Source organism: Dawidia cretensis, from assembly GCF_018598175.1.
Taxonomy (GTDB): Bacteria; Bacteroidota; Bacteroidia; order Cytophagales; family Cyclobacteriaceae; genus Ohtaekwangia; species Ohtaekwangia cretensis.
The window spans coordinates 72,108-129,778 of the sequence record NZ_JAHESE010000008.1; the positions used below are offsets into that span (position 1 = coordinate 72,108).

Sequence of the window (57,671 nt, forward strand, 5' to 3'; positions counted from 1 at the left end):
GATGTTGCCATATTTTGGCGACGCCAGCCCTTCACCGTTCCACAGCGGCAACAGGTAGTGGTTCATGCCGCCGACGCGTGTCTTTGTATCCCACAGGCATACCGCCACACACGTTCCCAGCAGCGTGGCAATGCACACGGGCCGCGCCGCCACGTGCAACGTAGCGGGGTACAAAAAGACCTTCTCCAAAACCGCTGTGTCCGACACCATGTGTTAGAAAGCCTCGTCAAACAATATCTCCGAACCGTCTCCACCCAGCAGCGCGCTAAAGCCTTCTTCGCCGGCCTTCACCGGCAGTATGACCGTAAACGTTACACCCGGTGTTTGCGTGGTGACGGCAATCGAGCCGTCGAGCAGCTCCACCAGCGATCGAATGACCGATAGACCAAGGCCGTGGCCCTGGTATTTTTTCACCGTACCGGTGTCCAGTTGTGTAAAGCGGTCAAAGATGCGGGCAACGTCTTCCTGCGGTATATCACTCCCGGCATTCGTGATCGAAATCACAAGTTGCCCGTCGGTGGTACGCAGGGTAATCACGACTGCGTCGTTACCGTTGCTGAACTTAATGGCGTTCGAAACCAGGTTGGCGAGAATGATGCGGAAGTAACGACCGTCGGTCACAAACTGTACCTGCGCATCACCCAGCACGCGGACCGGCACGCCCTTCTTCTCACGAATCGTTTCGAACGACTGAATGACTTGCTCCAGCACTTGCGACACGCCCACTTCCACCCATTGTGGTGTTACCTGTCCCGCTTCTATTTCGGCCGCAGTCATGATATTGGTCATCTGGAAGTCGAGGGCGTAAGCTTCGTTATAGATCAGCTTCAGGTTGCGCTGCACGTCGGCAGGCAAACTGCTTTGTTTCTCTACGATCGTTTGTGTCAACGCCAGGATCGACGCCAGCGGGTTGTTGATCTCGTTCTTGATATTGCTGATGAAGTGACTCTTCAGCGCCTCCGACTGCTCCAGCCGTGCATTAAGTCGCTGCATCTCTTGCAACATGTCCTGTTGCTCCAGAATGGTCTTTTCACTCAGCGACATTCTTCTGCGTACTTCGTTCAGCAATGCTTCGTCGGATAGTTCCTTCATCGTCTTCGGGGTCTTTCGCTGCTTATTGAATCGTTTCTCCCTGCGCCTGCTTCAGGTCGATGTACTCCTCGTTGGAGAATACCTTGTCGACGTCGAGAATCATAATGAATTTGTTGTCGAGCTTGATCACGCCCTGGATAAACCGCGTACGTTCTTTGTTGCCCATCGTGGGCAGCGACTGGATCGCTTCGGGGGTAACCTCGATCACTTCCGCAACGCTGTCGACAATGGCGCCGATCTTCAACATCTCCTGGTCGACCTCTACCTGCAGCACGATAATGCACGTGTCGATGGTATCCGCCGCGCCGGGCAGCGAAAACTTCACGCGCGTGTCAATGACGGGCACTACGGCACCGCGCAGGTTGATAACGCCGCGCATGTACTCGGGTGCGCGCGGCACACCGGTTACTGGCAGCATTTCCATCAACTCCGTCACCTTGTTTACATGCACGGCGAAATATTCGCGGTTCATCATAAACGTCAGGTAGGAATCGCCTGCTACTTGTTGCTGATATCCGGTTGACTGTGTCATGTGGTTGCGGTTCGTTCGGTGTACAAAGGGATCACTTTTGTATAGTAGTTCTTATAGGAGGATTCTGTTTTGCACGGGAAATCACCTTTTTTGGATTGGGAAAATTCCTATAGTTCCATCAGGCGATTGGTATCTAATACCAGGGCCACCGCGCCGTTGCCCAGAATGGTGGCACCGGAAGCAAAGTCCTGGTCTTTGTAGATCTTGCCAAGCGGCTTGATCACCGCCTGGTACTCGTCCAGGATACGGTCTACCGCGAACGCCACCTTACGCTCATCCTGTTTGGCCACGATCAGGTTTACATGCTCGGGCTTTTCACCCTGGCAGCGAAAGATGGTGCGCAGGTCGACGTAGGGCACCTGTTCGCCGTCCAGCACGATCAGGTCGTTCATATCCGGGCACACCGCATCGCGGTCCACGGCATAGCACTTATCAATGGTGGTCAGCGGTATGATATATTTTGCTTTGGCAATGTCTACCAGCAAGCCGTCGATGATGCTCAGCGACAGCGGCAGCTTGAGGCGAATGGTCGTGCCGCGGTCGGGCACCGATTCGATCTCGATTTCACCGCGCAGGTTAACGATCGCCCTTTTCACCACGTCCATGCCCACGCCACGACCCGATACGTCCGTAATCTGGCGGGCGGTGGAGAAGCCGGGGTGAAAAATAAAATCGTAGATCTCGTGGTCGCTGAGGCGATCGGTAGCATGCGCCAGTCCCAGTTGCAGCGCTTTTTGCCACACGCGCTGTTTGTCAATGCCCGCGCCGTCATCCTGTACTTCCAGGATCACGTTGGTACCGGCGTAGTATGCCTTGAGGCGAATCGTGCCAACGGGGTCTTTGCCTTTCCGTTCGCGTACCTCCGGCAGCTCGATGCCGTGGTCCATGCTGTTTCGTAAAATATGCAGCATCGGGTCGGCCAGATTTTCGATGATCTTTTTATCGAGCTCGGTGTCGCCACCGATCGTCTCAAAGCGGATCTGTTTTGATAATGCACGCGAAGTATCGCGCACCAACCGTTCGAAACGCACGGATAAATGACTAATGGGAAGCAGCGATATACTAAAAGCCTCGTCGCGCAGCTGGCGTACCAGCTTTTCGACGTTCTCGGTAATTTCTTCCAGTTCCTGGTTGCGCACACTGCCGGTGAACAAGGTCAGACGCGCCTGCGTGGTCACAAGCTCACTGACGATGTTCATGAGCTTGTCGATCTTATCGTACGTTACCTTGATGGTTTGGTACGAGTCGTGGCGCTGATGGGCCGGACGTTGCTCGCGCACCGCGCCGGCTGTCTTCACAGCGTCTTTCTCAACATATACCTGGATCAGCTCACAGGAAAGGCGTTCCGTGTATTGAAACAGCAGCTCGCGGAAGGATGCTTCGTCTAGCAGGTTGCGGTCACTGGCCTCATTGATGCGCAGCTCGCACTGATCCTCCACAAACATAAATTCTGACCGGATGCCCGCCACATCACGCGTCGTATATACGAGAATGTCCCAATAAAGATAAGTCTCGTCGAGGTTCAACACCCCGTCGGGAAGTTTGTCGGTATAGGTGCGAAGATGAATCTCTCCCAATCCTGCCAGGTCGTCGAGCAGGTACAGTGGGTTGCTGCCGTCACGCATAAAGTCGACGTGTGGCGCAAAATGTATAAGGTATAGCTTGCCAACTTCCGCCGTCGGGGCTACCGGCGCTTCCTCCGGGGTGTTATTCGATACGGTGAGCCGTTTGATCTGCGCCAGCATTTCCGCATGAGCCGCAGGCACATGGTCACGCTGACGAATCAGGCCCCGGATGTGGTCGACCGAACGAAGCGCGATGGTGAGGATCTCGTCTGACAGCGCCTGCTTGTTGTGCCGTATGTCATCAAAGACGCTTTCCAGGTGATGGGTAAACTCACCGACGTGGTCATAGCCAAACATCTTGGCGGTTCCCTTGAACGTATGCATGACACGAAAAACCTCCTCGACCTGTTCTTTGTCTTGCGGCGCTTGCTCCAGACGTAAGACGGCCTTTTCGAGATCGTCCATGAGCTCGGCCGCCTCTTGTAAGAATTTTCCGTGTGCTTTGTCCATGCGTGTTATCGATATATACTCCCCCGTTGCTAGCGCAACACTTTCTTTACTACGGCCTTGAGGTTTTCAGGCTCGAATGGCTTGACAATCCAACCGGTGGCGCCTGCCTCTTTCGCTTCCTGCTTCTTTTGCATTTGCGACTCGGTGGTCAGCATCAGGATTGGCACGGCGGCAAACTGCTGCAACGACCGGGCTGCGCGGATCACCTGGATGCCGTCGGCTTTGGGCATGTTCAGATCGGTAATGATCAGGTCCACATGCGTGCCTGCATTCAGCTTCTGGATGGCCTCGGCTCCGTCGGATGCAGTCAATACCTCGTACTCCTCTTCGAGGGTGGTCGCAACCACGGCCAGGATGCTTTCGGAGTCGTCTACGGTCAATATTGTCTTCTTCATATATAGGTTAGATAATGGATTGCAAAACAGTGGCGGCCGGCCCCTTGGGTGGCGCGTCGGTCCAGTGCAGCGACAGGGCTTTCCCCTTCTTACGGAAGTACCCCAGCAGTTGCACAAAGCGAAACTCGGTGGCAAGTGCGGCCGGCAGGTATACCGCCAGGCTTTGCACGCCGTGGGCTTCGGCAAATTGCAGCAGCTTGCCCAATTCATCGGGTGCAGGCTTACCTTCTACCCGGAGGTGCCATTGGCCCGGCACCTGCGCATCTTCTTTCAGGGAGATTGTCGTGGTCGTCATATCAGAAAAAGATTTCGTCGTCCGTTACCAGTTCTTCTTCGATGCCGAAAGTCTTGTTAAACACTTCGCGTTCGGCGTCCATAGTGTACAGCTTCTTGACCTCAAGCAGAATCTTCATGCGTTGCTCTTCCGTAATGATGGCGGTAAAGGCCGCCTGCTCGTCGAGCAGCTTTTCGTGCATGGAAATGAGCAGGTCGAGAATCTGGATGACGTTGCGCAGGTTCTGCGCCGTATTGAACAGAAAAAGCTGCAGCTCACGGGATATGTCGCGGTCCGCCCACAACGCCCGTAACAGGCGCTGGATTTTGTTGGAGGCCAGTAAGTAATCTTCGCGTACAACCACCAGCTGTCGGTAGGAAAGGCGTACCAGGTCGTACATCACGAAGGTATACTGCGGCGTATAGGTGTCGCAACGCTTTTCATAAAGACGGGCAAATTCAGCGGCCAGGGTTTGCTCCACGGTGTACACGTGCTCGAGCTTCTGACGAATGATGTCGTGGTATTGGAGCTCGACAATAATCGAATCAAAGCTGCGGGCTGCCGTGCGAAGTTTTTCGCGCAAGGCGGCGGGCAGTTTATCGGACGCCAGCTTTTCACGGGCCACCGCGGCGTATTTCTTCACCTTGTTGCTCGTCACCAGGAAGTCGTCGTTAAGGTGCTCGTACAGCGCGTCGATCTTCTGGTTGAGACTTTTGAACAGGCTGGAATACCGGTTGGCCAGGTATGCACTAATGGTATATTTCACGTCTCCCATGTTCTTAATCTTCGTTTTCTTCCCATCCCGGAAACAGTGTATGAATGATTTTTTGCTCTTCGGCCGACGGCAGGCGGTTGGACACCATGCGCAGAACAATGCGTTGGTGGAAGCCGGCATTCCCGGACTGGATGACGATCAGCGAAATATCGGCATACAGTACCTCCGCCCGTTGAAAGGCCAGCGTAAACTTCTTGAACTGCATCTGGTTTACCGACAGGATCAGGCGCAGCGCACGCGACAGCTCGCGGTCCATCCACAGCACCCGGATCTCTTCGCGAATGCCGACCAGGATGGCTTCGTAGCGCATGCGTATATATTTGAGCTGCCCCAGGCAGATGTTGGTGATGGCGCCGATGTAGGAGGATATTTTGACGAACGTATTTCCTTCGTAGTCTTGTACCGCCAGGCGCACCATCTTGTTTACTTGTAAAAGGTTGCGCAGCGGCTCCGCCAGCTCCGGTACGCGTTTGATCGCGTCGAGGCCGCGCTGAAAAACTATGCGGGCGCCTTCCAGCTTGCGCACCAGGTCGGGCGCGGCCACAGTAGATTTTTGGCGGATGCGCACGAGGTAGTTCCCGAACGATTTGTTCAGGGCCTGCTCTTCGGTCTGGAGGATGTTCATCATCTGCTCCAGGTTCCGGTCAATCTCGTCGAGAATCGCCTTGATATCCTGTGTATTCAGCGCAGCCATATACTCGCTTCCGCATTCGCTCCCTTGCTTTTAGTACTACAAAAGAGGTGGAATCGGGAGCCGAATACGATAGGAGGTTTCAGAAATGCGTGGGCCGATTCCTTATTGGGATTGGGAAATTTCCCAACCGCCGCTGGGCAATCGGCAAGGTCAGGCGTGTTGCAGGTAAAGCTTGATAAGCTGGACGACGTTCTTCACGTCGCATTTTTGGAGAATGCTGTTACGATAGTTGGCCGCCGTCTTTTCACTGATGAAGAGTTTGCCGGCAATCTCGTCGGTATCAAGGCCTTCGATGATGAGCTCCAACACTTCCAGCTCGCGTTTGGACAACACCTTCCGGAAGAAGTCGTGGCCCTCGCGCGGCTTGTTCATGTTTTCCACGATGTTGCTCATGATGTTCTGACCAAAATACTTCTTGCCGGAGTTCACGGCTGCGATGGCCGCCAGCAGCTCTTCCTTGGCAGCGTCTTTCGTGAGATAGCCCATGGCCCCCGCTTCAATGGCCTTGGTGGCAAACGACGACTTGTCGTGCATCGTCAGGAAAATGATACGGACGGCCTTGTTATATGTCTTCGCATATTCCAGCACCTCATAGCCATCGCCATCGGGAAAGTTGATATCGCACAATAATATGGCTACTTCGGGATGTTTGTCTAATAAGATCCTGGCTTCTGCCACGGTGGCCGCCTCTGCCACCACCTCTACTTTGCCGGACGCCTGCAGAATGGTCGCAATGCCTTCGCGCAGGATGCCGTGGTCGTCGGCCAATGCAATCTTGATCATGATACTTCTGCGTTTAGGGGTATAGTGAGACTGATGGTCGTGCCTGCATGACAGGTTGAGCTTACCAGCAGCTTGCCGTTGAGCAGCCGGGCCCGCTCAATCATCGTCTTGAGGCCAAAGCTGTTTTGCTTGCTTAGGGCATCGTCTACATCGAAGCCTTTACCATTGTCTTCAATCATCAGGTGCAGGCTGTTCTTGAGCTTCATCAGCATAACCGACAGCGACGTGGCGTGCGCGTATTTCATCGCGTTGTTCACGCCCTCCTGCGCAATGCGGTAAATGTGCATCGACCGGCTTTGCTCCGGCTCAAAGCTGTCCAGGTTGATCTTGCATTGAATCGTCACCTGCTTGCCACGAATGGGCTGGTAACGTTCCAGCAACGACGTAATAGCGCTCTCCAGACCCAGGTTACGAATGCTGAGCGGCATCAGGTCGCTCGTCAGACTTTTAATGTCCGTGGTGACATGTTGCAGCAGCTCCTGTACGCTCTTGCATTGCTTCTGCTGTTCCGGTGTTAGCACCGAGCAGAGGCCTTCCAGCTGCAGCTTGGCCAGGCTTAACAATTGGCCCACGCCGTCGTGCAGCTCACGGGCGATACTTTCTTTTTCATTTTCTTGTACGAGGATGATCATTTCCGTCTGCTTGCGCTGCATCTCCAGCTCGATCTCGAGCTTGGTCATGGTCAGCGCCGTGACTTCGTCTTCCAGGCGTTTGCGTTCTGTCAGGTCGAGAATGTTCAACACAAAGCCCATGGGGTCGCCATCCTGGCGGATCAACGATGTGACTACTTGTGTCAGCAACCGTCCACCCGACTGTGTAATAAATTCTTGCTGGCTGCGGTAATGTTCTTGTAAGAGGTGCTCGGCCGATTGCTCCGGCAGCAACCTGGCGATATCCTTTTCAATGATCTCGTGCTGTTTATACCCCAGCAGGTCGACGGCGGTATCGTTCAGGAACTCGATCGTGCCGTCCATCGAGGTAAAAAGTATAGCCGACTGGTTCTGCTTGATCATCTCTTCGTAGATGGTCAGCTCTTTCTGAATCACTTTGTGGTCTGACAGGTCGGTGACCGTGCCCACCATCCGCTGCGGGTTGTTGTCGTCGTCGACCTCCACCACTTTCGCGCGGAACATGATCCAGCGGTAGTCGCGGGCAATGTCGAGCACCTGTACTTCCATGATAAACGGATGATACGGCGGGCGCAGGCTTTGCTCGAAGTTGGCTTTGAACTCACTGCGCAGATCGGGATGGACGTGACCGATAAAGCGGGTAAAGTCCTGCTCGGGACCCAGGTCGATGCCCATGATCTCTTTTGCCCGCGGCGAGAAATAAAACTGCCGCGTGCTGATCTTCCATTCGTAAACACCGTCGCCATTGCCTTCGAGGGCATAGGCCCAGCGGTTTTCGCTTTCGCGAAGATCTTTGTTGAGTTTACTGAGCGCATCCGCCGAACGCTTCTCGCCATCAACGTTTTTGATGACGCCGATGACGCGCGTTACCCGACCGTCGGCGTCCCACTCGATGGGCATGTGCTGGTCCTCGATCCAACGGTAGGTACCGGCGCGATCTTGTAAACGATATACTTGTACCGCCGGCTGGCTTGCCATGGGCGCGTAAGCATGCTTGCGTTCGGAAAAACGTGCTTGCTCGTCCGGGTGTACCAACGACAGCCATTGGTTGAACGTCGGGTTGAACTCACCGGCCTCATAGCCAATCAGCTCATATAGTTTTGTATTGAAGACGGTTCTGTCTTCCTGCGGATACCAATCGTATACCGCCAGGTTTCCCACCTGCAGCGCAAACAAGTACCACTCCTCGCGCTGTTTAAGCTGGTGGTTGAGCGCCAGCTCGCGCTTAAAAGCCTCGCGCAGCCGGTTCTCCCCTTGCACCTGCCCGTCAATGTCTTTAATGATGCCGATGGTATGAACCACCCGGCGTGTTTCATCAAAGACAAAGGAGTAGCGTTCTTCCTCGATCCAGGTATATTTGCCTGGCCGTGTGCGAATGCGATACTTAAAGGGACCGTGATATTCTTTACCCGTCATGCGGGGCTGCTCGTCCTGTGCCGGCAGGTTTTTATAGTCGTCGGGATGTACCAGTGCGAGCCAGTCGGCGTAACGAAGTTGTTGTGGGAGATCGGTGGGTGTATAGCCCGTTATCTCATACAGCCGCGGATTGAATGTCAGCTCGTCGGCCTGTATGTTCCAGTCGAACACACCGAGGTTGCCCGCTTTGAGTGCAAACTCATAACGTCGCTGCTCGTCACGCATGCGTTGCTCGAGCGGCTGGAGGGGGGCCTTTTCTCCATGTGTCATGGTGGTGAATACTAAAAGGATCCTAAAAGGGAACTATCAGATAAGATACGAATGATCATGCAATATTACACATTGGACACCAAACTCCAGGACGCCGCCTTCTTGGCCGGCACCCCCGTCACCTGTCCCATCGCACTGCGGCAGGAAGAGCTTGAGGCCGGCACGTTACGCGAAGGCGCCTCCATCGTTGTCATGCTTTCCAACCGGGCAAAATACAAAGCCCGTGTTGTTAGCCTCACCTATCAGTTGAAAGGCATCCGAGCCGCAGGGGAGATGACCATCATTCGAGAAGTTCCGGCATAACCCAAAATCCAGCTGAAATTTTAACCTTTCGTCAATCGAAATCATTTTTTCAATCCCAGGATGGTCCCCAAATAACCCATCGATTGACATAACTAAAAATAAAATCCAATCTACCGCCCATTTTTGATGGCGGGCGACTATTCTTTTCGCTCGCAGACCCCACGTCATTCAAAAAATTTCAATTTTATCACCTGACGGACGCAAAACGACCCATCACTAAATCGTTTTCGGTCATTTTCATTAAAAATGCCTCAAATACGAAGCTATTTTTCTAAAAAAGACCGATTTTTGAATCACTACAACAACCAGATCTTATTGCTATATGAAAAAATCGTTAATCTTTCTTTTGCTGCTGGTGGGATTCAGCGTGCTGGCAGTCTTTATGCCATCGCCCAGGCAGGTCGTGACGGAGGGACTCAATGGAGGGGACATTGCCTGGATGCTGGCGGCTTCGGCAATGGTGCTGCTGATGACCCCCGGACTGGCGTTCTTTTACGGCGGCATGATCGACATGAAAAACATCGTTTACACCATGTTCCAAAGCTTCATCGCGATGGGCGTTGTCGGTGTATTATGGATCATCGTGGGCTTCAGCCTCGCCTTCGGTGACTCGATCGGCGGCATCATCGGCGATCCCCGCTCATTCTTTATGTTTCAGAATGTAGTGGACGGCAAGCCCTGGGCACTCGCGCCTACCATCCCGCTGGTGCTGTTTGCTTTCTTCCAATTAAAATTCGCCATTATCACCCCTGCGCTGATCACCGGTACGTTCGCCGAACGGGTACGGTTCAAATCGTATATCATTTTCCTGGTGCTCTTCACCCTGTTCATCTACTCGCCCCTGGCGCACTGGACATGGCACCCCGATGGTTTCCTCTTTAAAATGGGTGTACTCGACTTCGCCGGTGGCACCGTGGTACACATGTCAGCAGGTATCGCTGCGCTCGTAGCCTCGATCTTCCTGCGTAGTAACACCGAAAAGAAGCACGTCCAGCCCGCAAACATTCCGTATGTGCTGCTCGGCACCGGTCTGTTGTGGTTCGGCTGGTTCGGCTTCAACGCCGGCAGCGCCATGGGCGCCAACGCGCTGGCGGCCTCTGCCTTCGCGACAACCAACACCGCTTCTGCCGCCGCCGGCCTTGCCTGGATCCTGCTGGATTCTGTAAGAGGTAAAAAGCCTTCGGCCCTCGGATTCTGTATCGGTGCCGTGGTTGGCCTCGTAGCCATCACGCCTGCGGCCGGTTTCGTAACAATTCCTTCGAGCCTTTTCATCGGTACGTTCGCCAGCCTCGTCAGCAACCTGATGGTACACTGGAAAACCACCAAGACTTCGCTCGAAGATACCCTCGACGTATTTCCCTGCCACGGTGTAGGTGGAGCAGTGGGCATGCTAATGACCGGCCTGCTGGCCCACACGGCCGTCAACGGCGCGAACACTACCGGCAACGGCTTGTTCTTCGGCGAGACAACATTGTTCTTCGTGCACCTGAAAGCACTGGCCATCGTGGTCGGCTTCGTCTTCGTAGGCTCGATGGTGATCCTGAAGATCACCGACATGATCTCAACCCTGCAAATCAATCCACACCATGCGGGCAAACGCCCCACAGAAGAAACTGCAGACACAGAGGCCATGCAATCTGCAGAGCTCCTGACAACGAACTAAGAAACCGTTATTTTCCTATACCTAACCTAAACCGACAAGAGGGTGCTTCGAGAGAGGCACCCTTTTTCGTTTTAAAAAAACAACAAGGCCACTCCGGTTTCCCGGAGCGGCCTCGTGCCTTTATACCTGTTTTCTGTGTGTGCGTGTAACGTTCTAGTTAGGAACAGCGGCTGCGTCGGCTACGGGCGTCAGTTTTTCCAGGCCGCTGAATGATTCCAGTGCGCCGGTCGGAGTATACTTCACCTCGATTTTGTTGCCTTTGGCTTTCTTGACGAAACTGTAGTGGATCGGCGTTACGATGGTGCGGCCATTGCTCGACTCTTTTTCGATGAGTGCAGTCCAGTAGCCGCCGTCGGGTGCAGTACCGAAGTCTTTTTCAAAGGCATTGCGTACCGAAACCGGAACTTGTTCCAGCGGAACTTTGATCGTTTCTCTCAAAGGAGCGTTTGCAGCGATTGCCAACCCCATGGCTAATACAAATGCGAAGCCTGCCAAAATTACCTTTTTCATAATTGTCGATATTTAATGTGACTGATTTTTTTAAATGCTTATGGTGATCTTAACGGGTCGGGTTCGAAGAAAGTTAGCGTTTATACCTCCCGCAATCGGTGGTATTTTTGTTTTCACACCATCTATACTCTTGTGACAACAGATACACCGTACAGTATCGAACAACATTATACAGTATAAAAACCCGTGTGGTACGGCACGAAGCGCGATAAAAGATGGCGCGTGACACGCGTGTTCAAAAGCGTACAACAGCACCACAACCGCGGACACCCCCACTTTTTCTATATATACCCTTCATTTTTTCTTAAAATATTTTTTTTCACGGCGTAAAGACCCTTCCCAAACGGCGTATATTGTTCACAAGTGAACAAACCCATCCCATTCACGGACATCTGCCGTTGGTATTTTCTCTGTAAATTCATTGTTGCAACAATCACGTCGACAAAAAAGGATATCCCAGGCGTGAGATTTTATCGGCATGCATACTAAACAACCGCTCTTTATATGAACAGCAACCGTGTAGACCGCAAAGAATCGGAAACTTCCGCCACGACCGCCACCGAAACCGGCGGACTGGGTCCGGTGCGGGTACCGACGGCCCAACAGAACAAGGTGTCGATCCGCCTGGCCGTTACCGTTTTCTTCTTTACGCAGGGCATCTGCTTCGCGTCCTGGGCCAGTCGCATCCCCGACATTAAGCTATTGTTAGGACTGAATGATGCACAGCTGGGTACGATCCTCTTTGCCCTGCCGGCAGGGTTGATGACGAGCCTGCCGCTGTCGGGCTGGGCGGTGACCCGGTTTGGAAGCCGGCGCATGTTGCTGGTGGGAGCAACGTTGTACACGCTGACCATGGTCGTCATCGGTCTTGTAACCGACCGATGGGAGCTGGCGGGCGTGCTGTTTATGTTCGGCTTTTTTGGAAACCTGGTCAACATTGCTGTAAACACCCAAGCCATTGGCGTCGAAGCCCTGTATGGCAAATCGATCATGGCCTCTTTCCATGGCGCGTGGAGCCTGGCCGGTTTTAGCGGCGCGTCGATTGCCTGGTTTCTGGTTTCGCTAAACACAGCGCCCTTCCATCACTTCTGTATGATCGCCGGATTGGTATTTGTGCTGGTAGCCCTGGCGTATAAACGTACGCTGCCCGCCATGCGCGGTTCAAGTGATACGCCGCTGTTTGCCAGGCCCGATGGTCTGTTGCTGCGGCTGGGCATCATCGGCTTCTTCGGGATGGCCTGTGAGGGGACGATGTTCGACTGGAGCGGCGTGTATTTTCAGAAGATTGTGGAAGCTCCCGAGAAGCTGGTCACGCTGGGCTACGTGGCTTTTATGGCTACCATGACCGGCGGACGCTTTATTGGCGATGCCCTGGCGAACCGATTGGGGCGTAAAAAGATGTTGCAGCTAAGCGGCGCACTCATTGCCACCGGCCTGTTGGTGTCGGTATTCTTCCCCATGCTGGTGACCGCGACGATCGGCTTTTTGCTGGTAGGTTTCGGTGTGTCGTCGGTAGTGCCGTTGGTGTATGGGGCCGCGGGCAAGTCGGGAACGCTGTCGCCGGGAGTGGCGCTGGCGGCGGTGTCGACCATCAGCTTCTTTGGCTTTTTGTTAGGCCCGCCGGTGATCGGATGGATTGCCGAGGTGGCGAGCCTGCGCTTTTCGTTCGCGCTGATCGCCTGCCTTGGTTCGGGTATCGCCATACTGGCAACACGCTCGCGGTTATTGCAGTAAGCCGTTAGTTCCAGAAACCCTCTTTGCTGTTGAAGGTCGGACACGGTATTAGCTTGTACTTCTTCTTGTTCTTCTTTTCGTTGCCTTTTGACGAGAACTCGTATATGATCGACAACTCGTGTGCCCCGCCCGAAGCCGTTTGCATTTGAGAGATCGTAAAGTCGTAGCTATAGCCTATCGACAGCTGTTTGAAGTATAGCCCCAGCGTGAGAATGAGCGCGTCCTGCGACAGGCCGTTGGACACCGACTTCTCAAACGGCTTGCCACGGTACCACACCCCTACCGACACCGGGTCGATGTGATAGTTCACTCCCAGATCAAGCTGCGAGAACGTCGGTCCCTGCATGCGATAAATAAACGATGGTGTAAGATACGAGGCGCGTCCACCGTTACGGAAACCACGGTTCAGGTCGAGCTTCGCCCCGGCGTGAATGTTTACACGCATGGGCAATTGACTTTCGCTATTGAGTACCGAAATGTTCGGCGTGTTCATGTGCATGAACGAGGCCCCGATCCACAGCGAGCGGCTATAAATCAAAAAGCCCGATCCAAAATCGAAGTACTCATGCCTGCCCAACTTGCTTACTTCCGGGTCAAGTGACGAGCCAGGCGTTTCATATTCTACTGACAGGTCTCCGCCCAGCCGTATTTTGCTGCGGTCAATGCCATTGGAACCATAGCCGAAGGACAAGCCCGGCGAGAACACAATTTTATCCGTGAGCTTTACTTTGTACGAATACAGCAGGTTGACGTTCGTCGTACGCCAGCCGGCCGTACCCATCTTATCAGTCGTAAACAAAATGCCAAAACCACTGCGCAGCTCGTTGACAAAGATGTCGTACGAAGCCGCGTACGTGGTAAACGCTTTTGGCAGGCTGGGCCATTGAATGCGATGGTTAAACACCAGGCGTTGCTGTGGCGTGATGCCCGTAAAGCCGGGGTTGAGATATAGCGGCGCCTGGTAGTACTGCGAGAACTGCGGATCCTGCGCGTGGGCCAGTTGCGTCAAGGCACAACACGCGAGAACGATAATGGCTATTTTGCTGGTAAAGTTTTTCATACGCGTTTGCCTCTTAGCGAATCAGGGTTACGTCTCCTACTTGGGTGGTGCGCTGACTGTCCGACAACCGCAGCGTGATCTTATACACATATACACCGGCCGGCAACAGGCGCCCGTTCTTGTCGTAGCCATCCCAGCCCTGATTCACATCACGGCTTTCAAAGATGAGGTTACCCCACCGATCGTATATCTGCATGTGAAACTCTTCGACGCCTTCCATGATCGGGCGGAACACATCGTTGAAGAGGCCATTGCCAATACCACCGTTCGGACCGCTCTGGTCAGGTGTAAAGGCGTTGGGAATCTTGATCCGGCCGCCCGTGCGGGCGATGATGGTTTGTGTCGCCGTGTCGTAGCAAACCAGCGGACCGTCGATCGTACCGTCGCCATCCATGTCCTTCTGACCATGATTGAAAGTTGCGATCAGCTTAACCAGGTAGTTGCCCTCTTCGGTGTACTTATGCAGCGGCTGTATCTCGATGGAGGTCGCGCCGTCGTCAAAATCCCACGCATAGTCGCTGGCGCGCAACGAATAGTTGCGCATTTCAATACCGACATTGTCGGGTACAAACACAATGGAGTCCGGCACCACCTCAAAGGCCGCGAACGGATTTTCAAAGATCTGTACAGGCTTGTCGTCGTTGCTGTGCTCTGCAGACTGCCCTATAGGCTGACCTCCGATAAGCTCGGTCGTTTTGAGGTGAATGACGTACTCACCGGAGTTGCCAATGGCAAAGATCGGCTTGATCTCGTTCGACGTATTGACCACACGTCCCTGCTTGTCGGTCACCGTCCATTCAAAGATATCACCGTTCGACTTGTTTTCCAGAATCTCGATCGTGGCCGGGAAACATACCGCCTGTGGCGTGTACGTAAAGTCGGCGACAATAATACCCCGGCTGATCAGCAGGTTGTCCGTGTATTTCACGGTACAAACCGGAGCTGCCCGGTTCACCATCACCAGCTCGATTGTTTTCGTACCACGGGAGGTATACAGCACGCGGCCAGGGATCATGTTCACCTCCGTGCCCGGGCTGGAACCGTCGCCGAAGTTCCATTCATACCGGAACTTGGTGTCGTCGAGCTTCGTCGAGGTGTTTGTAAAATCCGCAAACGAGTTGCCACCCAAAAACGGTGTAGCCGTAGCGGTGAACGATGGCGTCATGCTCTCGTAGACTGCAATGGGGAATACCGCAGACTCCTGACAGTTCGCATTCTTGACAGTGTATACCACCTCGTAATGCTCCGGATTTGCCGGGCCTGCGTTAACAATGGTAAAAGACTGTGACGACCCAGACGGTCTGGCGGGCGCCAGCGGACTGGTCGTGCCAACAAGCCGGTAGATCCATTCGTGGCTTGTGCCCCCGATCGTGGCGTTGGTGATCGTGATCGCATCACCGCTACACATCTCGGTTTTGTCAGCCGTTGCATTCAGGTAGATTCGCGGATACACCGTTACGGTCTTCGACGTGAATTTTGTACACAAACCTTCGGGCGTGCTCACCGTGCTGGTGGCCGTGAGCATCACCGGCAGTTGTGTATTGCCGCTTACGTTAGCGGAAGTAAAGGGGTGCATAATGGCCGGTGTAATCTCCACGCCGGCGGGATACGTGTTGGCGGCGATCACCGTGTTGGGCGTACCGTCGTTCCAGTTAAACGTATAAGTTACATTCTCCTGCGGTATAAACGTAAAGGCGTACTCGCTGCCGCTGCACTTCGATGCGGGCTCTGTCATCGTGAAGTTAGCGTCTACATTGATCATGTCTACCTTCACCGGCGCCGGGAAGGCCACCGCCTCACAACCGTAGAAGTCGACCAACTTAGTCAAGGTATAGGTATGCGTCGCCGTATAATTCACGATCGGTACTAAACGATCAACGCCGCCCACCAGGTTGGCAGTCGTGGTACCATCATTGTATTCAAACCGGAACGGCTCCTGCCCTGTCGGGAACTTGAAGTCGAGTGTGAAGTTGCCACCCTGGCAGACCGCGTTGGTGCTGGATGTCAAGGTGGACGTAGGCAAAGCGCGGATCGTCACCTTCAGTGTTTCCGACGCCTCCGTCGGACAGGCCGGGTTGGTTCCCGACGTTACCGTACGACGATAATAACGATCAGTGGCCAGTATGGGCGGTTCATATTCCGCCACGGTGTTCGCGCCGGCGGCGGGACCGAACGTAGTGCCGTCAGGCGATTCCTCCCAATAATAGGTGTAGACACCGGTACCGCCATACGGCTGTGACAGCTCTTCAAACGCGGCGGCCTGAAGGCCTGCACACACGTTTTGGTCAAAACCAAGCACACCTGGCAACAACGGCATCGGCTCGATCAACAGGCGCGGGATAGACGTTTTCTTACAGCCGTTGGCATCCTCGGCTGTTATGGTATACAAAATATTCGCAGCCAGGTCGGCAAATATACCAGACGTCGCACCGGTCGTGTTGGTCGGATCCTGATCCAGCACAAAGGTATAGCCCGGCGTGCCGTCGCTTGCCAACACGGTAATGATACCGTCGGTCGCGCCCATACAGCTTACGTCGTTGCCATCGTAGTCGGACGTGATGTTGGCATTGACCTTCAAATCGATGGGTTGCGTCACAGCAATATTCTGCACCATCACCTGGCAACCATTCTGGTCACGGATCACGACGGTGTACGAAGGGTTCGCGCGCAAGCCGCCAAAGCTACCTGTCAGCGGATTGTACACCACAGTAGGATCTTGCAACAGACCAAACTGCAACGGCACACCGCCGCCGGCAGAAGTACCACCGGTCGCCGTAATGACAATCGTACCGTCCGGTGTCGGGCTGTTGAAGCAGCTCACCGGTGTAGTCGTCGGTACAGTGGGTTCGATCGGGTCCGGCGCAAGAATAGCCACCGAAACATCGTCCTCACAACCTTCTGCATTGCGCGTATGGATGACATAGGTGCCCGCCGCGAGACCGGAGAAGAACAAGGCGGGAACGTACGGCGAACCGTCTCTGCTAAAGGTATGGTTCGTACCATACTGTGCCGACAAGTCAATAAAGCCATCGGCAAAACCGTTACATGTAATGTTAAAGCGCGGGTCGGTTGTCTTCCTGGCAACGGCGCTAACCGCAGGCGTAGGGTTGACGATATACTTCACCTCCACATCTTTCGAGCAGCCACTGCTGGGGTCCGGATCGACCACGTGCATGGTAACAGCCTTGTTGTTCTCCAGTGCATAGGCCGTCAGCTGACCGGCCGGAATGGATGTCCCGTCATTGGCAAACCAGGTATACGTCAGCCCGGCAGAAGGCTGCAGCGCCTGCAAGTCCTCTACATACGTATCGCCACCGCGAACATCCGAGCACACCGTCTTGCTGATGTTCGCCACCGTCGGTGCGGGCCGCACATTGACCATAATAAGCCGTGCCGGGCCCACGCAAGTGGAATACGCCGGATCGACCGCCGTCACCGAGTAGCGTACCTGGCCGAGCGTAGTCCCACCATTGATCAGCTTGTCGTCGATCACGCCGGTGTTATCATTTGTTGCCCCCGTAATCAGCGGAGCGACATACTGCACGATGCTCGAAAACTGCGGCGACGTCAGGTTATCGGACTGCAGCGTAATCGCCAATGTCTCACCACTACAGATGTCTTGTACAGGCACCGCAGTAACAAGCGGCTTGGGCCGGATCACGGCGATGACATCGGCCGGCGGGTTGCCATAGCATTGTGTCGTGGAGCTATACGGTCTGATCCTATACGCCACTTGCTGTGAGGCTCCCGTTATGTTCTCCCAGCGGTTTTGGTAAATAGCATTGTCGCTCACCAGGGTATTCAGCGGCGGCAGATCGGGTGTAGCCGGCGGCACGGGCAGCGGCGTCAGCGAGGCTGCATCGTACGTAATCTGCTCGACAGAAAATTTGTCCGCCACATAGGCACCCGTAGCCGACCGCAGCGTAATGCGAATCTCTGCGTCGCTACACACAGCAGCCGACAGGTTCACATCCATGACCGGCTCGGCTTTGATGTTGACCGTCGCGGTACGCTCCTCTCCTAAACAGCCAAACGCGCTCACGGGGCGAACACGGTAAATAACCGGCAGTGTCTGCGCAATCGTTTTGTTTTCATAACGATCCAATTCCAGTGCATTGCCCGGCTGGTTATTGCCAAATGTGCGCACGACAGGATTGATACCCGGATATATAAAGGGTTCCTGAACGTTGAACAGGGAGGCAGGCTCGCTCCCCGTTTTCACATCGAGCGTTACACCAATGTCCAGGCCGCTGCAAATCTCTTTCAGGATGTTATCCATTTCAGGGTTCGCATGCACCGATACGTCGATCACCGGCGGTGTAGCCGCCGGACAGTTCGAGGCGTTTGTCTCCGTTACCTTCACGCGCACGTTCTGGCTTTCAAAGTTGATCAATACCGTGGCCGTACCTTGTCCGTTCGATACCACGCCACCGCCCGCAGCGCCATCACTCTGCCGGAAGATCTCCCAGTTATACGTGGAGCCGTTAGACGGCGTCGAAACTTTAAATTGATAGGTTCCTTCCTCGCATACGACGGCCGGAGGGTCGATGGTATACCCTTTCGGATCGTCCGACACGGTAATGGTCTTCGTCGTCGTCAGGCTTTCACAGCCGTTAACCACCAACTTCAACGTAATGTCTTTTGTTTGCAAGCTCGGGAAGCTCAGGTACAAGAAACTGTTTCCGACCTCTCCCCCCACCAGGTGCGTAAACTCCGGCGGGTACGTCCAGATATATTTCGCGCCCGATACCTGCGCGGTGGTATACAGCTCCGAACTGTTCATACACGGGTCGGCCTTACCGGTAATCACCGGCGGCGCGGGCACAGGTTTAATAATGAGCGATACTTCTGCTACATTATAACAGGTGTTCGAGCTGCCTTCGATGCGCGCATAGACGACGCGGTTGGCCATCAGGTCGATGTCGTTGGCCGCAATGGGGTTGGTACCGTTTTCGGCATCCACCGCGTTACCGTACCACGTAATCGTCCGGCTCGCCACAGGCAAGGTGGTGATCGAGTCACCTACCGCCGCAGTCGTCAGGTCGATGTCGTGCACCTCACCAAGGCCAATACCCCCCGGCGAAATCTCTTCACAGAAAAAGAAGCTATGGTCGCGTGCCACGGGGCGGCCGCTGACCGAGAACCTCACTTGTGCCAACGTGTTACACGCGCGGACGCCGGTGGTCAGGTCGATCACGCGGATGTAGAGTATATCGTTGTTGGAAATGTCGTACGTTGTTATGGCACTCACATCGTTCGCCTGCGCAATGGCCGACGCATACCACTTCACCTGGCGATCGCCTGGAGCAGCCGGCGCAACGATACGGTCGTCATAGTCTGCCAGCGTAACACCCGTCGCCTTCAGAGTACCTTCGTTTGTTTCACACAGGTCGTTGAATTGCAGCGTGGACAATACCGGCAGCGGGTCGATAATAACGTCTACCGTAGCCGTCGTAGCAGCACAGGCCCCCGCGTTGCCGTTCTGCGCACTGGTCACCGTCCATGTAAATGTATAGGGAGAGCCTGCCGCCGTCAGGTTGGTAACCGTCGAGGCAGGATTGCTCGTAGCCGTGATCGTTCCACCGGTGCCGGTCCACGTACCGGTGCCATTGTTCGTGGCCGCCGTGGCGTTCAGCGTCACCGTGTTGCCCGCACAGACCTCTATCTCCGCACCGACCGTAGCCGCGGCCGGCTTGCGATCGAGTGTAATAATCATGTTGTTGCTGTTGACGTTCGCACAAGGCCCGGCCCCATCGGGGTCGATGCCCACCAGCCGTACGGTAACAGCACCGGCCAGAAAATCGGCCGCGGTAGGTTTATACGCGTCGGTCAACGATCCCGCGGCCAACGCAGCACCCGGATTGGCATTGTTGCTGGTAAACACACCGCCGCCTGTTACCACTTCCCAGCGGCCCTGCGTGGCCGCTCCGCCGACGCTGCCGACCGTCAGGTTAATCGCTGCCAGCGTCGTTTCATCCACGCACGTAATAAACCCAGTGGCCGGTAGCGTAGCCGTAGCGGGTCTGCTGAAGACAACATTCACCGTAACAGACTTCGGTGCGCAGTCACCCGAGCCCGAACCGCTGCTATACTCCCATTTCAATTGATAGGCACCATATGCCGTCGCCGTCACTTGCGCATCGGGCTTCTTGTCGTCGTCAAACGACACCGTGCCGGGGCCGCTCACAAAGCTCCATTTCGACTGCTCAAACGTAGGCGTGCTTCCACTCAGCCCGCCCGTCAAACTACAGAAGGCCCGGTCCGCAGCCGTCGGTTGCGCAGGCTCCCGGCCAAAGTCGATCTGTACCGTCGAGGCGCGTGTACACGAGCCCGAGGCCACTTCCCATTCAAATACATATCGTCCCGGCAAGTCTACTGTCACATCGCTATCGACGAGGTTGACATTGGTAAATGTCGGTGTGTTATCCGGACCGCTCACATACGACCACGTACCTGTGCCCGCCGAAGGTGTAGCGGCATCCAACGTAGTGGTCAGCGGCGGTGTCGTGAAGCAAAGATTCTGATTCGGTCCGGCCGATACGTTTAGCAAACCAGGGGTAATAACAACATTGACGTTGTCCGTGCCCGAACAGCCAATGCTGTTGATGATGGTATAGGTAAGCGTATAGGAACCCGCCGAGGCGGTCGTGAGTATATTCGGTTGTTGCACTGTCGGATCATCCAGTAAAGTACCGACGCTCGGGCCTGTCCAGCTGTGCGAAGCAATGGTGCCAAACGGGTTATTAGGATTGCCATTGATCTGTACCGTCTCGCCTTCGCAAAGCGTCACCGGATCGGGCTGAATGCTCGGCGCCGGCCGGGGACGAATGGTTACGGTGATCTCGCGTGTCGCCGACGGACAGCTCGGTGCCGTGGTCCACTGCCGGACTACGCGCAGGGTAAAGGTAGAGTTCACCGTCACGTTGTTCGTCAGGATCGTAATCTGCCGGGTACCTTGTCCACCGGTGATGGCCGCGGCACCGGTGATCGTCCAGGCAAATTCCGTGGCGCCTCCAAAAGTCTCGGTGGCGGGGTCGTTAGGCAAAGAATATGTATAGGTTGTATTGGGGCAGACATCCATCGCAGGCGAGATAAGCGCCGGCGGCTGCGCGCTCATATTTTCACGCCGACTGAGCCTGACAATAGACGTATCGCTCACACACGAAATGCTGCCCTGCGCGGGGTATACCATCGACGACGTCACCCAAAAGCGGGTACTGGCTCCCGCCGGGGCCTGTGCATCAGAAGGGGTGAACGTCGGACCAGTGCCCGCCGCGTTGGTCGCCGTCAGCGCATCGGTGGCGTTGAGGTACCAGGTATAGGTCAGGCCGACGATCGGCGCCACGCTGAGGGTACGTGTGCCGTTATGGCATATCAGTATATCCGACGTTACCGGCGGATCCGGCGAATCTACCACCGTGATGGTATAGTTACGGACGACGGGGTTGTTGTGTGCAAAATACGATCCGGTGGGTGTCGGTTGACAGGCATCGGACGTGCCCGGCTGGTACGTGCCCCCGTATATTTCAAACTGATTGTTCGTGCCTCCCTGGGCGGGGTTGAGGCCGCAGCCGTCCACGGCAAGGTCACGGTCGAATGGGTTACAGGTGTTCCAGGTGCGCAGCGAAACGACGAATTGCTCATTGGGGTTTGCCAGGGCCGGCATCCGTATGTCGTCTGTCTCCAGGGTAGCCGGTCCGATAAACGGTTGCGGCTGATAGAACGGGCGGCCGTATACGGGCAATTGCGCCGCGGTATACGACACGCCGTTGATGACGATGCTGCCACCTACCCCGCCGGGCGCCGTGACGGACGATGTCGAGCCATATACCCACTGCATCCAACGGCCGCGACTGTTGGGGTTGGGATTTTCGATTTGCGCGCCACCGGGTGTACAGTTGAAATCGGTGTTATCGATCAGGCGAATGGGGCTCGTGTCACCTTCGCAGACGTTGACGTTTTCGGCGTTACCCGGCAGCGGCGCGGGCGGGTTAGCCTCGACACCGGCAGTACCCCCCCGGTGATTGACATCGAACGTGCCGAGCTGGGCATTATCTTCGGTATCCCACACAGGCACTTTTACAGCCTCGAATTTGGTGCCAAAGCATTGGGCGGCAGGACGACCGTACGACGTGCGGATGGTATACGTACAGCGCTCGCCGGGGATCGTCGACGCCGTACTGCCGGCGTCGTAGTCGTAGGTGTGATTGACCTGTACCATCCACTGCTGTCTCATTTCGTTGGTTTCGCGGATGTCCACGATAGTAGCCGGATAAGACTGGATCGGACCGTCGCCCCAGTCGACATAAATCGTCGGCGGGTTTGTCGGGACGGTATAATCGATGCCGCGATAGCGCACGGTGAGGGTAATGGTGCGGGGCGAGCAGGCGCGGTCACCTGCATCGAGGGTAATAGAGGGGTCGGGCGAGCCGGTGCCATCAGGCTTTGTACAGCTCGCGCCGCTTTGAATAACCAAATTGGATGTACTCGGGTCGCCGGAGCCACTGCCACACGACCAGGGCTGGAAGGTCTCGACGTTGCCAGTCTCGCCGGACGCATCGCGCGCCGTTACACGAACGCCGATATGCTTGCCAAGGTCGGCATTGGTAAGCCTGTAGATTTTGGCGGTAGCACCAACAATGGCAACAGGGTTGCTGCCGCAATTGTCGTCGTACCGGAACCATTGGTATAAGGACGCATCGGCGCTGCCGTCGGGATCGGAATAGGTGTATTGAACCGTCAGGTCATGGTTTCGCTGCATTACCCCCGTCATATGGACGTCAGAGATCGTGGGCACGCCAGCGTACAGCTGCTGGGGGATTGCGTTGAAAAAAACGAATAATATGAAGACAGCTCTTAGCGGGCGGAAAGGGCTCATTCTGAAAGGACTTAAGTAGGTTAACCTGGCTAAATTATAAAAAAAGCGGCTGGCGCCAGCCAGCCCCGTTTTTGTGCAGGACCGGTCGGTTGTTAAATACAACGAAAAAAACGGAAGGTAACCGCGAAATGCGGCATTTGAGCCTATTCCACACTTTTTTCCACACTTTCATAAACCCAACGCTATCCCCACTGTTTTTGGAGGCATTTCAAAATTTAATAATGACATACACCATGCCGGCAAAATAGTTGCTAACAGCGCTGCGCGGGGGCATTCTTTTGCGGTCGAACTTTCTTTTGCGCGTAAATATTATCTCGAAAAAGCTACCTTTGCACCCGGTTTACTCAGGCTGCTTTCATTAATCTATGTCATCTACTGCCAAATACATCTTTGTAACCGGGGGTGTTACGTCTTCTTTGGGAAAAGGAATTATTGCCGCGTCGCTGGCGCAACTGCTTCAGGCTCGGGGCTTTAAAGTAACGATCCAGAAATTCGACCCGTATATCAACATTGATCCGGGCACGCTCAACCCCTACGAGCACGGCGAGTGCTACGTCACGGATGACGGCGCAGAAACCGACCTCGACCTGGGACACTACGAACGTTTTCTGAACGTCCGTACCTCGCAGGCCAACAACATCACGACCGGCCGTGTCTACAACAACGTTATTACCAAGGAGCGCAAAGGCGAGTACCTGGGTAAGACCGTGCAAGTAGTGCCGCACATCACAGACGAGATTAAACGCAACATCTTCCTGCTGGGAGAAAGTGGCGAATATGACTTTATCATTACGGAGATTGGTGGTTGCGTGGGCGACATCGAGTCGCTGCCCTTCATCGAAGCCGTGCGCCAGGTGAAATACGATCTGCCGCCCAACCATTCCATCGTCATTCACCTGACGCTGATCCCCTACCTGAATGCCGCCAAAGAGCTTAAAACAAAGCCCACCCAGCATTCTGTAAAAGAATTGCTGGAAGCCGGCATTCAACCCGATATCCTGGTGTGCCGCACCGAAATGCCGCTGCCGCAGGAAATCCGCAAAAAGCTGGCGCTCTTCTGTAACGTACACATCAACTCGGTGATCGAAGCCATGGATGCGGACACGATCTACGATGTACCGATCCTGATGCGCAAAGAAAAGCTGGACGAGCGCGTGCTGTCCAAGCTGAAAGTAACCTCGAAAGAAGAGCCGCACCTGGAACAATGGAAATCATTCCTGGGCAAGCTCAAGAATCCTGTAAACGAAGTGACCGTCGGCATCGTGGGCAAATACGTGTCCCTGCCCGACGCCTATAAATCCATTGCCGAAGCTTTTGTACACGCCGGTGCTGAAAACGACTGCAAGGTGAATGTGAAATGGATTTCGTCGGAAGATATCTCCAAAGAAAGTGTAGCCGCTGTGCTGGAAGGACTGGACGGCGTACTGGTAGCGCCGGGCTTTGGCGAACGCGGCCTGGAAGGCAAGATCGAGGCCATCCGCTACGTGCGTGAAAACAAGGTGCCGTTCTTTGGTATCTGCCTGGGCATGCAGTGCTGCGTGGTGGAGTTCTCGCGCCACGTACTGCACCTCGAGGCCAGCTCTACCGAGCTGAACCCCAAGACCAAGAACCCCGTCATCGACATGATGGAGGAGCAGAAGAAGATTACAATAAAAGGTGGTACCATGCGTCTTGGTGCCTATACCTGTAAGCTTAAAAAAGGAAGCAAAGCGTATGCTGCCTATGGTGAGTCGCAAATTGAAGAGCGCCACCGCCACCGGTATGAGTTCAACAACAAGTACCTGGAGCAAATCGAAGAAGCCGGCCTCAAGGCAACGGGCGTAAACCCCGACTCGGGCCTGGTGGAAGTGGTGGAGCTGAAAGACCACCCCTGGTTTGTGGGCGTGCAATATCACCCCGAGCTGCGCAGCACCGTGCTGAATCCGCACCCGCTGTTTGTGAAATTCGTCGAGGCTTCGCTGGATCACAAAAAATCATTGAACAAGTAATCATTTAAGTATACAGACACGATGGATAGGAATTCCGCGATTGGCCTTACCTTAATTGCCGGCCTGCTACTGGCCTATTTTTATTGGTTTGCGCCGAAGCCTCAAGAGGCTCCGAAAGTGCCCGCCGCTACCGAGCAACGCATGGCTGCAACAGACTCTTCTGCAGTCGTTGTCAAAGGTGAACCCGAAGCAAGCGACAGCATCCTGACCGCCACGTATGGTGATCTCTCGGCTGCTATGAAAGGCACCGACGCCACTACCACAGTAGAGACTGGCGACCTGCGCATTGAGTTCGCCAACCGCGGTGGCATAATCCGTGCGCTGGAGCTGAAGAAATTCAAAACCTATGACCAGAAGCCGCTGCTACTGGTACAGCCGCTTTCCACAGCATTCAACTTGTCGACGCAATACCAGGGCCGCGAGGTCGACCTTTACACCTTGTATTATCAGCCCACGCAAAAGAAAGAAGGCGATACCACCGTGCTGACCTTTACGGCTACGCTGAGCAACGGCGCCAGCCTGGCACATGTCTATAAGATTCCCGACGCCGGTCACGAGATTCAATACCAGGTGGTCAGCAAAGGCTTTGACAAACTGCTGGGCACCGACCAGTTGACCTTCCGTTGGGCAGACGCTATTCGTCCCCTCGAGAAAGACCTGGCCGACACGCGCAAAAACACCACAGTGACCTATAATTCCCGCGAAGAAGGCTTTGACGAGCTTTCGGCGGCCAGCACGGGCACGGAGAACGAAAAGCTAGCCACCGCACTCAACTGGGTGGCTATCAAACGCAAATTCTTCCTGTCGTCTATCATCGCCAAAGAAATACCATTCGCCGGCGGTGAAGTACAAACCGCATTCAGCGCCGCTGATTCGTCGCTGGTAAAGCAAGCCAACATCCAGCTGACCATTCCCAAGAAGGCGCTGGCCGATGGTAAAGCAAGCTTTAAATTCTACTTCGGCCCGAACGACTACCAGGTCATTGGAAAAGTAACAGAGAACTTTGCCGAGAACGTATACCTCGGCTGGCGTCCGGTATACTGGATCAACAAGTTTGTCATCTTCCCGGTATTCCACTTCCTGACACTGCACATTGGCAACTACGGTCTGATCATCATCATCCTGGTGATCCTGCTGAAGCTGGTGCTGTTCCCGCTCTCCTACCGTTCGTACCTCAGCATGGCCAAAATGAAAGTGCTGAAGCCCGAGCTGGACGAGATCAAAGAACGCGTTGGCGAGGACATGGCCAAAGTACAGCAAGAGCAAATGAAGCTGTATGGGCAGGTCGGCGTGAACCCCATCAGCGGTTGCGTGCCGGTACTGCTGCAGATGCCAATCCTGTTCGCGATGTTCTACCTGTTCCCCGCCAGCATTGAGCTGCGTCAGCAGCCGTTCCTGTGGGCGGAAGACCTTTCCACCTATGACTCGGTAATCCAGCTGGGGTTCGCCATTCCCTTTGGTGTCGGTAGCCACATCAGCTTGTTCACCGTCATCATGACGCTCTCGACGTTGATCTATACCTGGCAGAACAACCAGATGTCGTCGGTGCAAGGCCCGATGAAGTCGATGTCGTATGTCATGCCGGTAATCTTCTTCTTCTTCCTGAACTCCTTCTCGGCAGGTCTGACATTCTACTACTTTGTATCCAACCTGGTAACATTTGCACAGCAAGCCATTATCAAACGCTTTGTTGACGAAGACAAGATCCGTGCGATCATGGAAGAGAATAAAAAGAAGAACGCTGCGAATGGCGGTACCGGTAAGAAATCAAAGTTCATGAGCAAGCTCGAAGACGCGATGAAGGCGGGTGAAGAAGCACGCCGGAAAGCGGATGAAGAGAAAAAGAAGAAAAAAAGCTAGTCTGTCGGTTACCTTTTGCGCATACCGCAAGGGAGTTTCTAAAAATAGACTGAAATAATTGGTAACGAAGAGCTTAACGCAAATCGTTCAAGTATAGGATTCGAAAAGCGCAAAAGTTGCCGACAATAGTCAACAAAATTGTCGGGTTTTTGTGCACCGATTGTGGATAACACGTTCCACGATGTTCCACGGTCCGATAACTTTTACCATATCTTTGTGCCCGTCCGTTTTAGACCCGGACGGGCTTTTTATTTTTTAAACGTCATTCTTGAATGGGAAAAATCATTGCCATTGCCAATCAAAAAGGTGGTGTCGGAAAAACAACTTCAGCTATTAACCTGGCTGCAAGCTTAGCCGTACTGGAGAAACGCACACTGCTGGTCGACGCCGATCCGCAGGCAAACTCCACTTCCGGCCTCGGTCTAAATCCGAAAGATGTAACGCAGGGTATCTACGAATGTATGGTAGACGGCGTGGATCCAAAGGACGCAGTCGTAAAGAACGATCTGAAGTACCTGGATGTTCTGCCCTCGCACATCGACCTTGTCGGTGCTGAAGTCGAAATGGTCAGCATCGAGCGCCGCGAAGAAAAAATGCGCGATGCGCTCGGCAGAGTGCGCGACGACTACGACTTTATCATCATCGACTGCTCGCCGTCGCTGGGTCTCATCACCATCAACGCGCTGACAGCCGCCGACTCAATCATCATTCCGGTACAATGCGAATACTTCGCCCTGGAAGGCCTCGGCAAACTGTTGAATACGATCAAAATTATTCAAACACGTTTGAACCCGAAACTTGAAATAGAAGGCATCTTGTTGACGTTATACGATTCACGTACCAGCCTGGGCAACCAGGTAGTCGAAGAGGTACGGACACACTTCCAGAAGATGACGTTCAATACGATCATCCCCCGGAATGTTAAGCTGAGCGAGTCGCCCAGCTTTGGCCTACCGGCCATTGTTCACGATGCGGAAAGCAAAGGAGCCATCAGCTACCTGAACCTGGCCCACGAAGTACTTGATAAAAACGGCATGTCTAAATGAGTAAAAAGAAAGCATTAGGTCGTGGACTGAGCGCTCTTCTAAGCGACAATTCCACGGAAGACGATAGACTGGAAACAGATGTTGCTGTCAACCCGGCAGATGCAGCCATTGCTTCGGGTGCCAGCTTCACGGCTGAGCAACCTGTTGCTGCTCCACCAGTACCGACAGTGGGTGGCATCATCGAGATCCCGGTCGAGTACATCGAAGTGAACCCCTTCCAGCCGCGCTCGCATTTCGACCAGGAAGCGTTGCTCGAACTGGCAGAATCCATCACGGTACACGGCATCATTCAGCCGATCACCGTGCGTCGTCTGACCCAGAATCAATATCAGCTGATCTCGGGTGAGCGTCGCTTTCAGGCGTCCAAGCTCGCGGGTTTAAAGGCCATTCCGGCCTACATTCGCTCCGCCGACGACCAGCAAATGCTGGAAATGGCGCTGATTGAAAACATCCAGCGCGAAAACCTCAACGCCATCGAAATTGCCCTCAGCTACCAGCGATTGCTGACTGAGTGTAACCTCAAGCAGGAAGAGCTGGGTGAGCGTGTGGGCAAGAACCGCACTACCGTAACGAACTACCTGCGTCTGCTCAAGTTGCCGCCCGACATTCAGATCGCGGTGCGCGACAACAAGCTTTCCATGGGCCAGGCACGGGCCATCATCAGCATCGAAAATCCGGAAGAACAGCTTTACATCTTCAAAAAAACCCTGGAAGAAGACCTCTCCGTACGCAAAGTTGAAGAACTGGTGCGCGAAATGACGGAGAAGAGCCAGTCGACCAAGGGCGAGAGCAGCAGCTCCGCGGCTCCGGCCGCGTCGCGCGAAATTCAGCAGCTCCAGTCAAAGCTTTCTTCCTACTTTGGCACCCGAGTTGTTATAAAAAGTGACGGCAAACGAGGTGAAATCAAGATCCCCTTCCTGTCGGTCGAAGACCTGAACCGCGTGTTAGACATCCTGAAAGTCGGGCTGTAACACTGGTAGTTTCCGCAGGTTTCGGTAACTTGACACCGTTTTGCGTGCCGTCAACCCCATGAAGAAACTATCGCTGTGCTGTCTGCTTCTGTTGTTCTTACTTCCTGTCGCCATCCAGGCGCAGGGGGTCGCCCCGGCGACAGCCCCCAACACAGCCGACGACAGCGTCTACATTGAGAGCGGCCAGGATACAGTGCTGATTAAATCCTACGCGACACGCTACGACCCGCGCAAGGCACTGCTGTATGCCGCCGTGCTGCCTGGCCTCGGCCAGATCTACAACAAAAAGTATTGGAAGCTTCCGCTGGTGTACGGCGGGTTTGGTGCCCTGGGTTATGCCGTCGGCTTCTACCAGAAGGGCTATAAAAAATACAAGGCCCAGCTCTTCGACAACATCAACGAGGCCCCCAACAACGAAAACTTCCTGCACCCCGTCAGCGAGCTCTCCACGGGCCAGCTGCGCACCATCGTCACCTCCTACCGGCGCCAACGCGACTTCTGGCTCATCATGACCGGGGCGATGTACCTACTACAGATCGTCGATGCGCACGTTGATGCGCATTTGAAGGAATTCGATGTCAATCCCAACTTGCAGGTAAGCCTCGAGCCGCTGATCGAACAAGATGCCGTCCTCGGCCGGCAATCAGGCGTAGCGCTGATTATAAAATTTTAGATAGTTTATTGGCGCAGCGCTATTGATTTGCTGGCGCAAGAGTTAGCACGAAGCGCGTCTCTTGTGACTTAAACTGCGGCCAGTCTTAGACTGGCGTATCCGGCATCTAACAACGTGGTCCACAGCAGTCTGGAGACTGCCCGCAGTTCCAGGCACAAGTTCCGCACCTCCGCTGACGCCTTGGTGCTAAAACTTGCGCCAGCCGCACATGAGTTATTTACCCATGATGCGCCAGCAAAAGCATCATCCACGCTTCCTGCACTTTCCCATGCGTAAGAAGTAAATGCGCATGCTGATGCGCCGCATTCGTACCCTTCTGCAACACCTGATGTATCCCTGCTCTCAACCGATACTGCTGACATTCCGTCGCATCAGGCAGCTTCTCAATATTACCTAAGAGGCCAAGATCGTTGCCCGTTAGAAAATGACTATAACGTATCATAGGCGGTATTGCATCCACGCCAATGCCCAACCGATCCACCGGCTTTGGCACTTTAAAAATCGAATCGCCCTGCACCCGGCAATACCAATCGCCCCCCAAACGAGCCACAGCATCGAGCTTAAACGGATCAATCCGCCCATCCGCGTCCAGTATCTCCTCGCGAATGTGCATATAGATCACCTCGCACAAAATAAGATTCCCCGCACCGCCTTCATTCCCCGTTGGCACGACCTGCAACACCTGGCATTCCATCGCTACCGGTGCTTCCGCTACCCGCGGCGGAGCCACTTTCACCGAAGGCGCTTCGGTAAAGCCCGCCTTGATAAACTCATTCACACCCTTAGCATACTCGGTACTCGCCAGCGAGGCTTGTTGTACCATGGCATAGTTTACAATGTTGATCACGACCTGCTGTACTTCGAGTACATTCTCCAAGGTATGCTTGGTTGAATTATCGCGTACACGCCGCGACGGTGAGAAGACCAGAAGCGGCGGGTTGGTACCAAAGACATTAAAGAAACTGAAAGGACTCAGGTTTATACGCCCTTCTTTGTCGACCGTGCTGGCGAATGCGATCGGCCGCGGTGTCACGGCCGATTGCAGATAATGTTGCATTTGCGTAAGTGAAATCTCTTTCGGGTCGATGGTCAGCATCAAGACGGAGTTTTATCGGAGGGTGTTTGTTGATTCATGATGGGCGATTCGGGAAACGGCTCGTGCGGCACGCGCAGTGTACCCCACGCGTAACCAAAAACAACGGCCAGGATAGCCGGCAGCAGGTATGCTCCCAGGCGAAACCGCAATCCCGTATGGCTGTAGCTCCACGCTGTAAAATCTACAGCCGTCTTTACCAGCATCGCCACGGCCGCGAGCAACAATAGCGCTAACACAACCTGGCCAACAGGCCGTTTCCAGATGCCGCGCTGAACAAAAAATCGCACGGCTTCCGCGAGCGCTACGGCAATTCCGACCACCAGCGATACCGTGACCAGCGTCTTGGGAAACGTGCGCAGATAATGGTACTTATAAATAATCAGCCCGATCTTACCCAACAGGTTGGGACTTCGCAGCAGCACGCTGTCCAGCACCACCAGCGCGGCAATGAACAGGTAGAAATTTACGCGCTTCATGAGCGGGCGTGGGTTGCTGGTTGGATCATGCCACGACATTCACCAAAGCCGATGCGCACGCCGTTCTTCTCCGCATAGCCCCGCATAATGACGGTGTCATGGTCTTCAATGAAAGTACGTTGCGCTCCGTCAGGCAGGTGCAGCGGCTTTTGGCCGTTCCACGTCAGCTCCAGCAACGAGCCGTATGAACCCGGCGAAGGGCCGCTGATCGTACCCGACGCGTACAGGTCCCCCACTTGAATGTTACAGCCATTCACGGTATGGTGTGCCAGCTGCTGGCCCACATTCCAATACATATACTTGAAGTTCGTGCGGCATACGGTAGCGGGCTCCGCGTTGCCGGCTTGCATCAGCACTTCGAGTAAAATATCAAAGTTCTTCTCCCCTTCGTATGCCAGGTACGGCAACACGTGCGGGTTCTGCTCGGGCCCTTTTACGCGGAAGGGCTCCAGCGCATCCATCGTCACGATCCAGGGCGAAATGGTGGTACCAAAGTTCTTGGCGAGGAACGGTCCCAGGGGCACATACTCCCATTGCTGAATGTCGCGTGCGGACCAGTCGTTGAGTAATACCAGACCGGCCATATACTCTTCCGCGTCGGCGGTGTGAATGGCATTTCCCAACGCCGTCTCGCCGCACGTCACAAACGCAACCTCCAATTCAAAGTCCAGCTTTCGTGTAGGGCAAAAGACAGGCAGGTCGCTGTCGGGTGGTTTGATCTGTCCCTTGGGACGTGTAATGTTCGTGCCCGTCACAACAATCGACGACGCGCGACCGTGATAACCGATCGGCAGGTGTTTCCAATTGGGCAGCAGCGCGTTCTTCGGATCGCGAAACATAGAGCCCACATTGGTCGCATGCTCTTCGCTGCTATAAAAGTCGGTATAGTTCGCAACTTTTACCGGCAGCAGCATCTGCACTTCGCGGGCGGATACCAGCGCCGCATCACGGGCATCGGCGTCCAGCTCGTCGTTGGAGTCGCGCAACAGCTCGGAGACACGTTCGCGCACCTCGCGAATTTTCTTGCGGCCCAGCCCCAGGAACTCATTGAGTGTAGGCTGTATAAAAATATCGGCAGGTAGGTGCTGGCCCTGAAAGTAGCCGTTGGTATTGAGATAGGCCAGGTCGAGTATGTCCGCGCCGATCGCAACACCCGCCACCGGCGAGCTGTTCTTTCGCAAGAAGATGCCAAATGGCAAATTCTGAATTGGAAAATCACTTCCGGCGGGAATGGATACCCAACTTTTCAGACGAGGGTCGTTGGCATTGGTTTGCACCATGGATTGATCAGTTTTATAGGGCTTCGTATAGTGTACGAGGCGTCTAAGGTAAGGGGTTTACCCCATCTGCAACAACGCCTGCTGACAGAATTTAATAGTTGTCGCCAGAACATCTTTTTACTTACTTTTACCGGCTGTGAATGGTATGACGCCCGTCTTTCCTCCGGCTTTTGAAGCTCGCATGCGGCAGCAACTTGCGGGTGCGTGGGATGCCTTTGTGGCCGCCCATACAACACCACCGCCCGTCAGCCTCCGTCTCAACCCGCGAAAGCCCGGCCCGGATCAATACACAGCGTCTATACCCTGGTGCGCTACCGGACGGTACCTGCCGGAACGTCCCGTGTTCACCCTCGACCCCGCCTTGCATGCCGGCGCCTATTACGTGCAGGAAGCCAGCTCGATGTTCCTCGAGCAGGTACTTCGCCAGGCAGCAGACACTACGGTACCCTTACGCGTACTGGACCTCTGCGCCGCACCCGGCGGCAAATCCACGCACCTCAGTAGCCTGTTATCACCGGACAGTCTGTTGGTCTCCAACGAAGTGATCCGTAGCCGGGCCGGCATCTTAGCCGAGAACCTCCAGAAGTGGGGCAACCCCAACAGCGTCGTCACGCAAAACGACCCCGAAGACTTCACACCCTTACAAGGATTCTTCGACGTCATGGTCGTAGATGCCCCGTGCTCGGGCGAGGGCCTGTTCCGCAAAGACCCCGACGCCATGGAGGCCTGGTCGGAAGACAACGTACAGCTTTGCAGCGCCCGCCAACGCCGCATCCTCCGTGACGTATGGCCTGCATTAAAGACCAACGGACTGCTGGTATACTCCACCTGTACCTATAACCGGCTCGAAAACGAAGAGAACCTGGCCTGGCTCCGCGCAAACCACGACGTCGAATTTGTATCATTATCTATACCGGCTGAATGGGGTATTGAGACCATCGACGAAGATGGCATCGTTGCCTATCGCTTCGCACCACACCGCACACAAGGCGAAGGATTCTTTCTCTCCGTCATCCGCAAACGCGCCGGTCAGGCAGAAGTAAGTTTGCGACTGTCGAAGCCCGTGTTTGCAGCGCCCACAAAAAAAATACTCGACCAGGTAACAACGTGGGTCCAAACCTCCGAAGACAAAAGCTTCTTGCAACGCGAAGACTTGTTGCAGTTTGTTCCCGCATCGCAAGCACAGGCCATTGCGTTCCTCTCCCGCCATCTGCACCTGGTAATCGCCGGCACGTTCGTCGCCACGCTCAAGCATGACAAGCTCATCCCCGAGCACTCCCTGGCATTGTCGACGGTCTTACAACAAGAGGCCTTCCCTACCCTGCCGGTGTCGTACGAGGAAGCCATACAATACTTACGCAAAGAGACGTTGCCCGGCACGGGCACTGGTAAAGGCTTCGCCCTGATCATACATAACGACCTGCCCTTGGGCTGGGTGAATCAACTGCCAAACCGCCTTAATAATCTATACCCACCTGCGTGGCGCATACGGATGGGGGCGTCATGAACAAAATCAAATACCGACAGACTACCGCAGTTCAACCAGATCCTGAAACATGTTAGTAAACATTGAAATAATCTCGTCATTCATGCGCTCATAATTTGCATGACGTTTATTTACAATCAGGTACGCATTTGACTTTGCCTGGAAAGTATGCTTAAAGGTCTGCGTTCCCAAGAAGTACTCTGTAATCCTTTTGTACGTTCTAAAACGTTGTGTTAATTCAGTATCCTGGTTTTCTTCGCTATTTCGATTCACCTTAATACGCTCCTGCTTAAGTTTATACACTCCTACAAATGCGAAGGAGGCTAACTCGTTTTTTGCGAGTATATCAAGGGTTATATTAATCACCGTGCGTATCACGCGACTTGGGTTCACAGAGGTGAATCGATGGTTCAATACTAAATTATACTTAGTACTAAGATTCTTGTGGGCACGAAGGTGAAATTTAAGAGCATAAACTTTACGCGGATATTCATGAACCCGTACAATGTAATCCACGTCGGATTCAGTTTTGAATCGAAATATAATTTCCTGAATAACTTGAGCGTCCGGATGGTATTTGTTAATTGTGACTTGAGAATAGTCGTATCCTGCTTCAAACATTTGGATAAAATTTCATACATCGGGTAAACTTCAAACACCGGGTAACGGAAAAAAAATCCGTTACGGTACGAGGAGCGCGTATTTCGGGTGTTGTGCGCTTCTAACATCCTCATCCGAGCGAACCACAATGGTCAATGTAATATTTTTGCCATGTAACCTGGCATGCTTAAAATAAAGCATATTTCCACATTCGTCCACCCCGTAGCTTTTCAATGCTATTGAGGTAACATATTTTTTTAACGGCTTAAAGGTAACAGCTTCCATTTTACATCAATTTCAAATCGTCTCTTTCCCGGCGTAATAGGCTACGAATATATGCCGCAATTACAGAAATTGTAACGTATTTTTGTTAAAAAAGTTCACAAACTGGCGGTACCGCAGCACTACCTTATGCTCCCAATAGGTCACTACCACCAAAAAAAAAGCGTTTTTCTCGTCAAAAACCACTAATGTGGCTATTTGAAGCTTGAGCCCCCTTCGTCTTCATCAGGTGCTTTCCAAACGCCTGAAGCATATCCATCACTTTATCGATCGCTTCCCAAAGGCCGTACTTGTACAAGAATGGACTCTTAAAAATGAATTGATCTTTATCTGTACGGCGCTTCACGCCGCAGTGGGTTGATACCGTGCTATTGATTTTAAAATTTTAGATTTAGCTTGTAATGCCTCCTCAATATCAAAATCATCCTGAAGTCCAAGCCAGAATTTAGCAGTATTGCCGAAATATTTAGAAAGACGGAGCGCCGTATCGGCCGTGATTCTACGATTGCCTTTTAAAATTTCAGACATACGCGTTTGCGGTATGCCTATGTCTTTCGATACTTTGTATGCGCTTAACCCCAGCGGCGTTAAAAACTCTTCCTGCAACACTTCTCCCGGGTGAATGTTTCTTAATCTTTTCATACTAATGATAATCCATTATTTCTACCTCTGATGCATTTCCGTTATCCCACCAGAATACTATCCGATATTGATTATTAATCCGGATCGAATAATAATCTTTCAAATCCCCTTTTAATTTCTCAAGCCTATTGGAAGGAGGAATCTGTAGGTCCATAATGTTGTGCGAGTTGTTCAGCATCCTAAGCTTCCGGCGAGCAATCTCTTGCAACTCAACAGGAAGCCCCTTAATTCGTTCCCCTTCCCAAACCTTTTGGGTCTCTTTTGAACCAAATGAAATGATCATACTATCGTCTAACGTTACTAACGTCAAAAGTAACTATTTCGTTCTAAAAAACAAAGTTTTCCTAGCCCCTTATTTCCCAACAAATACCGGATTCGGATGGGCGCCTGGGTCCACGAGAAATTTCATTCTTTACTTTATACCTATTAACTATGTTCACCAAAATCTATTGGATCCAAAACAACCATTATGGCACACCCCTCGGCATTATGGCCAGACCGCGAGGAAATGACGCATTAGAAGATGAAATAAGAAACTTGAAAATGAGAGGCGTCCAGGTATTGGTCTGTCTGTTGGAGGACGCTGAAATCTATGAACTCGGGCTGAGGAACGAACAATCTCTCTGTAATAAATATGGAATCGAATATCTTCATCTGCCTATTCAAGATCGAGGAGTTCCGACAAGTTTACACGCTGTGAAAAAAATAGTGAAGCATGTGCAGGAGAAACTCCGTAACCAAGAGTCTGCCGTCATTCACTGCCGAATGGGAATCGGCCGATCTTCTATCATTGCCGGCGCCGTTTTATTAGATTCATCCAGGACGGATGGAGATGTCCTTGAATTTATTACACGCTCAAGAGGGTTGGCAGTGCCGGACACCGAAGAACAAGTGCATTGGCTAAAGCATTTCGATAGAAGTTGAACAATGTGGTTAGCGTTGACGTTTAACGGCCACTTTTTCGGTCTTCATCAGATGTTTTCCAAACGCCTGAAGCGTATCAATCACTTTTATCGAACGTTTCCCCAAAGCCGTAAGCTTATACTCGACACGCGGCGGTTTTTCAGAATATACCTGCCGTGTAAGCATTCCCTTCTTTTCTAAATCACGCAACTGGCTATACAACATCTTGTCCGTGATGTGTGGAATGATCGACCGCAGTACGCTATAACGAACGGGGCCTTTTCGAAGCGCCAGCAGGATGGGCATTTTCCATGTACCGCCGATAAACGCCATGCTCAGCTCGATGGGACTGTAGTATACACGGCCCTGATAAACAAAATCCGCCATCGGGTAAAGATAGGAAATCGTATAACCCGGGGGCCGTTACATACAAAAAAGTATGTAACGGGCAGCAGATGTCTTCGCTCGCTACCTTGCCGCCCCTAAAATTATCATACATACGCTATGCAAAACACAACAACAGAAACATGGACCACAGTCCCCATCCTGCCCTGCATCAATATTGAAGAGACGCTGGTTTTCTGGATGTCCCTGGGTTTTGTCACCACTTACAAGCAAACGCGCCCCTACCAATATGGTGTTGTTCAACGCGGCGGTGCAGCGCTGCATTTCGGCGGTGTCAAAGGAATGACTCCGGAAACCAATTATTACACCGGCTGCCTGGTCGCTGTTCAGGACGCCGCAGCCGTGTACAGAAACTTTACCCTGTGCCTGAAGGAACAGCGTGGCCGGGTGCCTCATGTAGGCCTGCCCCGTATTTCACGCATGAAGCCCGGTGCCACCCGCTTCACGCTAACGGATGTTGCCGGCAATGCCGTGATCTTTGTCAGTCGCGGCGAAAAGGACCAGGAAGAATGGGAGAAAGCGGAACATGCGTATCCCAGCCGGCTGGCGAAAGCCATCGCGCTGGCAGTACGGTTTCGTGACTACAAGAACGACGATGCCATGGCTGCCAGGGTTTTGGATAATGCGCTGCGGCATGTGGACGGCGAGCCCGCCGAACAGGTGGCCGAAGCCTGGATCATTCGCGCCAAGCTGGCCGATGCCGAAAAAGATACTCTCCTGGCCGCCAATTGCCGTGAACAGGCCAAACGACAGTCCCTTACAGAAGAGCAGTTACGCGCGTTACAGGAAAAGCACGGCTAAAAGCGCGCCGAAATGAACGGTGACGCCCCAGTAAAAGTCAAGTAGTATAGTAAGCGCAATTGGGCCAGCACTTTAAGTAGCCAGGGGCGAAAACCCCTGGCTAAAACAAGTCACTTTCGATCTTACAGCTTGATGACGGTTCCCCGGATAGGCTGACCGGACAGGTCGGCTACTGTTCCCGCTGCATCTATTGTCTTTAATGAGCAAACGGTGGCATTCTCACACGCTTCAATCACGGATAGCGCTGGCGTTAACGCGTAGAATTTCCCGTATTCGTTCGATGTAACGTTCACATCAACTTTTTCCACCGTCAGATCGTTGATATCGATTGTTACCAGGCGCTGGGTCTCGGAATCTGACTGGAAGAGGAAAATGGTCTGATCATGGATAGCGGAACCGTACGTGGTGAATACCGTATTCTCTTCGGTCAGGTCGACAGCCGATTCGTTCTTCACCAGATCAAAGAGATGTGTCGCGCCGGACGCCGCATCCGTGAAGAGCAAAAATTGTTTGTTCTGCCAGGGAAATTCGAACGGAATAGTATTAGACCACGTAGTAACAGGCATTCCGAAGTCCTTTTCGTATTGCAAAAAGCCCCCTGTTGTTGCCGACAGGGTGTAGATCTTACCGTCTCGAGAGACTGTCTTTAGAGTATGGTTTCCGTCGTGCCATAAAGCGACGCTGTTTGCGGTAAACCCCGTGATGTGACCCAGGCCCTTATCAATATAAAAGATTTGATCCTGGCCTTTAATGTACACCTCTTCACGTGCATCGATGTATAGGTCTGTCATGTATGAATCAACAGCCATTTCTGTACGCACGGCATCGGTCGAGAGCATGAAATTATCGACCCGGTACAATTTGTAGCTGACGTTGTCTTTGTAGAACCACTGGTTGTTAACGGTCGCCGATGAAAGCTGTGATGCCGGTGTAAAATGTGTTTTCACCGCCAGCCCGTTGTGCTTGTCGATGATGTACGACTCCTTACGCAGGTAGAACGAGATCAGAAAATACCGGTCGCCGATATCATTCACCAGGTATTCGCTAAAACCGCCATTCGGTTCGCCTTCGATATCAAAGCTTGTCTGCGCCACGGTGCCGTCGGGGTTGATCTTCTTCAGTGTTTCATGGAAGAAAGACCAGGACTGTGAATAGTCATAGGTCCTTTCGAGGTCGAAAACAGCCACCAGGCCGACGGCGCCATCAATATCTATTTTCTTCAGTACAGCGCCGTCGTTACCGTATTCTACGGGCTTTCCGATAGGGCTTCCATTTTCGCCAGAGCAGCAGAAGAGGAGTAATAGAAGTGCTAAAAAGGGTAGTAAAGATGGTTTCATAGCGATAGGTATATGATTTACAATATAGCTATGAAATTCTTGCCAAAAAAGTACGGCATGGCCTATTATATGCCAGGCCAGATTTAGGTGCACCAGTTCAGAATTAAGTACACCACCCTCGGATTTAAGTGGGCGCACACCACTATTAACTTGGATCAGGGGATGAAATGCTCGTTGTTCGTGAACGCGTCGACGCCGTTGTAAAATATAGCATGCAAATCGGATTCCCTTAAACGGTATACGTTGGTTTCATAATTTTTCGTATAAACATTATAGACTGCCAGATGATCCCAGATGTCCTCGTCCAGAAGATCGAGCAGCAGAAACGAATCATGTGTTGAAAGGAAATATTGATTCTGCGGGTTCTGAATCATTGCCGTGGCCAGGAGCACAAGATGATTCGGAAAGACATTTGCATCCAGGTTGTCGAGCACTAACACCTTTCCTTTGTTAGAAGCAATGGCTGCCAGGTAGAACATGAGCTGCTTAACGGTATCACCCTGTGACGAAAACGACATGGCCATAAGTTTGTCGCTACCTGGGCGATCCGTGCGGATTTTTGAGTCACCTACCAATTTAATCCCTGTGCTGCGCAACAAGGTGGTCAAGACCTCTTGCACGTCGGCCCTCCCCCCTATTAAATCGAACAGATTGTATCCGTTTAGAATAGCCAAATCGTCGCGGAAGTCCGGCCGGTAAACCGTTCTCGATATGTTTTATGGATATAAGACACACTTATGATAGTAAATTACCTTACGCGATTAGGGTAGTTCTGCATTCTGAGTGGTATATTGAAGAAGTTGGTCAATGGCCAAACGTCATTAATAAGTTTCCCGATCTTCATCTTACTATTGGACAACCTGCACAGCCGATGCAAGCATTTTATATTCACTCTATGACACAGAATAGCAAAATCAAGGATGTTGAAGTGGTGCCAAATCTCACTTTGCGTATACAGTTTGATAATGGATATACGATTATAGCACCTTCGATGGACGAGTATGTAGAGTATCCCTGGATTATCGATTCTGACGATGATCCGATGTTTCCCAATTTTTACTTCTGCTTAGATGGCGAAGAAATGATTATTTATTCAAAGCTGGATTCCTAGTTGTGGACATCGGAATTGTTCGATAGCGGAGAAAATTGAATGGGAGTGAATCGAATTGGTTTTTCTCTAAGATCTGGTATTCGAGAAGACTGATTTTGGGATTATAACATATCGAAATAACACCGCCAATAACTGTTACTACCTATTATTCGAATAAACCAAAAATGAAAAACGAAACTACTTGGTACATTGCCATTCTTTTAGTGTGTGCAGTGTGTGCAGGACTCTTTTTGTGGAGGGCTGAACTTTTTAATTTTCAGGTTCAAATTGATTCCCAGAAGTTCTCAGACTTCGGATCGTTTGTCGGTGGAATTTTCGGAACATTGAGTTTCATCTGGTTAATATTTACCCTTCGCGAAGCAAAGACGCAATCATTTGACAACTCATTTTATAATCACCTCGCGGTTCACGAATCGGTTGTGCGCGATCTACTTGTGAAGGGCCAACACATTAAAATAATCAACGACGAAATTACGACGCGACTTGATAAAATACCGCCCGAAAGTCTCACCGAGGAAGTTCGGTCAGAGTACCACAATTACAAGAACAAACCGGATGCCAACGATTACTTCGAAGCGCTATATCGGATGCTTCATATTCAGTACAAATACGAAAATAGAACGCCGGATAAATATTTCAAAGACTACACTTGGCAAATCGGGCACTTCCTAAGAAGTTTCACATCAGTTGCAGAACTGGTTTTCGAAGCCACCTTTTCGGAAGAGAAAAAAAGCTTTTATAGCAGAGTTATTAAGTCACGGGCGACAGACGATGAATTGAGATTAATATTTTACTTTGTTATATTCAATAGCAACTTACAAGAAAGAAGTAAATTATTACGAATGAGTAGGGCTCTTCATTTATTTGAAAATATAAAAGATAGCTTAATTAAATCGGATGACTGGAAAAAGTATATCGAAATGAGTTGATCATTACTATTGAGAGTAAAAATATTTGACCTAGCCCATGCAAGATATTCGTCTGTCCCACTTCCGCCGCATGTATCGCACTGAATTAACAACTTATATAGTAAAACAATGTATCATTGAATAATCCAATATTAAAAAGACATTATATGGTTCCTGTCAAATTATCTCTTTACTTTTTGCTTTGTTCAGCTAGCTTATGGATATCTTGTGAAACAAAACCCCAGCTAAAAGAACGAGACAAAGTCTTCCATGCGGGTCCTATTCCTGAGAACAGTGGTGTCGGCACTACTTATTTTGCTTTGTATAAAGGCGGCAAATATCAATTTTGTCAAGGAGACTTTATAAATCCTAATTGCTATACAGGTGACTTTGTTTTGTCTGGCGACACCATTACGCTTATAAGCCTTAAAAAACATGCAACCATTCCTTCCAATAGATTCTTAATTCGCCGATATGTGGACACGGACAGTAGTTATTGGCAATGGAAATATCCCAACCATAATGCAGATTGGCGAAGTGAGTACAAAAGTGATACCCTTATTGGTGCTTCGGGTGATATTTTGCCAATTGAACAAAATGGAGAAGTAGTTTTTGATCAGCGTAATTACTTTATTATCCGCTGGGATGAATTGAAGCAAAGCCAATAGGTCGGCAGGTAGCCCGGTCACGTCTCCGAATCGAACGCCGATCGAGAGCATCACGGTATAAGACTCGTCCGCAGGTGCCAGGTCTGTGCTTTGGTGACCGGCGGACACTTGTACCGGCGCGTACATGACAATCCTACTTACCGGCAAATGGCAGACTGTGACACCATTAAGGCCAGCCCCGATTTGCGGGACCTGAAGGATATCGAAGTAGGTGCGTACTTAAAACTGAACTTCAGGTGCGCCGTAATACCGTGTGTCGAACTATTGAAGCGTTGTCTTGTGCTTGCCCTCGGTTACAGGCTTACTACCACATTTTCCAGCGGACCCCGCCCTGAAAAACTGTCCCCGGATAGATAATAATGGCGCATTTGATGCCTGAATCTGCGTTTTTACGCAACAATTGTGGTGTGGGGAGAGCCATAGCAACGACAATATTTGACATGTTAACCGTATTGAAAACTTGTATAATAAGAACAACGATCGTACTTTTACTGTTATTAATAGCACCATCTCCAGGAATGGCAGCTTGATCACCTCCTATTGTTCCAGCACCTAATGGAACAACACCCCAGGTATCTCCAACTTCCTGAAGAGCAACAAAACGGCGACTATGTCTACTGTAGCACAACTTGTAAGGGATAAAGTGGAGGAAATGCCTTCAGGAAAGGTTTTTGACTACGGAATATTCGTTACAGCACTGCCTGACGCCGGCGTCGAATCAATAGCCTTGTCCCTTAGCCGCCTGTCCCGCCAGGGTGTGATCGAAAGACTCGAAAAGGGCAAGTATTATAAGCCCAAGAAGTCATCTTATGGCAAGATCCGCCCAAAGGAATCCGATATTATCGCACTCCTAACTATAAAAAATACGGAACGCATTGGATACCCGACCGGGCTTCCTGTTTTCAACCAAATGGGTCTCACAACCCAGGTTTCGAACACATTTATTATTGCGACGTCGAAACCCAAGGAGCCGAAAGATCTTCAGGGTATCAAAGTAAAGTATATCAAACGGCTGGGGCAATTTCTGGAAGAAGAGATTCGATTGTGGCAGATTCTCGATGCAATTCAGGACATCAACGCTATACCCGATGCTACGCCAGATGAGTCTGTAAAAGTTCTAAAAAGAAAGATCGGGGAGTTACCGCGTAAAGATCAAGAACGACTCGTCGGTCTGGCAGAAGCATACCAGCCTCGCACACGAGCTCTCCTCGGCGCCATGATGGAGTACTACTTCGATGAAATTGATACTGGAATTTTAAAGAAAAAGATAAATAGACTATCTAAATTTGATATAGGAGTATCGGCTATAACACTGCCGAACAAATCCTCCTGGAATATCAAATGACCTTTCATACAGTGCCTGAGTTTGGAGAAGCTGTTGAAGCCGCAGCCACCCATTTTGGTTTACGGGTAACATTTATCGAAAAAGACTATTGGGTCACGTGGGTGCTTCGCAACTTAGCGAACTCGGAATTTGTCGATACCGTGGTTTTCAAAGGGGGTACATCCCTCTCCAAGGCTCATACCTGTATAAACCGCTTTTCCGAAGACATTGATCTGGCAATACTCGGCGGACACGAGCTGAACGGGAATCAATTAAAAAGCAGAATCCGCGACGTCGAACATATAGTAGTAACCGGACTGGAATATTTTAAACACGAAGCCGAAACCAAAGGCAGCCGTTATCGAAAAACATACCATAACTACCCTCGATCCATCGACAACAACGAATTCGGCGCGGTTAGAAATCAAATTCTATTAGAAATTAATTCATTCACCAATCCTGTTCCCCACGAACGAAAGGCTATACAATCCATGATTGGCCAATTTTTGGCAATCAACTTCCCAGACCAGGTAGATCATTATGGACTCCAGCCTTTTACGATCAACGTCCTGACCAGAGAAAGAACCTTCTTTGAAAAGCTTATGTCATTGATCCGCATGTCTCATGTAGGCCAAGATGCTGTGCGGGGAAAAATCCGTCACTTTTACGACCTTCATTTAATTCTCAACCAGGAAGATCTCATAGAGCGAATACTGATCGATGCAAATTTCAACCTTCTCGATCTCGTTAGAGCAGACGACGCAGCGAATGAGGATTTTGCCGGCGAATGGCTAGCTCAACCACTAGCCGCGTCTCCCCTATTCATAGATCACAACAGATACTGGACAGAACTGGCACAGCAATACGAAAGCGAACTTGGCGACTTGACCTGGGCTCCCATCCCCGCAGCTGCCTCGATAAACGAAAGTCTCGGAGAAATACAATGCTTTCTGAGCCGATATGATCACCAAGCACTTGCCTAATGAAGCTTCTGGGTTCAAGCATCCTCTTTGTAAGTCACTCAATATAAGGGCGTTCAAACATCTGTAACAATTTACTCAATATGATGAGTAAATTTACTCAATAGTCTACATAAACTGGTAGACCCGAACTTAAGAGAGGAAAAGCGCAGCTAAATAATGTGTGCCCGATAAATGCCCGATACGCAAACTAGCTCCGATCACTAAGAAAAAAGTATGGCTCTCCACAACGCGAGCGCGCAGAAAGCCACCCCCTACCCTTTTTCACTACTTCAACGCCAATATCTTCGCACTTCCCATATGATCCAATAACTGCACCTTATTGTCTTCCAATAGCAGCCCGAATCGAACGCCGATCGAGAGCATCACGGTATAGGACTCGTCCGCGGGTACCAGGTCCGTGCTTAAGTCCAGCGTAATCGGTGGTGCACCGTTTTGAGCAGGGTACCAGGGACTGGACACCTGTACCGGCGCATACATGCCGTCAAACCAGTCAGGCGGTGCGTAGGCGGCTTTAGATTCCTGATACAGAATATCCGGTACGATGCCTAGCACGGCGGTAATACAAAAATAGGGATGCTGGTGCGGCGGGGAGAAATTCAAGCCGCGAATTAGCTCGGAAATTTCCACGCGAGCGGAGCGTGTCTCGCGTGAAAGCGACCAGGTGATCGCCGTAAACAGCATGGTATCAAATGTACTCCGTTTGTTTAAGGGAAACCCTTGCAGCAGCGTGGGCATGGACGTTAACCGGAACGCACGCTTGCCCAGTGCCCCTTCGGTGTCTTTTAGTTTTACATGCTTGAGTAAGCTGTTGATTTTGGCGGTGATGTTATAATTCGCAACGGAGCGAAGCGCGCCCAGCATAAACCGTATGTTTTTGCCCAACATGACGCCCGCGCCAAATTCCTGGCGGTGCAGACGGTTGAGCGCATACCCCGGCGAATTGTTAATGGTGTCTTTCGACGGGCCTCCATTCCGGCGCAGAATGATCTTGTCGGTGCCTTTCATTTTGTAGGCAGTAAGGTGGCCCAGCTTGCCGGTAAACGTAATGTCTCTGAGAAATGCCATACATGTTGTTTTTAAGGTTTAAAAAAATTTCTTAAAAAATGCCGCATGATGCCCGTCAGCGTCATGCCTACAACGACCGGGATATTCCCTTGATCCAGGGATGTTCCATGCTATAAAGCAGTAGATCATCCGTAGCTCATGTGTGGAACATCTATGGAAGAAGCCTGTGGCAGACTCGAAGGAAGGTGGTCTTTGAAGGCCTTTGCAAAGACACTGTTTCGATCAGCCACGAACATCCATTCCAAGTGGTCGTCGCTATAAAACAACGCAAAACATTTCTTTTCATCGTATCAGATCTGATGCAACATGTGGTTAACATGTGACTTGTGCGTGGTATAGATGTGATCGGAAGATGATCCGAAAAACAATACTAAAAATGAGCCATAGCACGCACCACTTCGTCTTCCGAGACGCCGGCATAGCGGCAATACTCCTGTACCGTAACGGGCTGGCCAGGGGCTTTGCCAAGCCAGGCGCGGAGTTTCGCCATGCTGGCCCGCGCACGGCGCTCGCTCTTACCGGTCAGGCGCGCAATGTCTTTTGAATAAATAACGATCCGGTCAATTTTCATTCTTCAAATATACACGTATATAGATTACATACTAAAAAATACCGGCGGTCATTCGCGGACGTTTTAGGACGTTTTAGGACGAAACAGGACATAACATGACGAATTAGGAAATAACGGCCATCCGCGGACGCGTGTCTTTTACAGCTCGTATATACTTCGCTCTTTTGTGCTGTTGTTGCAACGACGGCTTAACCGGGGTGTGCCAGACACGACGGATTACAAAACAAAATAATAGTATATATGGCAAGACAAGATGGAGTGATTTTATTGAAGGGTCAATTGGGTGGCCTGTCGTTCTACAAGACCGCGAAGGACGGTCACCTGGCCCGGCAGAAAGGCGGCGTGGATGCGAAGCGGATCCGCACCGAAGCGGCCTTCGCCCGTACGCGGGAGAATGGCTCGGAGTTCGGGCGCGCCGGTCAGGCGGGGCGGTTGTTGCGCACGGCGTTTCGTTCGCTGCTGCTAAACTCGTCCGATAGCCGCACGGTACCCCGCCTGACGCAGAAGTTTACGGAGGTGATCCATGCCGACACCACCAGCCTGCGCGGCGCACGCAACGTGGTGGATGGTGACATGAGCCTGCTGCAGGGCTTTGAGTTCAACATCGATGGTAAGCTGCGGCAGACATTGCTGGCGCAGTACAGCGTGGAAGTGAACCGGGCCACGGGATTGGTAACGATCAACGTGCCGCAGTTTGTGCCGGCCGAGCTGATCGCCGCACCCACCGGCGCTACGAACTTCCGTCTCGTGGCCAGCGTGTCGGAGCTCGACTTTGCCGCCGATCGTTATAACAGCGAAGTGGCCGAGAGTGAAGAGAACATCACGGGATTGGAAGCACCGGTGACGATCAACATGCCGCTGGAAGTGACCGTCGGGAGTACAAGCCCCCTGGTGGTCGTGCTGGGCATCGAGTTTTCGCAAGTGGTGAACGGTGCCATGTACTCGATCAACGACGGTTCGTATAACGCGCTGGCGGTCGTGGCGGTGGACTCGGAAGGCTAATGGTGATGGAGCTGGAACTGTTCAGGAAGTATTACCCTGACGGAACCAATGGGGAGATTCGATTCGCAGGCATCATGATTTGCTATACGATCGAGCTCCCCTGGCTCCAGAACAGGCGAAACGTATCCTGTATTCCCGAAGGACGGTATACACTGCGCAAGCGTCTTACAGCCAAACGTGGACTGCACTTGCTGGTCGTGGATGTGCCCGGCAGAAGCTGCATCCTGATCCATCCCGCGAATCATGCGAAGACGGAACTGCAAGGATGTATTGCGCCGGTGCTGGAGCTTACCGGTCCCGGGAGTGGCCGCCAGTCACGGCTGGCGAATGAACGATTGAAAGACCTGGTGCTCGATGCGATTGATAGAGGACAAGAAGTATACCTCACGATCTCGAAAGCAACGACGCAGCGGGTAACGGTATTGTAATAACAAGTAACATTAAAAAAACAAGTATGAACATTGTAGAGAGAGTAAAAGCGCCTACGCCGAAGTTTTTTCGCGTACTGCGTATCATTGGGCTATCGCTGTTCGCGGCGAGCGGCGCGATTGTGGCCGCGCCGATTGCCCTTCCGACGGCGTTGGTGACTGTGGCAGGATACCTCACGGTAGCGGGTGGTGTGTTGACCGCGGTTAGTCAAACGGCGGTGGAGAAGGAAGAAGGGAGTGCCGCGTCGGATGACGAACAGGATCACGCGTGGTCTGAGGGTGAGTAAAGTAAGAGGCCTCCTTCGGGAGGCCTCTCTCGTTTAACGGACGGGCTCCCGTCGGTCAACGGCGTTTGTCGACGGTTTCGGGAGAGAAGGTGAGTTTATTCACCTGTCTGCGTAATCGCGACCGGACGCGATCGCCGTAGCACTCCTCCAGCTCATCGGGACCAAGGTTGGACGTCATGTGCGTGAGCATACCCTGGTTGATGAACAAGTCGTAGCGGCTTAAGATTATTTCGCCCATGACGTTGCACTCATTGCCAAAGTACTTCAGGTTGCGCTCGGAACCTAGGTCGTCGAAGCAATAGATCTTCGGCTTATTGGAGTGATACGACAGGTTGCTATACCGCTGAATGATGGCATAGCCTTCTTCCATGAATTCGAAACTGACGCTGCGGCTGCTTCTCAGAACGAAGTTGCGCTCGGGGCCGGGTATAGATGTCATCAATGTCATCAGCGAAGTCTTGCCGCAGCCTACCGGGCCGGAAAGCAAAATGCCCTTGTTCAGGTCTATGTCAAGGCGGGCAGCTTCCTGTTCATCCCGGAGAAAATAGATCAGCAGTTTATAGATCAACGGACGATCGATGTCGTAAATCTGAAAGTCGGGGCCGAACTGTTTCTTGCCGTGTTTGGCGAGAAAGGACAGGCACCATTCAAAGTCTGAGGGTGTCATCGTGCTGGTTGTTATTACATTGGTTTATCATAGTCTATCTTCTTACCGTCGCGGGCGCCGGGTGTTTGCAAAGACCCGGGCGTTGGCCTGTTGCCGGCTTTAGCCGCCTGGCTGGCGGTATTCAGAAACCATTTTTGAACGGCCGCGTGCCAGTTCGCCATGGGCTGACCGCTGACCTTCCAGTGAATGGCCTCAAAGTGGTAGTAGAATTTTTTCGCTTCGAGCGCCGTAGAACCCTGCGAAACAAAATATGCAACGACCTCTTCCAGGTTTGTGGGCACGCCCTCGCCCCCCCGGTCACTGTTTTTTTCAGCGGCCGGAGGCTGAGGTGTAGTCTTATCCAAATCATCCGCGGGTGCGTGTGCACTCTCACGCTCTCTCGTTTGAATACCGTTTGGAGGGTTTATACTGTTTGTATTAAATGCGATTACTTGCAAATCACCTGTCGTATCACTCCCAGGGACACTTTTGTCCTGATTCTGATCACCATCCGGATCACTTTTGTTCTGATTCTGATCAGCGTCCGAATCACTTTTACTTCCATTTTGATCAGCATCGGGATCACGTTTGGTTCGATTCCTGTCAGTACCGGAATCTCTTTTGACATTTTGCTGCTCCCATAAAACAAACGGCTTGGGGTTCGCAATGTCGAGCCGGTACATTTCAATTTTACTGGGACGATGCTTGCTTTGTGACGGCAAATAAAGCAAGTACTCCCATTGGTTGAGATCATTCAGGCACTTGCGAAAGGTGGTTGTCGACCCGATGGCCGCCAGGTCCATGACGTCGTTGCGGTACATCCTGAACGGATTGTCAAAGCGCTCGTCGTTCCACAGGTGGAAGTAAGCGTACCACAGGCTGATGTGATAGGGCGTGAGACGATCGTCGATTGGAACGTGGCGCGCGAAGGCCACGGAGTTTTTGATGAAATTTACGTCAGACATATACGTTTGATTAGTTTCCGCTAATGAAATAAATAATTACATACAACGGTAGGGGTGAACAGGTGCAGTTTAGGGTAGTTTAGGGTAGTTAGGGGTAGCTTCGGCTACCCCCTTCTTTTTACTCAGTATAACAGCACTATTTGTACTCCAGTATATTTATTCTTTCTGACGATTTGATTTTTGCTCATCTATATACTCGATTATACGTGAACAGATGTCGCGCACACGCTGTTGTGCGGCGGCATATTCGTGAAAATTATTGCTGTTCGGCTCGCCAAATGCTTTGAGCAAGCCTTTTGGGGACGGACGGGATGAGCCGATAGTCCTCACATTGGTTGCGATACGTTGACACAAATCTTTTCCACTGTGGCACGTGATGATGCCCAGGTTACGGGCGATTCGCAGAAACCGCCCCAGCGTCTGCAGAGAGACATGCAATACGAGTCGTTGCATGTCCGCTTCCAGATCGAATTGCTCGCGCGGCACATTGACAGCATGCTTGTACAGCAGCGGTCCGATTGCATCGGCGATCTCCTTCTCAGAGGGATCGTACGTTCCGGCGTGGCCATGAACTTTTTGAACAAGGTTGCGCAGCATAGGGCGCAAGGATTTGAATGCAGTGTCATCGACTGATTGCATAGCAGTAAAGGTTAAATAAAAGTATTGGGTAATAGACCGCTGTTCTGTGCTACCCAAAGCACAGATCAGGAGAGGGACTTTTTTTAGTTGTCGGTATCTACTATTGGTTAGCCGGAACAGCCTGAAGCGAACAATGGCCTGACGGCCATAATAGAATAATGGCAGTGTGAACGTACATATCGTTAATCAATCGGTTAAAAAATTGCATCATCGGGTATATGTGGCAGTAAAAATATGCTGTCATAATACATACACCAAAACGTGGTATGGGCGGGAATGTTGTAAAAATCGGTATTTTTAATCACTATATTATTGAAACCTTTTTCTGTATACCTGAAAAATACGGTATGACTATATCCGCGCTATCTTCCATGAAATAAACCCCACAAACATGAAACCTCATGATACTCCCAACTTTCGGATTGAGAATATAGCCCCCATTCTCAAGGTACAAGACGTACCGCGCAGCATCGACTTCTACACCCGCGTGCTGGGATTCCGTAACGCCGACTGGGGCACCGATCAATTTACCCTCATCCACCGCGACAATACCGGTATATATCTCTGTCAGAACGGGCAGGGTTCATCCGGCACCTGGGTCTGGATTGGCTTTGACGGCAATATCTTCACGCTGCACCAAACGCTGCAAGTCAACAATGTCAGGATTAAGCTCCCTCCCACCAACTTTTCGTGGGCCTACGAAATGCAGGTCGAAGATCCCGACGGGCATATACTGCGACTCGGAACCGACCCCAGTGACAACGAGCCCTTTGCTGATCAACAGGTAACGTTCTGAAAGTCTGGCGTGCAGCTGCAGTGTTACGTAAATGTTATGTCGCCGGGCATCATATTTTACGACATGTTTTAAACATATCTCTTGGATACGCTGGAAATCATACTCGGCATTACGGCAGGTCTTGCGCTTTTTCTATATGGCGTCACACGGCTTTCCTTCGGCTTGAAAAAGATCGCGGGTGACCGCATGAAACGCATACTGGAGCGCTTCACGCAGAATGTGCTTGTCGCTATTCTCTCCGGTACGGTGGTAACGATGCTACTCGATTCCAGCAGTGTGACGATCATCATGGTCATTGCACTTGTGAATGCGGGGCTTGTATCCTTTCCACGCGCCATCGGAGTAATTATGGGCGCTAACATCGGCACCACGTTGTCAAGTCAGCTCTTCGCTTTCCAGATTGATGAGTATTCGGCCATTCTGCTCATTGTTGGATTCTTTATATACTTTGTGACCAAACGAAAAACGATGAAGTATGTCGGGTTATTGCTCTTTGGGTTTGGGTTGATCTTCTTCGGGCTGGGATTGATGGGCCACGCCGTGGAGCCGCTTAAAGAAAGTGATCAGTTTACGCATTGGCTTTCTTCACTCGAAAATCCGTGGAAGGGTGTGCTCTTTGGTGGGCTGATCACGTTGATCATTCAGTCGTCGTCCGCTACGATGGGCATTGTTATTACACTCGCCAACCAGGATATGATCTCGCTGGCGGTAGGCGTATCGATCATGCTAGGCGCGGAGATTGGAACGTGTGCCGATACACTCATGGCAAGCCTGGGCCGCTCACGCGATGCCTTGCGCGCAGGCGTGTTCCACGTGGCCTTTAATATCATCTCTGTTTTGATCGGCATCTTACTGTATCGGTCACTGGCCGAGCTGGCTGTTTGGATCTCGCCGGGGCAGAACCATGCGCGACAAATAGCAAATGCGCATGTGCTTTTTAATGTCGGTGGAGTGCTGTTGTTCGCCTGGTTTACCCGGCCCATCGCGCGGTTGCTGGAACGGATCATTCCGGACAAAATAGGACGTACGGCTCGTGCCGCAACGGGATGATTAATAAGATTGGCTTGTACACTTTTCCGCTATCGCCGTGCATGTCCTGATTTATTCAAAATCAGGGTTTCCCTTAACAATACAAGCGCTATAAGCTACATTTTTGCCTTTTGAAACAGACGCGAGAGGCCACACCGTATGATTTTTTTTCCACCGGAAGTGTTGTATTCGAAGCTTCTCATCGGATCGCTAATGAAGGTCATGCAGGAAGGGCTGCTGGTCCTCAACGCTTCCGACGAGATCGAAATTGCCAACCAGGCGGCAGCCGACATATTCGGCTATTCCGAAGGGGAGCTCCTGCTGCGAAAAAACGTCCGGGAGCTGTATGCTTCGTTGAAAGATGCCGACCTAAAAGCTCCCTTCTTTCAGGAGGAAGGGCACTCGGATAAGTGGGAGGATCCGTTCATCCGGGAAGATGGGCGCGTCTTCGTTGCCTCGTATTCCATCACCGTTATCCACGACAACGAAAGCGGAAAACTGTTCAAGATCGTTCTGCTGCGGGACGTATCCGAGCAGCGGCAATCCATTAAAACGATCGCGGAGTATACCCATTCGCTGGAGAAAAACAACCGGGAGCTGGATCAGTTCGCATATATAGTATCCCACGACCTGAAGGCGCCGTTGCGGGCGATCAGCAACCTGTCGTCATGGTTGGAGGATGACCTGGGCTCTTCGTTGTCTGGCGAGAACAAGGATAATCTGGCGACATTACGGGGGCGTGTTAAAAGAATGGAGGCGCTCATCAACGGTATTTTAGAGTATTCGAAAGTGGGCCGGGAGAACGTCCCTTCCCAAACCGTGGACGTCGCCCGGTTATTGGAAGATGTTATAGAGTTGTTATCACCGCCGCCGCACATCCGGATAAACATCATGGGGTCCATGCCGTGTATTGAAACACCGCGGATTTTGCTGCACCAGGTTTTTTCAAACCTGATCAGCAACGCCATCAAGTACAATGACAAGGAGGCCGGCATCGTGTCCGTCGGTTTCACAGAAAAAGAAAGTTGTTTTGAGTTTTGGGTGGAAGACAACGGACCCGGTATTTCCCCCGAATATCATGAAACGATCTTTGTGATTTTCCAAACGCTGCAGGCGCGTGACAAATACGAAAGCACCGGCATTGGGTTGACTATTGTCAAACGTATCCTTGCCGCCGTGGGCGGTAAGATCAACGTAGTGTCCAGCGTAGGAAAAGGAAGTACGTTCATTTTCAACTGGCCGAAAACAAGTCCTGAACAACGCAACGATGAAAAATCCTGATGCTCCGGAGCATTTTGTAAAACTGCTGGTCATCGATGATGACGAGGTGGACAAGCGTCAACTGAAACGGGCCCTGAAAGCCAGCGGGTTTGAGTATGAGCTGACCGAATATTCTGACGCGCTCGGCATCGCCGACATCAGCCTGCTAAATGCCTTTGACTGCATCTTCCTCGATTACCTGCTGCCGGGCGATAATGGTTTGCGTTTTCTGAAGAAGATCCGGGACGCGGGAATCGTGACGCCCATCGTGATGATCACCTCGCAGGGCAACGAGAGCATTGCCGTAGAGCTGATGAAGGCCGGCGCGTCGGATTATATCGTCAAGAACGAAATCAACGGTCAATCGATCAGCCAGGTGCTGCGAAACATGTTTCGCCTGAACAGGATGATGCGCGAACGGGAAGAAGCCTACTGCGCGTTGCGAATCAGCGAGGCCCGCCTGGCGGAAGCCCAGGAGATGGCTAAAATCGGTAGCTGGGAGTTCCTTGCCAAAAGCAACTCCTTTTATGTATCTCCCGAAATATACGATATCCTGGAGCTCGACCCTCAAAAGCCGGTGACCTTCGAGATGTTCCTAACGTTGGTGCATCCCGACGAAAGAAAGAAGGTTCATGCGGCGTGGACAGACGCGCTGGCCGGGAAACACTATAATATCGACGTCCGGATCAATACTCCGTCAGGGGTTAAATACGCGCATACGCACGGGCGGTACATACCGGATTCCACCGGCGCGCTGGAGAAGATCGTGGGTACCCTTCAGGATATTACAGACCGGAAACTCTCCGAGCAGGAGATGATGCGGGCGCACGAGCTCGCCGAAAACTCCATGAAAGTAAAAGAGATCTTTCTGGCAAACATGAGCCATGAGATCAGGACGCCCATGAACGCCATTCTCGGGTTCACGCGGCTGCTATACGAAACGCCCCTTACCACGGAGCAAAAAAGCTACATCGATGCGATCCACTTTTCCGGCGAGAATCTGCTGGTCATTATCAACGATATCCTCGACCTTTCGAAGATACAGTCCGGAAAGACAACCATTGAAAAAAGTGAGTTCAATATACGAGAGCTCGTGAACGGGATCGTCGGAGTCTTGCGTCCCAAAGCGTTGGAGAAAGGCATCAGCCTGACAAGTAGCGTCCACCACCAGGTGCCGACGACGATCAAAGGAGATCCTGTACGCCTCAACCAGATCCTGACCAACCTGATCTCCAATGGGATCAAATTCACCGAGAAGGGCGGCGTTACGCTGGACATAAACTCCAGTGCCGCGAAGAAACACCATTGCATTCTCGAGTTCAAGGTTCGCGATACCGGCATTGGCATTCCCGCCGATAAGCATGCCGCCATCTTCGAAAGTTTCGTTCAGGCTTCCAGCGATACCACGAAAAAATATGGGGGAACCGGACTGGGCCTGGCCATCGTTAAAAATCTGGTGGAACTACAAGATGGAAAGATCTCCCTTAGCAGCACCGACGGTCACGGGTCGACATTTACCGTGCATCTGCCCTGCGAGGAGGTCACGCAGGAGAATAAGCAACGTCAGCCGTCGTCCCTGCGAACATCACCCGCCCCTGAATCACTCGATCTGTTGATCGGGGCAGCGATCCTTGTCGTGGAAGACAACCCGCTCAACCAGATGCTGGTGCGAAAGGTTCTTCAAAAGGCCGGTTGCAACATCGACATTGTATCCAATGGCCTGCTGGCGCTGGAACGGGTTAAGACGAAACGGTATGAGGTAATCCTCATGGACATCCAAATGCCCGAGATGGACGGCTTTGAAACTACGCGACATATCCGCACGCAATGTCAACCTCCCGTGTCGGAGGTACCCATTATCGCCATGACCGCCCACGCATTCGGATCCGATGTTGCCAAGTGCCTGGCTGTCGGCATGAACGATTACATTTCCAAGCCTTTCAAGGCGGACGATCTCTACCTGAAGCTTTTAAAGTTCATTCAATCTTCCCCCACGCGGGTCGTTCCCTTCAAAGGGACCGATGCCCTCCCCTACCACAAGATCGACCTGAGCGCGCTTCACGAGCTCGCCGGAGAGAACAGCGTCTTTATCGACGAGCTTGTGCTGGAATACAACCGACAAACACCCGCATTTGTTGAGAAGTTGAAGGGCTATACGAAAAGTCAGAACTTCGAAGCGATCCGGTTCATCTGCCACCAGATACGATACTCCTACGGGATATTGAATATGGCTGCGCTTGATAAAGCATTGGACGAAATATCGACGCTATTGAAAATGACCGACCCCGGACCGGAAATGACAAAAGTCATCAAGCTCGTCAGCACAATCATATCCCTGATATCGGCTATTAATGAAGCTGTAACACGCGGGCTCCGCCGAACGGGTTAGCGGGCGAACTACACTGACGGAAAATGCTCAACAACCTCTCCATACGGACGAAGATCATCCTGGGGCAAACGATGCTGATTGCCATGGTATCGCTGTTTATTTACAGCTACTACCCTCGCCAGCAGGAAAGGTCGGCGATGAAGGTTATCCATTCGAAAATCCAAAGTGTGATTAACATGTTTGCGATCGGCGTCGGCATCGGCATGGGAGAAACGGATTTCGTCGCCGTGTCCGAAGCCCTCGAATGGGCTCACCAGGATAGTGCCATTGTCTACATTACGGTGCTCAACAACACGGGGAACAGCATCGCTTCTTTCAGCGCACCTGGAAACGAAAAGATCGATGTGTCGAAAATTCCCATCAGCGAGAAGCCGGTGGAAATCAACGGCACGCTTTTCTACAAAACAAAGATCGTCTATCAAAAGAGTACGTTCGGCACCCTAACGATCGGATATTCATTGACTCAATTGCGGAATGCCATCAGTCTGTTAAAACGTACTACGCTCTATTTCAGTCTGGGGCTTTTCATCTCCGGTGTGATCTTCTCCTTTGTGGTCAGCAACATGATCAGCGGCAACATCCGTGAACTGGATGCTACGGTGAAAACGATCTCCAGTGGCGCCGAGAATGTGCGCGTAACCGTAAGCAGTAACGATGAAGTGGGTAAGCTCGGGCGCGCATTCAACGACATGCTTGAACGGTTGGAGCACTCGAGAAAGAACCTGGTTCGCTATTCAGAGCAACTCAAAAAACAAAATGACGAACTGAACCAGTTCAGTTACGTCGTTTCGCATGACCTCAAGGCGCCGCTCCGGGCAATCTTCAATTTATCCGAATGGATCGAAGAAGACATGCGCGAGGCGATGTCGGAAGAATCCAAAAAAAACATGCAGATTCTGCGCGGGCGCGTATTCCGGCTGGAGGCTCTTATCAATGGCCTGCTGCTGTATTCCAAGATCGGCAGGATCAACGTGCCCACGGAACCGGTAGACGTTCATGTGATGCTCAAAGATACCATTGACCTCCTGAACCCGCCGGCGCATGTGCAGGTCACCATTCAAAAAGGGATGCCTGTGTTGAATACCAAGAAATATCTCCTGCAGCAGGTCTTTATTAACCTTCTTTCGAACGCTATCAAATACAACGACAAAGAGCAGGGTATCATCAACATCTCTTCCTCCAAGATCCCCGGCTTTTATCGCTTTACCGTGGAAGACAATGGCGTAGGGATCGCGCCCGCATATCATCAAAAAGTATTCGAGATCTTTCAGACCCTTCAATCGCGTGACACGGTGGAAGGCACCGGCGTCGGTCTGTCGATCATTAAAAAAAGTGTCGAGGATATGGGCGGCACCGTAACCCTACAGTCTGAAGAAAACAAGGGGGCTGCCTTCAGCTTTACGTGGCCCGTAGCCTGCCTGAAAAAAAAGATCAATCATGAGCCCATTTAACCATTACGATATGACAAGCCTGGTAAACATACTCCTGGTAGAAGACGACGAAGTGGACATTATGAACGTCCAGCGCGCGTTCAGAAAAAACAACATCAACAACCCCCTTTTTATCACCCGGAATGGCATCGAAGCACTGGAAGCGCTGCAAGGCAAAAATCCGTCGCTGATCATCCCTTCGCCCAGGGTGATCCTGCTCGACATCAACATGCCAAAGATGGGAGGTATTGAATTTCTCCGTGAGCTTCGAAAAATTTCCGATCTCAGATCCGTCAGCGTTTTTGTGATGACTACGTCCAATGAAGAGAGCGATAAGATCGCGGCGTACGACCTGAACGTAGCCGGTTATATTCTGAAGCCTCTGTCGTTCGAGGGATTTATCGGCGCTGTGTCTATCCTGAATCACTACTGGCATTTATGTGAGATGCCGCAACTGTAGCCACTCTCCCGTGCATGCGTCGCAGGTTAATCTATATTTCTTTGTTTATATTCCTGGTCGGCAGCGTGAACGCCAGCGGGCAGACGTCTTCCTATGGCGAACTGCAGGCGGCGTATATATTTAATTTTGCGAAATATATCAAATGGCCCGGCACCGCGACTACATTCGTGATCGGCGTGGCGGGAGAAACCGACATCCTGGATGCGCTGCAAAACACGTTGAAAGGAAAAAAGGTGGGTGGTCGCGAGATCGAGATTCGCGCCATGACTACGTTCGAAGAAGCCGCCGTCTGTCGTATTGTGTACCTGCCTGCCTCTAACTCAGGCGCTATTGCCGATCTGAAACTGGCGGTCGCCGGAAAAAACGTACTGATCGTATCAGAAGACGATCTGATCAAACAAGGGGCCTGTATCAGCTTCATTGTCGAAGACGACAGACTTCGCTTCAAGCTCCGAAAATCTGTGCTGGAAGCCGCAGGACTTGAAGCAAGCGAAGGATTGCTGAAGCTGGCGATCCTCCTATAGCCCACCAGGAAAGGCTCATGCGTTTTGTCGTTAAAACTCCGCCCGGACACCAACCGTTGCGCGGAGCAGGTTTTGAAAACTCCCTTCCACGTCCAAATTCCGGGGCAGTGCAGCGACATATCGTTGGTTCAACGCATTTTGGATACTCATAAAAATTGTGACGTAACCTTTATGTGTATATCCTGCCGATACATTCACCAACGAATACCCGGCGGTAGTTTCTCGCTTTTCCTCATTCTGCGGACGGAGTTGATTCA

General features: G+C 52.0%; 53 protein-coding genes (2 of these 53 cut by a window edge). 26 read left to right on the plus strand and 27 right to left on the minus strand.

Translation table 11 applies throughout. The features are described from left to right. From KK062_RS10740 to KK062_RS10785, 10 genes are all read right to left on the minus strand, one after another. Positions 1-210 carry the 5' end (the start) of a chemotaxis protein CheD gene (locus tag KK062_RS10740; RefSeq protein WP_254084296.1) on the minus strand. 273 nt of this gene lie to the left of the window's left edge, so 210 of the gene's 483 nt are visible here — the first part of the coding sequence; the start codon lies at positions 208-210; its stop codon lies off the left edge, out of view. A 3-nt stretch (positions 211-213) separates the two neighbouring features. After that, a complete protein-coding gene (locus KK062_RS10745) occupies positions 214-1,092 on the minus strand; it encodes a sensor histidine kinase (RefSeq protein WP_254084297.1) in 879 nt (292 codons plus the stop codon). A gap of 22 nt (positions 1,093-1,114) precedes the next feature. After that, a complete protein-coding gene (locus KK062_RS10750) occupies positions 1,115-1,624 on the minus strand; it encodes a chemotaxis protein CheW (protein WP_254084298.1) in 510 nt (169 codons plus the stop codon). Positions 1,625-1,731: 107 nt separating this feature from the next. Further along, entirely contained in the window at positions 1,732-3,699 is a 1,968-nt protein-coding gene (locus tag KK062_RS10755) for a chemotaxis protein CheA (protein WP_254084299.1), read from the minus strand. Positions 3,700-3,728: 29 nt separating this feature from the next. Continuing rightward, entirely contained in the window at positions 3,729-4,094 is a 366-nt protein-coding gene (locus KK062_RS10760; RefSeq protein WP_254084300.1) for a response regulator, read from the minus strand. 7 nt (positions 4,095-4,101) lie between these two features. Next, positions 4,102-4,389, minus strand: a complete 288-nt coding sequence (locus KK062_RS10765) for a hypothetical protein (RefSeq protein ID WP_254084301.1) — start codon at positions 4,387-4,389, stop codon at positions 4,102-4,104. Between the two features lies 1 nt (position 4,390). After that, on the minus strand, positions 4,391-5,143 hold the full coding sequence (locus KK062_RS10770) for a hypothetical protein (RefSeq protein WP_254084302.1): 753 nt from the start codon (positions 5,141-5,143) through the stop codon (positions 4,391-4,393). Between the two features lie 4 nt (positions 5,144-5,147). Next, complete coding sequence (locus KK062_RS10775) at positions 5,148-5,837, minus strand: hypothetical protein (protein ID WP_254084303.1); 690 nt, start codon at positions 5,835-5,837, stop codon at positions 5,148-5,150. Positions 5,838-5,987: 150 nt separating this feature from the next. Continuing rightward, on the minus strand, positions 5,988-6,620 hold the full coding sequence (locus KK062_RS10780; RefSeq protein WP_254084304.1) for a response regulator: 633 nt from the start codon (positions 6,618-6,620) through the stop codon (positions 5,988-5,990). Then, the gene (locus tag KK062_RS10785; RefSeq protein ID WP_254084305.1) at positions 6,617-8,935 is read right to left on the minus strand and encodes a PAS domain-containing protein; all 2,319 of its coding nucleotides are present in this window, start codon (positions 8,933-8,935) and stop codon (positions 6,617-6,619) included. Before KK062_RS10785 ends, KK062_RS10780 begins: the two co-directional genes overlap by 4 nt. A 57-nt stretch (positions 8,936-8,992) precedes the next feature. Between KK062_RS10785 and KK062_RS10790 the strand changes: the two genes are divergently transcribed. Both KK062_RS10790 and KK062_RS10795 read left to right on the plus strand, forming a co-directional pair. Continuing rightward, a complete protein-coding gene (locus tag KK062_RS10790) occupies positions 8,993-9,238 on the plus strand; it encodes a hypothetical protein (RefSeq protein WP_254084306.1) in 246 nt (81 codons plus the stop codon). 322 nt (positions 9,239-9,560) lie between these two features. Next, positions 9,561-10,901, plus strand: coding sequence for an ammonium transporter (locus KK062_RS10795; RefSeq protein ID WP_254084307.1), 1,341 nt, complete (start codon positions 9,561-9,563; stop codon positions 10,899-10,901). A 153-nt stretch (positions 10,902-11,054) separates the two neighbouring features. On the opposite strand, the gene KK062_RS10800 is transcribed toward KK062_RS10795, so the two are convergent. Beyond that, complete coding sequence (locus KK062_RS10800; protein WP_254084308.1) at positions 11,055-11,411, minus strand: hypothetical protein; 357 nt, start codon at positions 11,409-11,411, stop codon at positions 11,055-11,057. A 504-nt stretch (positions 11,412-11,915) separates the two neighbouring features. On the opposite strand from KK062_RS10800, the gene KK062_RS10805 reads away from it, so the two are divergent. Then, complete coding sequence (locus tag KK062_RS10805) at positions 11,916-13,145, plus strand: MFS transporter (RefSeq protein ID WP_254084309.1); 1,230 nt, start codon at positions 11,916-11,918, stop codon at positions 13,143-13,145. 4 nt (positions 13,146-13,149) lie between these two features. On the opposite strand, the gene KK062_RS10810 is transcribed toward KK062_RS10805, so the two are convergent. Both KK062_RS10810 and KK062_RS10815 read right to left on the minus strand, forming a co-directional pair. Continuing rightward, entirely contained in the window at positions 13,150-14,205 is a 1,056-nt protein-coding gene (locus KK062_RS10810; protein WP_254084310.1) for a PorP/SprF family type IX secretion system membrane protein, read from the minus strand. Positions 14,206-14,218: 13 nt separating this feature from the next. Then, positions 14,219-22,966: a DUF8696 domain-containing protein gene (locus KK062_RS10815; RefSeq protein ID WP_254084311.1), complete on the minus strand. Its 8,748-nt coding sequence runs from the start codon at positions 22,964-22,966 to the stop codon at positions 14,219-14,221. Between the two features lie 482 nt (positions 22,967-23,448). Here KK062_RS10815 and pyrG point away from each other — a divergent pair, with 482 nt between their 5' ends. The 5 genes from pyrG to KK062_RS10840 all read left to right on the plus strand — a co-directional run bounded on the left by pyrG (position 23,449) and on the right by KK062_RS10840 (position 29,621). After that, positions 23,449-25,071: a CTP synthase gene (gene pyrG, locus KK062_RS10820; RefSeq protein ID WP_254084312.1), complete on the plus strand. Its 1,623-nt coding sequence runs from the start codon at positions 23,449-23,451 to the stop codon at positions 25,069-25,071. 21 nt (positions 25,072-25,092) lie between these two features. Then, positions 25,093-26,931: a membrane protein insertase YidC gene (gene yidC, locus KK062_RS10825; protein ID WP_254084313.1), complete on the plus strand. Its 1,839-nt coding sequence runs from the start codon at positions 25,093-25,095 to the stop codon at positions 26,929-26,931. A 272-nt stretch (positions 26,932-27,203) separates the two neighbouring features. Continuing rightward, positions 27,204-27,977 carry a ParA family protein gene (locus tag KK062_RS10830; RefSeq protein WP_254084314.1) on the plus strand — a complete coding sequence of 258 codons (774 nt, stop codon included), beginning with the start codon at positions 27,204-27,206 and terminating at the stop codon, positions 27,975-27,977. Next, entirely contained in the window at positions 27,974-28,948 is a 975-nt protein-coding gene (locus KK062_RS10835; RefSeq protein WP_254084315.1) for a ParB/RepB/Spo0J family partition protein, read from the plus strand. The genes KK062_RS10830 and KK062_RS10835 overlap by 4 nt, the downstream gene beginning before the upstream one ends. A gap of 58 nt (positions 28,949-29,006) precedes the next feature. Continuing rightward, on the plus strand, positions 29,007-29,621 hold the full coding sequence (locus tag KK062_RS10840) for a DUF5683 domain-containing protein (RefSeq protein ID WP_254084316.1): 615 nt from the start codon (positions 29,007-29,009) through the stop codon (positions 29,619-29,621). A gap of 217 nt (positions 29,622-29,838) precedes the next feature. Here the strand turns inward: KK062_RS10840 and KK062_RS10845 are convergent, their stop codons facing one another. From KK062_RS10845 to fahA, 3 genes are read right to left on the minus strand one after another with little or no spacing between them, the layout of a single operon-like run. Next, positions 29,839-30,717: a flavin reductase family protein gene (locus KK062_RS10845; protein WP_254084317.1), complete on the minus strand. Its 879-nt coding sequence runs from the start codon at positions 30,715-30,717 to the stop codon at positions 29,839-29,841. Beyond that, entirely contained in the window at positions 30,717-31,193 is a 477-nt protein-coding gene (locus tag KK062_RS10850) for a hypothetical protein (protein WP_254084318.1), read from the minus strand. Before KK062_RS10850 ends, KK062_RS10845 begins: the two co-directional genes overlap by 1 nt. Beyond that, positions 31,190-32,473 carry a fumarylacetoacetase gene (gene fahA, locus KK062_RS10855; protein ID WP_254084319.1) on the minus strand — a complete coding sequence of 428 codons (1,284 nt, stop codon included), beginning with the start codon at positions 32,471-32,473 and terminating at the stop codon, positions 31,190-31,192. Before fahA ends, KK062_RS10850 begins: the two co-directional genes overlap by 4 nt. 145 nt (positions 32,474-32,618) lie before the next feature. On the opposite strand from fahA, the gene KK062_RS10860 reads away from it, so the two are divergent. Continuing rightward, positions 32,619-33,980, plus strand: coding sequence for a methyltransferase RsmF C-terminal domain-like protein (locus tag KK062_RS10860; protein WP_254084320.1), 1,362 nt, complete (start codon positions 32,619-32,621; stop codon positions 33,978-33,980). A 1,203-nt stretch (positions 33,981-35,183) separates the two neighbouring features. On the opposite strand, the gene KK062_RS10865 is transcribed toward KK062_RS10860, so the two are convergent. Next, a complete protein-coding gene (locus KK062_RS10865) occupies positions 35,184-35,483 on the minus strand; it encodes a HigA family addiction module antitoxin (protein ID WP_254084321.1) in 300 nt (99 codons plus the stop codon). Position 35,484: 1 nt separating this feature from the next. After that, positions 35,485-35,766, minus strand: a complete 282-nt coding sequence (locus KK062_RS10870) for a type II toxin-antitoxin system RelE/ParE family toxin (protein ID WP_254084322.1) — start codon at positions 35,764-35,766, stop codon at positions 35,485-35,487. Positions 35,767-35,915: 149 nt separating this feature from the next. Between KK062_RS10870 and KK062_RS10875 the strand changes: the two genes are divergently transcribed. Beyond that, positions 35,916-36,407 carry a phosphatase domain-containing putative toxin gene (locus KK062_RS10875; protein ID WP_254084323.1) on the plus strand — a complete coding sequence of 164 codons (492 nt, stop codon included), beginning with the start codon at positions 35,916-35,918 and terminating at the stop codon, positions 36,405-36,407. Between the two features lie 9 nt (positions 36,408-36,416). On the opposite strand, the gene KK062_RS10880 is transcribed toward KK062_RS10875, so the two are convergent. After that, a complete protein-coding gene (locus KK062_RS10880; RefSeq protein WP_254084324.1) occupies positions 36,417-36,773 on the minus strand; it encodes a winged helix-turn-helix transcriptional regulator in 357 nt (118 codons plus the stop codon). Between the two features lie 117 nt (positions 36,774-36,890). Here KK062_RS10880 and KK062_RS10885 point away from each other — a divergent pair, with 117 nt between their 5' ends. Then, the gene (locus KK062_RS10885) at positions 36,891-37,592 is read left to right on the plus strand and encodes a DUF8817 family protein (protein WP_254084325.1); all 702 of its coding nucleotides are present in this window, start codon (positions 36,891-36,893) and stop codon (positions 37,590-37,592) included. Positions 37,593-37,714: 122 nt separating this feature from the next. On the opposite strand, the gene KK062_RS10890 is transcribed toward KK062_RS10885, so the two are convergent. Continuing rightward, a complete protein-coding gene (locus KK062_RS10890) occupies positions 37,715-38,929 on the minus strand; it encodes a hypothetical protein (protein WP_254084326.1) in 1,215 nt (404 codons plus the stop codon). Positions 38,930-39,084: 155 nt separating this feature from the next. Continuing rightward, on the minus strand, positions 39,085-39,447 hold the full coding sequence (locus tag KK062_RS10895) for a hypothetical protein (RefSeq protein WP_254084327.1): 363 nt from the start codon (positions 39,445-39,447) through the stop codon (positions 39,085-39,087). 200 nt (positions 39,448-39,647) lie between these two features. On the opposite strand from KK062_RS10895, the gene KK062_RS10900 reads away from it, so the two are divergent. The 5 genes from KK062_RS10900 (at position 39,648) to KK062_RS10920 (ending at position 43,923) form a co-directional block, all read left to right on the plus strand. Beyond that, complete coding sequence (locus KK062_RS10900) at positions 39,648-40,040, plus strand: hypothetical protein (RefSeq protein ID WP_254084328.1); 393 nt, start codon at positions 39,648-39,650, stop codon at positions 40,038-40,040. Positions 40,041-40,204: 164 nt separating this feature from the next. Further along, on the plus strand, positions 40,205-40,969 hold the full coding sequence (locus KK062_RS10905) for a hypothetical protein (RefSeq protein ID WP_254084329.1): 765 nt from the start codon (positions 40,205-40,207) through the stop codon (positions 40,967-40,969). Between the two features lie 146 nt (positions 40,970-41,115). Next, positions 41,116-41,616 (plus strand): hypothetical protein, encoded by a 501-nt coding sequence (locus KK062_RS10910; protein WP_254084330.1) that lies wholly within the window; start codon positions 41,116-41,118, stop codon positions 41,614-41,616. Between the two features lie 610 nt (positions 41,617-42,226). After that, the gene (locus KK062_RS10915) at positions 42,227-42,961 is read left to right on the plus strand and encodes a DUF6088 family protein (protein ID WP_254084331.1); all 735 of its coding nucleotides are present in this window, start codon (positions 42,227-42,229) and stop codon (positions 42,959-42,961) included. Then, on the plus strand, positions 42,958-43,923 hold the full coding sequence (locus KK062_RS10920; protein WP_254084332.1) for a nucleotidyl transferase AbiEii/AbiGii toxin family protein: 966 nt from the start codon (positions 42,958-42,960) through the stop codon (positions 43,921-43,923). The genes KK062_RS10915 and KK062_RS10920 overlap by 4 nt, the downstream gene beginning before the upstream one ends. Before the next feature lie 264 nt (positions 43,924-44,187). On the opposite strand, the gene KK062_RS10925 is transcribed toward KK062_RS10920, so the two are convergent. Then, positions 44,188-44,988, minus strand: a complete 801-nt coding sequence (locus KK062_RS10925) for a hypothetical protein (RefSeq protein WP_254084333.1) — start codon at positions 44,986-44,988, stop codon at positions 44,188-44,190. Between the two features lie 370 nt (positions 44,989-45,358). Next, entirely contained in the window at positions 45,359-45,559 is a 201-nt protein-coding gene (locus KK062_RS10930; RefSeq protein WP_254084334.1) for a hypothetical protein, read from the minus strand. A gap of 240 nt (positions 45,560-45,799) precedes the next feature. On the opposite strand from KK062_RS10930, the gene KK062_RS10935 reads away from it, so the two are divergent. The 3 genes from KK062_RS10935 to KK062_RS10945 are packed head-to-tail and all read left to right on the plus strand — an operon-like array spanning position 45,800 to position 47,276. Continuing rightward, positions 45,800-46,561 carry a hypothetical protein gene (locus tag KK062_RS10935; RefSeq protein ID WP_254084335.1) on the plus strand — a complete coding sequence of 254 codons (762 nt, stop codon included), beginning with the start codon at positions 45,800-45,802 and terminating at the stop codon, positions 46,559-46,561. Positions 46,562-46,566: 5 nt separating this feature from the next. Beyond that, on the plus strand, positions 46,567-46,989 hold the full coding sequence (locus tag KK062_RS10940) for a DUF5675 family protein (RefSeq protein ID WP_254084336.1): 423 nt from the start codon (positions 46,567-46,569) through the stop codon (positions 46,987-46,989). Between the two features lie 26 nt (positions 46,990-47,015). Beyond that, complete coding sequence (locus KK062_RS10945) at positions 47,016-47,276, plus strand: hypothetical protein (RefSeq protein WP_254084337.1); 261 nt, start codon at positions 47,016-47,018, stop codon at positions 47,274-47,276. A gap of 55 nt (positions 47,277-47,331) precedes the next feature. On the opposite strand, the gene KK062_RS10950 is transcribed toward KK062_RS10945, so the two are convergent. The 3 genes from KK062_RS10950 to KK062_RS10960 form a co-directional block, all read right to left on the minus strand. Next, positions 47,332-47,943 carry a P-loop NTPase family protein gene (locus KK062_RS10950; protein WP_254084338.1) on the minus strand — a complete coding sequence of 204 codons (612 nt, stop codon included), beginning with the start codon at positions 47,941-47,943 and terminating at the stop codon, positions 47,332-47,334. A gap of 14 nt (positions 47,944-47,957) precedes the next feature. Further along, positions 47,958-48,887, minus strand: coding sequence for a hypothetical protein (locus KK062_RS10955; protein WP_254084339.1), 930 nt, complete (start codon positions 48,885-48,887; stop codon positions 47,958-47,960). 156 nt (positions 48,888-49,043) lie between these two features. Next, positions 49,044-49,526: a hypothetical protein gene (locus tag KK062_RS10960; protein ID WP_254084340.1), complete on the minus strand. Its 483-nt coding sequence runs from the start codon at positions 49,524-49,526 to the stop codon at positions 49,044-49,046. Positions 49,527-49,917: 391 nt separating this feature from the next. On the opposite strand from KK062_RS10960, the gene KK062_RS10965 reads away from it, so the two are divergent. The 7 genes from KK062_RS10965 to KK062_RS10995 all read left to right on the plus strand — a co-directional run bounded on the left by KK062_RS10965 (position 49,918) and on the right by KK062_RS10995 (position 57,414). Next, a complete protein-coding gene (locus KK062_RS10965; protein WP_254084341.1) occupies positions 49,918-50,322 on the plus strand; it encodes a VOC family protein in 405 nt (134 codons plus the stop codon). 81 nt (positions 50,323-50,403) lie between these two features. Next, a complete protein-coding gene (locus KK062_RS10970; RefSeq protein WP_254084342.1) occupies positions 50,404-51,372 on the plus strand; it encodes a Na/Pi cotransporter family protein in 969 nt (322 codons plus the stop codon). Positions 51,373-51,510: 138 nt separating this feature from the next. Then, entirely contained in the window at positions 51,511-52,632 is a 1,122-nt protein-coding gene (locus KK062_RS10975; RefSeq protein ID WP_254084343.1) for a sensor histidine kinase, read from the plus strand. Then, positions 52,619-55,000: a hybrid sensor histidine kinase/response regulator gene (locus KK062_RS10980; RefSeq protein ID WP_254084344.1), complete on the plus strand. Its 2,382-nt coding sequence runs from the start codon at positions 52,619-52,621 to the stop codon at positions 54,998-55,000. Before KK062_RS10975 ends, KK062_RS10980 begins: the two co-directional genes overlap by 14 nt. Positions 55,001-55,023: 23 nt before the next feature. After that, the gene (locus KK062_RS10985) at positions 55,024-56,451 is read left to right on the plus strand and encodes an ATP-binding protein (protein ID WP_254084345.1); all 1,428 of its coding nucleotides are present in this window, start codon (positions 55,024-55,026) and stop codon (positions 56,449-56,451) included. Beyond that, positions 56,438-56,890, plus strand: a complete 453-nt coding sequence (locus KK062_RS10990) for a response regulator (RefSeq protein ID WP_254084346.1) — start codon at positions 56,438-56,440, stop codon at positions 56,888-56,890. The genes KK062_RS10985 and KK062_RS10990 overlap by 14 nt, the downstream gene beginning before the upstream one ends. 14 nt (positions 56,891-56,904) lie before the next feature. Beyond that, on the plus strand, positions 56,905-57,414 hold the full coding sequence (locus KK062_RS10995; protein WP_254084347.1) for a YfiR family protein: 510 nt from the start codon (positions 56,905-56,907) through the stop codon (positions 57,412-57,414). 30 nt (positions 57,415-57,444) lie between these two features. On the opposite strand, the gene KK062_RS11000 is transcribed toward KK062_RS10995, so the two are convergent. Beyond that, positions 57,445-57,671, minus strand: partial view of a TonB-dependent receptor plug domain-containing protein gene (locus KK062_RS11000; RefSeq protein ID WP_254084348.1) — the end only. 2,008 nt of this gene lie beyond the right edge of the window; only the last 227 of its 2,235 coding nucleotides appear in the window; its start codon lies off the right edge, out of view; the stop codon is at positions 57,445-57,447.

What these genes read in the sequence shown, in the direction of transcription:
- KK062_RS10745 (WP_254084297.1), bottom strand. Translation starts at nt 1,092, where the DNA reads ATGAAGGAACTATCCGACGAAGCATTGCTGAACGAAGTACGCAGAAGA.
- KK062_RS10750 (WP_254084298.1), bottom strand. Translation starts at nt 1,624, where the DNA reads ATGACACAGTCAACCGGATATCAGCAACAAGTAGCAGGCGATTCCTAC.
- KK062_RS10755 (WP_254084299.1), bottom strand. Translation starts at nt 3,699, where the DNA reads ATGGACAAAGCACACGGAAAATTCTTACAAGAGGCGGCCGAGCTCATG.
- KK062_RS10760 (WP_254084300.1), bottom strand. Translation starts at nt 4,094, where the DNA reads ATGAAGAAGACAATATTGACCGTAGACGACTCCGAAAGCATCCTGGCC.
- KK062_RS10765 (WP_254084301.1), bottom strand. Translation starts at nt 4,389, where the DNA reads ATGACGACCACGACAATCTCCCTGAAAGAAGATGCGCAGGTGCCGGGC.
- KK062_RS10770 (WP_254084302.1), bottom strand. Translation starts at nt 5,143, where the DNA reads ATGGGAGACGTGAAATATACCATTAGTGCATACCTGGCCAACCGGTAT.
- KK062_RS10775 (WP_254084303.1), bottom strand. Translation starts at nt 5,837, where the DNA reads ATGGCTGCGCTGAATACACAGGATATCAAGGCGATTCTCGACGAGATT.
- KK062_RS10780 (WP_254084304.1), bottom strand. Translation starts at nt 6,620, where the DNA reads ATGATCAAGATTGCATTGGCCGACGACCACGGCATCCTGCGCGAAGGC.
- KK062_RS10785 (WP_254084305.1), bottom strand. Translation starts at nt 8,935, where the DNA reads ATGACACATGGAGAAAAGGCCCCCCTCCAGCCGCTCGAGCAACGCATG.
- KK062_RS10790 (WP_254084306.1), top strand. Translation starts at nt 8,993, where the DNA reads ATGCAATATTACACATTGGACACCAAACTCCAGGACGCCGCCTTCTTG.
- KK062_RS10795 (WP_254084307.1), top strand. Translation starts at nt 9,561, where the DNA reads ATGAAAAAATCGTTAATCTTTCTTTTGCTGCTGGTGGGATTCAGCGTG.
- KK062_RS10800 (WP_254084308.1), bottom strand. Translation starts at nt 11,411, where the DNA reads ATGAAAAAGGTAATTTTGGCAGGCTTCGCATTTGTATTAGCCATGGGG.
- KK062_RS10805 (WP_254084309.1), top strand. Translation starts at nt 11,916, where the DNA reads ATGAACAGCAACCGTGTAGACCGCAAAGAATCGGAAACTTCCGCCACG.
- KK062_RS10810 (WP_254084310.1), bottom strand. Translation starts at nt 14,205, where the DNA reads ATGAAAAACTTTACCAGCAAAATAGCCATTATCGTTCTCGCGTGTTGT.
- KK062_RS10815 (WP_254084311.1), bottom strand. Translation starts at nt 22,966, where the DNA reads ATGCAGCGAAACCATGACCTGACGGTTCAATACACCTATTCCGATCCC.
- pyrG (WP_254084312.1), top strand. Translation starts at nt 23,449, where the DNA reads ATGTCATCTACTGCCAAATACATCTTTGTAACCGGGGGTGTTACGTCT.
- yidC (WP_254084313.1), top strand. Translation starts at nt 25,093, where the DNA reads ATGGATAGGAATTCCGCGATTGGCCTTACCTTAATTGCCGGCCTGCTA.
- KK062_RS10830 (WP_254084314.1), top strand. Translation starts at nt 27,204, where the DNA reads ATGGGAAAAATCATTGCCATTGCCAATCAAAAAGGTGGTGTCGGAAAA.
- KK062_RS10835 (WP_254084315.1), top strand. Translation starts at nt 27,974, where the DNA reads ATGAGTAAAAAGAAAGCATTAGGTCGTGGACTGAGCGCTCTTCTAAGC.
- KK062_RS10840 (WP_254084316.1), top strand. Translation starts at nt 29,007, where the DNA reads ATGAAGAAACTATCGCTGTGCTGTCTGCTTCTGTTGTTCTTACTTCCT.
- KK062_RS10845 (WP_254084317.1), bottom strand. Translation starts at nt 30,717, where the DNA reads ATGCTGACCATCGACCCGAAAGAGATTTCACTTACGCAAATGCAACAT.
- KK062_RS10850 (WP_254084318.1), bottom strand. Translation starts at nt 31,193, where the DNA reads ATGAAGCGCGTAAATTTCTACCTGTTCATTGCCGCGCTGGTGGTGCTG.
- fahA (WP_254084319.1), bottom strand. Translation starts at nt 32,473, where the DNA reads ATGGTGCAAACCAATGCCAACGACCCTCGTCTGAAAAGTTGGGTATCC.
- KK062_RS10860 (WP_254084320.1), top strand. Translation starts at nt 32,619, where the DNA reads ATGACGCCCGTCTTTCCTCCGGCTTTTGAAGCTCGCATGCGGCAGCAA.
- KK062_RS10865 (WP_254084321.1), bottom strand. Translation starts at nt 35,483, where the DNA reads ATGAAAAGATTAAGAAACATTCACCCGGGAGAAGTGTTGCAGGAAGAG.
- KK062_RS10870 (WP_254084322.1), bottom strand. Translation starts at nt 35,766, where the DNA reads ATGATCATTTCATTTGGTTCAAAAGAGACCCAAAAGGTTTGGGAAGGG.
- KK062_RS10875 (WP_254084323.1), top strand. Translation starts at nt 35,916, where the DNA reads ATGTTCACCAAAATCTATTGGATCCAAAACAACCATTATGGCACACCC.
- KK062_RS10880 (WP_254084324.1), bottom strand. Translation starts at nt 36,773, where the DNA reads ATGGCGGATTTTGTTTATCAGGGCCGTGTATACTACAGTCCCATCGAG.
- KK062_RS10885 (WP_254084325.1), top strand. Translation starts at nt 36,891, where the DNA reads ATGCAAAACACAACAACAGAAACATGGACCACAGTCCCCATCCTGCCC.
- KK062_RS10890 (WP_254084326.1), bottom strand. Translation starts at nt 38,929, where the DNA reads ATGAAACCATCTTTACTACCCTTTTTAGCACTTCTATTACTCCTCTTC.
- KK062_RS10895 (WP_254084327.1), bottom strand. Translation starts at nt 39,447, where the DNA reads ATGTCGTTTTCGTCACAGGGTGATACCGTTAAGCAGCTCATGTTCTAC.
- KK062_RS10900 (WP_254084328.1), top strand. Translation starts at nt 39,648, where the DNA reads ATGGATATAAGACACACTTATGATAGTAAATTACCTTACGCGATTAGG.
- KK062_RS10905 (WP_254084329.1), top strand. Translation starts at nt 40,205, where the DNA reads ATGAAAAACGAAACTACTTGGTACATTGCCATTCTTTTAGTGTGTGCA.
- KK062_RS10910 (WP_254084330.1), top strand. Translation starts at nt 41,116, where the DNA reads ATGGTTCCTGTCAAATTATCTCTTTACTTTTTGCTTTGTTCAGCTAGC.
- KK062_RS10915 (WP_254084331.1), top strand. Translation starts at nt 42,227, where the DNA reads ATGTCTACTGTAGCACAACTTGTAAGGGATAAAGTGGAGGAAATGCCT.
- KK062_RS10920 (WP_254084332.1), top strand. Translation starts at nt 42,958, where the DNA reads ATGACCTTTCATACAGTGCCTGAGTTTGGAGAAGCTGTTGAAGCCGCA.
- KK062_RS10925 (WP_254084333.1), bottom strand. Translation starts at nt 44,988, where the DNA reads ATGGCATTTCTCAGAGACATTACGTTTACCGGCAAGCTGGGCCACCTT.
- KK062_RS10930 (WP_254084334.1), bottom strand. Translation starts at nt 45,559, where the DNA reads ATGAAAATTGACCGGATCGTTATTTATTCAAAAGACATTGCGCGCCTG.
- KK062_RS10935 (WP_254084335.1), top strand. Translation starts at nt 45,800, where the DNA reads ATGGCAAGACAAGATGGAGTGATTTTATTGAAGGGTCAATTGGGTGGC.
- KK062_RS10940 (WP_254084336.1), top strand. Translation starts at nt 46,567, where the DNA reads ATGGAGCTGGAACTGTTCAGGAAGTATTACCCTGACGGAACCAATGGG.
- KK062_RS10945 (WP_254084337.1), top strand. Translation starts at nt 47,016, where the DNA reads ATGAACATTGTAGAGAGAGTAAAAGCGCCTACGCCGAAGTTTTTTCGC.
- KK062_RS10950 (WP_254084338.1), bottom strand. Translation starts at nt 47,943, where the DNA reads ATGACACCCTCAGACTTTGAATGGTGCCTGTCCTTTCTCGCCAAACAC.
- KK062_RS10955 (WP_254084339.1), bottom strand. Translation starts at nt 48,887, where the DNA reads ATGTCTGACGTAAATTTCATCAAAAACTCCGTGGCCTTCGCGCGCCAC.
- KK062_RS10960 (WP_254084340.1), bottom strand. Translation starts at nt 49,526, where the DNA reads ATGCAATCAGTCGATGACACTGCATTCAAATCCTTGCGCCCTATGCTG.
- KK062_RS10965 (WP_254084341.1), top strand. Translation starts at nt 49,918, where the DNA reads ATGAAACCTCATGATACTCCCAACTTTCGGATTGAGAATATAGCCCCC.
- KK062_RS10975 (WP_254084343.1), top strand. Translation starts at nt 51,511, where the DNA reads ATGATTTTTTTTCCACCGGAAGTGTTGTATTCGAAGCTTCTCATCGGA.
- KK062_RS10980 (WP_254084344.1), top strand. Translation starts at nt 52,619, where the DNA reads ATGAAAAATCCTGATGCTCCGGAGCATTTTGTAAAACTGCTGGTCATC.
- KK062_RS10985 (WP_254084345.1), top strand. Translation starts at nt 55,024, where the DNA reads ATGCTCAACAACCTCTCCATACGGACGAAGATCATCCTGGGGCAAACG.
- KK062_RS10990 (WP_254084346.1), top strand. Translation starts at nt 56,438, where the DNA reads ATGAGCCCATTTAACCATTACGATATGACAAGCCTGGTAAACATACTC.
- KK062_RS10995 (WP_254084347.1), top strand. Translation starts at nt 56,905, where the DNA reads ATGCGTCGCAGGTTAATCTATATTTCTTTGTTTATATTCCTGGTCGGC.